Consider the following 57,671-nt stretch of genomic DNA (forward strand, 5'->3'; position numbering starts at 1 on the left):
CACGGAGCAGAACTGCAACATGATTGACGGCGTACCCAACAACACGCCCATCCAACCCACGCCCCCGGAGCTGGACGCAAAACCGCTGGATAAGGTAAAGGAACCCAAAAAGCGCCGGAAAGGCCGGGAGCTGGAACGATGATGGAGAACCGCAAGCGGAATGTCCATCTGCACGTCATGGTAACGCCGGACGAGCTGGCAGCCATCCATGAACGGATGGCCGAGGCGGGCATTTCCAACGCCGGGGCCTATGTACGGAAAATGGCTCTGAACGGGTATATCCTGCACATCGACCTTGCGCCCGTAAAAGAATTGATCTCTCTGCAACGGCGCTGTTCCAACAATCTCAATCAGGTCGCCGTACACGCACACACCTATGGCGTGTACCCGGAGGAAATCGACGGATTGAAGCGGGACTATGAAAAGCTGTGGGGCGAGGTGTCAAAAGTGCTGCGGGAGCTTTCCGAGCTGGTGGCAAAGTAAGACGAGGGCGGCAGGCTTCCGTTGTGGGGCTTGCCGCCCTGCTCTTTTTTTACCACTTCGGGCCAGCATGACCCGAAGCCCGTCATAAAAAATTCAGATTTTCAAGATTGTAGAACCAGCTCTATAATGATATAATAATTCAAGAAGGGAGGCTGATACCATGCTGAAAATGGTTATTCGCATGAATGATGATAAAATCACAGCCGAAAATAAGTACCGGCTGGATGGCATTTACAACACAATCAATCATACATTCCAAACCGTGGGCCTTCCCCGTATGGAGGATGGTTCCGGCGCTTTGGTATTCCGTGACTGCGGCAGAGCGAGGGATTTTAGTCTGTTCGGCCGGATCGTCAATACCTTGAAGCGGCAGACATGGTTCATGGATAATGTTTCTGTGTGGCGTCTTTGTGACAGTGACGATTCTGACAGTCCAGATGATTTCAATGAAGAAGATCTGTTGACCCACTATCAGGAAAAAACAGCAATGAGGGCTTGAGTTTTGGAGAGAAAATATTTCAAAGCCTTAAATTTTGATCTGGACACCCATCAATTAAAAGAGCATTACCCCGGAGCCAATTACCGGCAGGCGTATGACGACTTGCGCCGGTTCTTCAAACGGCATCGTTTTTCTCACCGTCAAGGCTCCGGCTACATATCGGATGATAAGCTGGCAACTGCTGATATATACGACTTGATGGATGAATTAAGCAGACAGTTTCCGTGGATTGGAATATGCGTGAATAAAATTGATGTGACCAACGTGGGACGGCAGCACGATTTGACAGAGCTCTTGAAACCAGCAGAGGATATTGTTATCGACACTTCGCTGCTGACAGTTCCCGATTGCCCGCAGCAGGAAACAGAATAGCAGAAATTTGGCAGGACATGAATGTGTCCTGCTTTTTCTGTTTTCGGGCCATCATGGCCCGAAGGTTTGGGACAGGATTCACTAATCTTTCGCAACATTTATGTCCCCGGGCAGGCATGATAAAATAGAGGTAGGAAGGATAGATAAAGGAGGTTTTGGAGATGAAGATACTGCTGAAAATATTGGTTGCTCCCTTTGCTTTAGCGTTGTCCCTTCTGGCGGCTCTGCTGGTATTCCTGTTTGATATTTGTGCCGTCCTGCTGACGATTGCCTCTGTGATTCTGGTGGTGCTGGGTGTCGCTCTCTTTTTCACGCCGACGCCCATAGGCGGGATTGTATTTCTGTTTCTCGCTTTCCTTCTTTCGCCGTATGGACTGCAAGCGGCGGCGGGCTCCCTTCTTTGGGCGCTGGACGGAGGCAAATCCGCTCTGTACCGGTTTCTGGCAAGTTAAACAGCCTCGGGCCATGTTGGCCCGAAGTCGGGGCGGTCTGGATGGGCCGCCCTTTTCTCATGGAAAGGAGGGATGATTTCTGGCTACCACAACTTTGTTGCAGCGCCATGCGGGCGAAGGCGAAACGATTGCCGAGGCAATCCGGGATTGTCTGGACTATGGCAAGGACCCGGAGAAAACAGAAAGAGGAAAGTATATCTCCGCTTATGAATGTGATCCGGCCACCGTGGCGGACGAGTTCCTTTTGGCAAAAGCCAGCTATGCCGCTATGACGGGCCGGGAACAGAAAAAAGAAAATGATGTGCTGTGCTATCAGATACGACAATCCTTCTATCCGGGCGAGATCACCCCGAAGGAGGCGAACCGTATCGGCTATGAGCTGGCTATGCGCTGGACAAAGGGGCGGCACGCTTTTATCGTTACCACGCACACCGATAAGCAGCACATCCATTGTCACATTTATTACAACTCCACCACCCTTGACTGCACCCGGAAATTCCGAAACTTTTGGGGCTCCAGCTTCGCCCTCCGGCGGCTCTCTGACAGGCTGTGCCTTGAAAACGGGCTGTCCATTGTAGAGAACCCGAAGCCCCGGAGCAAGGGCAAGTATCGGAATTATGGAGAATGGCAGAAAGAACGAAAAGGGCCGCTTTCCTATCAGGACAGACTGCGCCTTGCCATTGATACTGCGCTGGCGGAACGCCCCGCTGATCTGGACGAATTTCTCAATCTGATGAAGCGGGCCGGATATGAGGTCAAGACGGTTCGGGGCGGCGGTATCAGTTTCCGGCTGACCGGGCAGGGACAGGAACGCTTTACCCGTCTGCGGGCTTCCACGCTGGGAGACGGCTACGACTTGCAAGATGTTCTGTCTGCCATTGAGGGCAAAGAAAAACGCCCCGGGCGCTCGGAACGGAAAATCAGTCTGGCGGTGGATATTCAAGCAAAGCTGGCTGCCGGTAAGGGGCCTGGATATGAACGCTGGGCGAAGGTATTTAACATTAAGCAGATGGCCGCCGCTCTTGCCTATATACAGGACAATAACCTGACCGATTATGAGCAGTTGGCGCAGAAAGCCACCGAGGCGGCAGACCGTTTCCATGCTATTTCCGAGCAGGTCAAGCAGACGGAACAGGCTATGAAAACCAATGCCGGGCTAAAGGCTGCAACGGTTCAGTATGCCAAAACCCGCCCAGTCTTTGAGCAGTATAAGGCGACGAAGTACAGCAGGAAATTCCTTGCGGAGCATGAGGCCGACCTTGAACTGTACCGGGTTGCACAAGCGGAAATGCGCTCTCTGCTGGGCGGGGCAAAGCTCCCCAAAATGGATGTGCTGAAGGAAGAAGGCCGTAAGCTCACAGCAAAGAAAAAACAGCTCTATGGAGAATACCAGAAGGCACGACGGGATATGCAGGAGATCGTCACAATCAAGGCGAACATTGACACTCTGATGGGCTACACCGATCCGGGAAGAAATCAGGAAAAGGAGCGTTAAGGTTATGAAAATAAGGAGCAAAGCGACGCTGACACTTCGGGCCATGTTGGCCCGAAGATACGGGTTTGGGGCGAGCCCCAACAAGCCGCCTTTGTGCCACTTGTGGCCACAGAGGCATTGCTTGCCACTTAGCGGCAGCCCCGAAAATAGCGCAAAAAAACAGAGGCCCTTATTCTGGAACCTCCGTTTCTCTGGCTTTCTTAATGCCCTCGGCTGTGGCTTCTATTACGACAAGCTCTTTTTCATTCATGGAGTTTAGAAGCACATCAATGTGCTTTCTGCAAGAGCTTGACCTTGCCCCTCCGTCCGCATGAATAAACTGGTCAACTGAAACGTCAAACATGGTAATGAGTTTAACAAAAAGGTCAAAGCTGGGATACTGACCCTTGTTCTCAATATTCATAATGGTACGGGAGTCACGGTCTACTAATTCCGCAACATAGGCTTGTGTCCAGCCCTTTTCTTCTCTGGCTTTTTTCAGCGCCAGCCCGAGCCCATGAAAGTCAAACCTTCTTTCATTTTGGTTCATTTTCATATCACCCTATATCATTGTACATTTCGGGTTGGATTATGAGAATGTAATGAAACTTTATGTAAGGTAGTATTTCATTTCACTATTCACTTGTAAAATCTTGATGTAAAAGCCAACAGGCTATATAATTTATGAAGAAATAATTTTTTCAAAAATTCGTCCGCTGTAACATTTCACGGACATTTGCCTGTTATACTATCTGCAAAAAGCAAAGGAAGTGAGGATATGAAGCAGATTTTAATTGTCGAGGACGACAGTTTTTTGAATAAGATGTTGGCCTATAACCTGACCGCAGACGGCTACGGCGTGACCGCCGCCCTAAATGCCAGAACCGCAGCCGACGCCATCCGCCAGCGGAAATTTGATTTAGTGCTGCTGGACATTAACCTGCCAGATGGGAACGGTTTTGAGCTGTGCAAGCAGATAAAGCCCCAGCACCCGGACACTATCGTAATTTTCCTGACCGCCAACGATCAGGAGAGCGACCATATACGGGGCTATGAGGTGGGCGCGGTGGACTACATCACAAAGCCCTTTGTGATCAGGGCCTTGCAGCGAAAAATCAAAGCCATGTTCGCCATGCTGGAACACCACAAACCGGCCAAGGATATTTACGACGACGGGCGGCTGTTTCTGGACTTTTCGGAGCAGACGGCTTCCTTAAACGGCAAGCCCCTGACCCTATCCCCAATGGAGTACAAAATGCTGAACCTGTTCCGTAAAAATCCCCGGCAAGTGCTGACCCGTGGGCAGCTTTTGGAAAAGCTGTGGGATATAGACGAGAGGTTTGTAGACGAACACACCCTGACAACCTCCATCAGCCGGATTCGCAGCAAGATTGAATCCGACGGCGGCGCGCCCTACATTAAGACCGTTTACGGCATGGGCTATCAATGGACGGGAGGCGAGGCAAAATGAAGTTTCAAAACCTCTCGGTAAAGCGGCTGTTTGGCCGAGTGGCAATGGGGCTTGTCCTCTCCATGTCCGGGATCACCATAGCCCTGTTTCTTGTGACAAAACAGACGGCGGTGCTGCTGACGGGCGGGGCGCTGCTGCTGTGCGCCCTTGTGGGAATTTTTGTACTGACGCAGGCGTTTGGAAAGCGGCTGTCGCAGTTTACCGCTGACCTGTGCCAGACCTTAGACCACATGATCGCCGGGAATGAAGCGCCCCAGCGGCCAGAGGACAGCGAAACCCAGCTTGCCAGAATCGGACACCGGCTGGCAAGGCTTTACCAGATCATGCAGGAGAACCGCCGCCGGGTGGACGAGGAACGGCAGGAGTTACAGACCCTTGTATCGGATATTTCCCATCAGGTGAAAACGCCGGTAAGCAATCTGAAAATGGCGACGGACACCCTGCTGGAAAAGCCCATGACCGAGGCGGAGCGCATCGACTTTATCCGGGGAATCCGCAGCCAGACGGATAAGCTGGACTTTCTCTTTCAGGCCCTTGTGAAAACCTCACGGCTGGAAACGGGCGTGATCCAGTTGGATAAGAAACCGGGTCGCCTCTTTGATACCGTGGCGCAGGCCATGAGTGGGATTGTGTATGCAGCGGAGAAAAAGGAAATCGCTGTGTCCGTGGACTGCCCGGAGGATTTGACCGTTTTCCATGACAGCAAGTGGACATCCGAAGCCCTCTTTAACCTGCTGGACAATGCAGTGAAGTACACCCCGGCAGGCGGGAAAATCGCCGTGTCAGTGGTGCTGTGGGAAATGTATGTGGAGGTCAAAGTGACCGACACCGGCAAGGGCATTTCCGAAAGCAATCAGGCTGCCATCTTCCGGCGCTTCTATCGTGAGGAAGAAGTACACGAACAGCAGGGCGTGGGCATTGGCCTGTATCTGGCCCGCGAGATCGTAACGCGGCAAGGCGGCTATATCAAAGTGGTTTCGGAGCCGGGCAAGGGTTCAGAATTTTCCATTATGCTGCCGACAAAATAAAACGCGGCGGACGGCCATTTCCGGCTGCCCGCCGTAAATTTTTTTGAAATGTCCGAGCGTTGTAACATTTCACCTCGATTTTCAATGAAATTTTTTGGCCGCTGTAACATTTCGCGGACATTTAGGTTTTACAATACCCTTATCAAATATGGAGGTGATACAACTATGACATGGCCTTTTGAAAATGACACCAGCGCCATTACAAAGAAGCTGGCGCAAAGAAGCTTCAAAGCCAACAAATTACGAAATATTGTTGCTGTAATAGCAATCGTTTTAACATCAATGCTTTTTACTTCTGTAACGACTTTATGTGTTGGAGCGATCCAGTCTATACAGACAACTATTTTGCAAATTAGGGGAACCAGCCCATCCACTGGTACATCTGTAAATTGGATTGCCATAATAGCAGCCCTGTTTTTTATTATGATTTTTGTAATAACGGGCTATTTGCTCATTCGCAATATTTTTGAGATTTCTGTTGTTCAAGAAATAAAGAAATATGGCTTATTAAGAACAATCGGAACAACGGAGAAGCAAATCAAGCGAATTGTTTATAAGCAAGCATTTTGGCTGTCTATAATTGGTATATCTATTGGGTTGATTTTAGGATATATAGTAGGAATACTTATGCTTCCGTGGATTCTTAATTTTATGAAAGGCGAGTATCACAATCTTTCTGTGAACTTGAGTTTTAATCCTATTATTTTTGTCGTTGCCGGGATATTTAGTGCGATTACTGTTTGGGTGAGCATAAAGAAACCATTCAAAATTGCAGCTACGATTTCGCCCATTGAGGCAACCAGATACTATGAAAAAGACAATTATCATAGTGCCAACAAGAATCGTCTTTCGTTTAAGAATAGAATAATAGAAATGGCATGGAGAAATTTAAGAAGAAATTCAAAGCGTACCATATTTATCGTCTTATCCATGATACTCTGCATTATTCTCCTAAACAGTGCAATCGCAATCGGAAATAGTGTTGATGTTAAAAAATATGTATCTTCTGTTACCTCATTTGATTTTGTTGTGGCAAGCCCAAACACATTTTCTAATGTGCAAGGTTTTCGATTTAAAGATGATTCTGTTAGTAATGAAATCATATCTGATATTGAAAATAATATTCCTGTGCTGAACGGAAGTCGAATTTATAAAAACACTTTGGATGATGTCAGTGTTACTTATGATTATGGTAGTTTGGTCACGGAAGTATTAGACGAATACACAGAAGATAATCACCTTATACGAAGTGGTATGGTTGATGGCAGAACTTATCCAGTAAAACTCGGTGTTGATTATCGACCTCTTTGCAATATTTACGGGGTAGAAAAATCAATACTTCCTAAATTGAATTTCATTGAGGGAGAAACAGATATACAGCAACTAACCTCATATTTGGAAAGTGGAAACTATGTTATAGAAATTTCAGCGATCAACCCAAATGAATCTCCTGAATTTCTTTGTCCGCTCAATCAGGAAGTTACCATTTACAAAGATGGATTGCCTTATAAAACGGTTTCGGTAATTGCGCGTGCAGTGGTTGATTTTTCATTGGTAGAATCTCCGGGTAAGAATGTTGGCTACACTGATGTTGGCGGCGATTGTCCTATTTTCTATATGAGTAATGAGATGTTTGTGGAATTGTATAACAATCCAGCCATAATGAGTTATGTGTTTGATGTGGAAAAAGAACACTTTTTGCCAGCGACCGAGTACATCAATTCTTTGCCTACCGTTGAATACGCATCGTCTGAAACATTGGCACAAACTATGAATGGATAAAACAAACTATTTTTATCATAGGTGGCCTTATTGGGTTTCTATTAGGAAGTATCGGGCTTGTGAATTTTTCCAACATCATTATAACGGGCATTATAAACCGGCAACGGGAATTTGCTACATTAGAGAGCATCGGAATGACGAAAAAACAAATTAACAAATTGACCGTATTGGAGGGATTGTTTTACGCATTTCTGATTTGTGTAATGGGTTTACCTCTCTCTCTTATTGTTGCAAATACAATTCTTCCTACTTTCTTTAATCAACCTGACTTATGGCTGTTTACAATACAGCCTACGATTTTCCCGTTGATATTAGAGGGAATTGTTATTTGCGTTGTGGCGATTATAGTTCCTCATGTTTCGTTTCGCTATTTTAGAAAAACAAGTATTGTAGCTCGATTAAGGGTAGTTGAATAATAATTTTGAAATGTCCGAGCGTTGTAACATTTCACCCCGATTTTCGATGAAATTTTTTGGCCGCTGTAACATTTCGCAGACATTTGGGTTTTACAATGACCTTATCAACAAAAGTGAGGAGGCGTTGCAATGGAACTGACCCCGACCATGATTTTGAATCTGGCGCTGCTGATCGTCCCGCCCGTTGCCCTTGTGCTGGCGTTCTGGCAAAGGCTGGCCCAGCACATCCGCTGGACGGTTGCCTTGACTGCCCTCTGCGATGTTCTCCTGTTTTGGGATGAACTGTTCTACTATGAGAGCTTCGGACTGTTCGCTGTGCTGATTCTGGTACAGTTGGCGGCCACCGGCGCAGCAGCGTTCCGCATTTACAACAAACAAAGAAAGGATTGAATTTTATGAGAATTTTACAGACTATCGACCTGAAAAAGTATTACGGTACAGAGCCGAATATCACCCGCGCCCTTGACGGCGTGAACTTCTCTGTAAATGACGGCGAATTTGTGGCCGTTGTGGGAACCTCCGGCAGCGGCAAGTCCACCCTGCTTCACATGATGGGCGGGCTGGACACCCCTACTTCCGGCAATGTGATTGTCCGGGACAAAGAACTGTCGAAAATGAACGACGAACAGCTTACCATCTTCCGCCGCCGCAACATCGGCTTTATCTTCCAGAACTATAACCTTGTTCCTATCCTGAATGTGTATGAGAACATCGTCCTGCCGGTGGAGCTGGACGGGGACACGGTGGATCAGAAGTTTTTGGACGAGATCGTTCACCTGCTGGGGCTGGAAGATAAACTGAAAAATATGCCGAACAATCTTTCCGGCGGCCAGCAGCAGCGTGTGGCTATCGCCCGCGCCTTGATTACCAAACCGGCTATTGTTCTGGCCGACGAGCCAACCGGCAACCTTGATAGCAAGACCAGCGCCGAGGTGCTGGGGCTTATCAAGCGCACCAGTGCAGAGTTCCGGCAAACTGTTGTGATGATTACCCACAACAACGACATTGCCCGCCTTGCAGATCGGATTGTCCGCATTGAGGACGGCAAGATTGTGGAGTAAGGAGGTGGCAGGCTATGACATGGCCTTTTGAGAATGATACCAGCGCCATTACAAAGAAGCTGGCAAAGAAAAGTTTGCAAAGCGAGAAGCGCCGGAATCTGATGGTGGTGATTGCCGTTGCACTGGCGGCGTTTCTAATCTGCTTTACGGGAATTGTGTCTACCTCCCTGACACAAATGCAGCGCAATCAGGTTGTCGATACTTATGAGGCGGTCTGGCTGGGCGTGGAGGAAAACGACATTGAAACCCTGAAAGGACTGCCGGAGTTTGAGCGTGTAGGCGGCTACTATATGCTCGGTGAGGAACTTTCAGAACAGGGCTATCATGCGTCCTATGTGTATTGTGACACACAAATGATGGAGATTACCAAGGCGCAGATGGAGTTATTAGAGGGCCGGGTTCCTGAAAAAGCAAATGAAATTGTCGTAAGCAAATACTTTCTTTCCACCTATGGAAACAATGCCAAGATCGGGGACACTGTGACCTTAGACACCGAGAGTTTTCATGGTGATTATGTCGTTACCGGCATTATGAACAGTGTAAATGAAAAGGAAGCGAATACCTGCGCGATCATTCTTTCCAAAGCTGCCCTAACAGAATGGAATGGGTTTGACCCGGCTGGCTATCGCGCCTATGCCCATTTCAAAAACAGCGATCAGTTGGGTGAGGAACTGATGACCTCTTATTGCAGGGAGATTGCAGAGGAATATCAGCTTCCTATGCCCAAAATGAACAGTAAGTATTTTGCCTATGCTTCTAAATCCTTTGATTTTGCACTGATGGCAGGTGTGATTGCCCTTGTTCTGATTGGCGGCTATATTGTGATCCAGAGTATCTTCCGTATCTCCATCAATGACAAAATCCAAAGCTACGGGCAGCTTCGGACGATTGGTGCGACACCAAAGCAAATCAAGCGGATTGTAAAGAACGAGGGACGCAAACTCGGCAGTATCGGGATTCTGATTGGCACAGTGCTGGGCGTATGCGGCGGTTTCCCCCTGTTTTCCAAGGGTTTTAACGCTGTTTCCTATGTGGCAACGGTTATTTTAACGCTTATAAGCAGTTGGATCATGGTATCTGTTTCCATCCGTAAGCCGGTGAAAATTGCGGCAGGGATTTCCCCCATTGAAGCCGTCCATTTTACCCCGGCGCAAAAGGACATCCGCAGCCGGAAAAAGAATATCAAGCTCAATCCTGTTTCAATGGGAATTGCAAATTTTAGGCGTGACCGAAAAAAGACCGTTGCTATTGTAGCCTCATTGAGTTTGGGCGGAATTATCCTGCTTGTGGTATCCTCCATTGTTTTGCTGCGCTCACCAGAGGCGCTTGCAAGACAGTTTTTCCCAGACGGCGACTATAAAATTTATTTGGATTCTGAAATGACAGAAGAAAAGGTTATGGCAGCGGGAAATCCATTGAATGAGGAATTAAAGCAGGAAATCTTATCTATTGATGGCGTTACAGATATAATTCCAAGCAGGCAATCTCTCCATGCAACTTATAAAACAGAGATTCATCAAGCTGGTGGTATGTGCGATATGCTGACCGACCAGAATTATGCGGTAGTTGAAGCGGCTCTGACAGAGGGAACCATGCCAACAGATTCCCGTAGTATTGTAATTGACTATAATGTGCTAAAGCAGAATGAGGATATGGGTGTTGGTTCAACGGTTGAGATTTCTTTGGGAGAAGAACAGCCATCCGTTTCTGTTACCATATCGGGGTTATACGCTCCTGCAAAGGTATATTCAGGACATGGCAGGATGCACTTAGATGGGGCAACTCTTTTTGCACCAGAAGCGTTGTTCCACGAACTGCACCCGGAAATCACCTCTTTTGACTATTCATGGAGCATTGTAAATGACCCTAAAAAAACGGACTATGTGGGAGCTGAATTGAAAAATATTGTTGCCAGCCATAGTAATATTGCCTTAGATGAAATCAATACAGTGATTGAATATGAAGAAATGACAAATTCTTTTGCGTTTGGCAGTATGGAGGTACTGTCATGGCTGGTATTTCTCTTTGGCGTTATCAACCTGATTAACACGACACTCTCTAACCAGATCGCCCGAAAGCAGGAAAACAGTATTCTGCGTTCTATCGGCCTAACACAAAAACAGCTATGTAAAATGAACATCTGTGAGGGGCTGTGCTATGCGCTCTTTGCAACATTGGCAACGCTGATCGTTGGGCTTCCGGCTTCCATCTTTGCTTGCAGAAAAATGAGTGTAGGTGCTTTTGCCGGAAATGTAGTGCCTTATCAATTCCCGGTTTTGGAAATGGGGCTGTTCATTCTGGTATTGTTCGGAATGGAGCTAATCTTGTCTGTATGGACAATCCGCAGACAGAAAAAACAATCTCTGATTGAACAAATGCGGGCAATGGAATAACCGTATGGGATCGGCGGGGCGGCGTCTGCTGCCCCGCTTTTTTCGTCATTTCTCAAAGAAATTTTTGAAATGTCCGAGCTTTGTAACAATTCAGCCTGTTTTTCTGTCGAAATCAAAGACGCCTCGGACATTTGTGTAACATTTGTAGTTTATGCTTGTGGTAAATCAATTAAGAAACATCTGCCCCCACAGCGGGGAAAAGAAAAAAACCGCTGACGGGCAGAGGATTTCGTGTGCTTTCCTATATCACTGACGATACGGCGGTTTTGAGAAATCAGAGCCGCCGTTTCTTTTCGCCCCCCTAAACCAACGACGACCTAACACCGTGTAAATCCACGGCGGCATATAGGAGGATTGCCGCCGTGTCTATCTTTGCCTTTTTTCACAGTGCCCATGACCTACATCAGTTAAAAAAAGCATAGCCCCGCCTCCGGGTTATTCCGGCTATGTATGCGAAATTTGTTGGAACCTTAACTATTATGTCATTTCATGCGTCCGTGTGGCTTCATGCCGCTCGGGCGCTTTTGCGTTCTTATGGGGCGGCTTCGGGTCATGTTGGCCCGAAGCCATTCCCCGGTGCCGCTCCCCGCCGCCTTCGTTTCGGTCACTCGTCAACCAACAACCGAAACGGAGGTCAATATGGCTATTATCAATTTGCGGGACTATTACCCATTCTATACATCGGATTGCTTCATGGAAGTATCGGAAGAAGTTGCAGAAATGTTCAAAGAGTTTGATCGTAAAGAGGCTGCCTACCGGCTGCGTACATACCGCCACAAAGCCTACTATTCCCTTGATCGGGATGACGGGCTGGAGCATGAAGCTGTCTTTGTCGCCTTATCTCCCCATGAACTGTATGAGCGGAAAGTGACCATGCAGGAGCTTCATGCGGCGATTGCCAGTCTGCCGAACAAACAGGCAAAACGGATTTACGCTCATTTCATTCTCGGCATGACCAAACAGGATATTGCCCGGGCAGAGGGCGTCCATGAAAAAGTGGTTCGTGTCGCAATCGAGCGAGGTCTGCGGCACTTAGAAAAAATTTTGAAAAATTCTTTGTAAGGCGTACCGATTTAGGCCGGAAAATGAAATGGCTTATGAGAGGCAAAACACTTCGGGTCACAATGGCCCGAGGTTCAGACAAGCCTCATGCAGATTGAAAATTGAATAAAAAGACACCCGGATACGAAGGGAAACGCGCTGTGTGACAGACCCGCCATGACCTCGGATTTCAGAGAATACAGTCTTTGTAAAACTGAGCAAGCGAACAGGTCCATGCCATAGGTGGGGAAAGGCTGGCTCCACCGGAACAGGCGCAGAACCCGGATACTTGCGTTTAGTCACAGTCCGAGCGTTGAAGCGGCCTTGCAAGCCGTGAGCCGTCGCAGGCAATGAGAACGCCTTGCCATCAGAATGGGGAGAGTTGAAATACTATGGGGCATGAAGCCTATGCCCGTCCGGTGTGTCTGAAATGAAGTGAAAACCTATGGGGAGCCCCCGGCAATGCTGTCTGATGATAGGCCAACCAATCCGGCGTGGCTCCCCATCTTTTCAAAAAAAGGAGCACTTTATGGGAAATGCGTTTGGAATGATCCCCGGCTTGGAACCGGACGAATGGAGCAATGACGCCTGCCGTGGTTATGTCATTATGGCAATGGAGGACTGCGGATTTTCAAAGAAGGATATACGGCGTGTTGTGGGGCAGCTTTATGAAGTATTTGACCTCAACAGCGTGGAGGACGCCAAAGAAAAGTACCATTCCAGTCCTTACTGACCTCGGGTCACATCGACCGAAGTGGAGAAAGCTCAAAGGGCGACACCTGCTGGGTGCCGTCTTTTGACATTTCCCCACGGGACAAGTGGGAAAGGCAGGCATATACACGCACTTTCGCAAAGGAGGTTTTCAATGACGCAAGCTGTCACTTATGAACGAGAAACAAAGTCTGTCGCATTTCAAGGGAAGATCATTGTGCTGGAAAGCCTCACGCCGGTACTTCCCCCGAAGGAGAAAGCACAGCGCAAAAAAGAAATTGAGCGTTGTCTTTATGAGGTGTTCCGCAAATATGGAGACAGATTTCCCTAATCATTCGCAACATTGTTGTCCGGGGCTGCTGATGGTATAATATAGTTGTAAGGTTGGTAGCTCCATTCCAACAAGGAAAGGAGCCCAATATGGAATTTATCAGAGAAGATTGTATTTACGCAAGACAGTCAGTAGACCGCAAGGACAGTATCAGCATTGAAAGTCAGATTGACTTTTGCAAGTATGAATTGAAAGGTGGGAGTTGCCGGGTATTCAAGGACAAAGGCTATTCCGGTAAAAATACGGACAGGCCGGAGTTTCAAAAGCTGTTGGGCGAGATCCGCAAGGGAAAGGTCAGACGGGTCATCGTGTATAAACTGGACCGTATAAGCCGCTCTATTCTGGACTTTGCAACGATGATGGAGCTGTTTCAAGAGTACGATGTGGAGTTTGTATCCTCCACGGAAAAGTTTGATACTTCGACCCCGATGGGCCGGGCTATGCTGAATATCTGCATTGTATTCGCCCAGCTTGAACGTGAGACAATTCAGAAGCGTGTCACAGACGCCTACTATTCCCGGTGCCTTAAAGGCTTCCACATGAGCGGGCAGGCACCATACGGTTATCAGTTAGAGCCTACTGTGGTAGAGGGTATCCGCACAAAGAAAATGGTTGCCGACCCCGTAGCCGCCGACCATGTTCGGCTGATGTTTGAAATGTACGCTGAACCGGAAACCTCCTTCGGAGATATTACCCGATACTTCGAGGAACATGACATAAAAATTTATGGCAAATCCATGTTCCGTACATTTCTTTCCCAGCTTTTAAGAAACCCCGTTTACGCACAGGCCGATTTGGAGCTGTACGAATTTTTCAAGAATCAGGGTGCAGCGATTGTCAATGACGCTTCTGACTTTGCCGGAACAAACGGCTGCTATCTCTATCAGGGGCGGGATGTGAAGGAGGACAAGGACAGGTACTTAAAAGACCAGATACTTGTTATCGCTCCCCATGAAGCACTCATTTCCTCTGACACATGGCTGAAATGCCGGAAAAAACTTATGGCAAATACCACCTTCCAGCAGGGACGGAAACCGAAAAATACTTGGCTGGCCGGAAAAATCAAATGCGGGCATTGTGGGTATGCTCTGAAAGCCACCCATGTACCAAACAGCACCGGCTATTTCCGCTGTACCAAACGGACGGAAAACAAAGGCTGTCCGGGCTGCGGGAAAATCCGCAAAGAAGAATTTGAGCAATTCATTTTCTCGGCCATGCAGGAGAAGTTCAAAGACTTTCAGATACTCCACGGCAGGGAGGAAAAAGTCAATCCGAAGCTGACCGCCTATCAAGTGGAGCTGGCACAGGTGGAGGCAGAAATTGAAAAGCTGCTGGATACGCTGACCGGAGCCAATGCGACCTTGCTTGCCTACGCCAACAAAAAAATTGAAGAACTGGACACCAGACGCCAGACCATTTCAAAGACAATCGCCGAATTGAGCGTTGAAACCATATCTCCCCAGCAGATAAAGAAGTTGTCCTATTATCTCGACAACTGGGACAGCATAGATTTTGACGACAAAAGAAAAGCCGCCGATGGTTTGATCTCTACGATCAAGGCCACCAGCGACCGTGTTCAGATAGAGTGGAAAATCTGACATTTCCGCTCTATCGCCCCTCATTTCTATTTTATCTTGTTTGTACCCCTTGTACACCGATGTTTGAATTAGATTATAAAATATTGCATTTAAAAATATGGAGAATAATCAACATACATGATACAATAATATAAATTTCAAGAGGATTTACATGAAAAAACGATTAGTATAACAAAATCCTTTTGCAATAGTTTGAGTTTGATATTCTATTTAAGTGTACATTACGAAGAAGGAGAAGATAAAAATGGGATTATCAGAAATGACAAATTTTATAATAATTGTTTTGCTTTTGGTAATTATTATATTACAAATTATAGGACATAAAAAAACTGACATTAGCGAAATAATATTCGTGCTGAAACGTACTGCTGAAGAACAGCGTAAAGAAGTGCAACAGCAAATTTCAAATGGGGCAACAGAACAGTTCGAACGTTTTGGAGTTATTCAGCAAAGCATTCAAGGAACGCTGTCTGAGAATCGAAAGGAGGTTAATAGACAACTTAAGGAATTCGAACAACAGATGGAAAGTAAATTGGAAACTATTCAAAATGTTGGAATGAAAAGTAACGAACAGATTGGAAGAAATGTAACAACTGCTTTGCAAGATAACCGTAAAGAGCAGAATGATCAGCTTCATGAGTTCGGTGAGCAAGTAAATAACCGCCTTTTATTTATACAACGTGCGAATGCTGATAACATTGAGAAGATTAATACTACGCTCGAAAATAAAGTAAAGGAATTGCAGGAGAGCAATGAAAAAAGATTGGAGCAAATGCAAGGTGTGGTAGATGAAAAGTTACAGAAAACACTTGAAACTCGCCTTTCTCAGTCCTTTGAGTTAGTAAGCAAACAACTTGAAAGCGTAGGTCAAGGATTGGGGGAGATGAGGGCTCTTGCTGCGGATGCTAAGTCGTTGAAAAATGCGCTTATAAATGTGAAGGAACGTGGTACATATGGAGAAATTCGCTTGGAAAAATTGCTTTCTGATATTTTAGCGCCAAATCAATATGAAACAAATGTGGAAATTGCAAGCGGAAAACGAGTAGAGTTTGCTATAAAACTTCCTGGAAATGGAGATAGCCACTGTTCTTACCAATCGATAGTAAATTTCCTATTGAAGATTATAATAGGCTACTTGATGCAGAGGATAAAACTTCGATAGATGAAGCAAGACGTTCGCTTACAGCCAAAATTCGAATTTTTGCTAAAGATATTCATGATAAATATATTGTACCACCAAAAACTACAGATTTTGCACTTATGTTTTTGCCGACAGAAGGGTTATATGCAGAAGTAGTCCAGAATGTAGCATTATTTGAAGAATTGCGTGATAAATATAAAATCACACCAGTAGGTGCAACAACGCTTTCTGCATTTCTTGCGTCTTTGCAAATGGGCTTTAAGACACTTGCGATTGAGCAACGTTCACAGGAAGTATGGGATACTCTTCGCGCTGTAAAATCTGAATTTCAAAAATTTGGCGATATGCTTGATAAAGCTCAAAAACAGCTTCAGACGGCTGATAAAACACTTACTGAAATTGTTGGCAGACGCACTAAAGCAATCAATCGTACTTTGCGTGGAGTGGAAGAATTGACAGAAACAGATTCGCCTATGTTTAGCAAATTAGAAGATACGGTTGATGAATAAATGCATTAAGATGAAGATGGAAAGAGGATTTATATAAGTTCAGTGAAAGTAAAATCCCACATGGGGACAAAAATTTCTATTTTGTCTCCGTGTGGGATAAAATTTTAATTTGATTTTTTAGGCGAAACAATTTAACTTTTCAATCAGATATCTATGAATCTGATTCAGCAGGATCAAATCCCACAGCTCTTACATCTTCCCCTCGTTATACCGCTTAATCAGCTTCTGGATCTTCGCCGTCGGTGTCAGTGCGTTCTCCAGAGATACGTTATGGTTCAGGGAGTTGATGATTGCAGCGATAAACTTGCTCATATCAGCTTCTACATACCAGTCACGTTTAAGAAGTTCCGGCGTGTGGTAGTTTAAGTTGGTGGTTACGACGCAGTCGAGGTAACCTTTTGCGAAAAATTCGTCGAATTTCTCAAGTCCGTTGGTGAACAGACCGAAGGTAGCGCATACAACGACGCGTTTTGCCTTGCGCTCTTTGAGGGCGCGGCAGGTGTCCAGCATGCTCTCGCCGGAGGAGATCATGTCATCGATGATGAGAACGGTCTTTCCTTCAACGGAAGAACCTAAGAACTCATGGGCAACGATCGGGTTACGTCCATTGACAACACGGGAGTAATCGCGGCGTTTGTAGAACATACCCATGTCAACACCCAGGTTGTTTGCCAGATATACGGCGCGGGACATAGCGCCCTCGTCCGGGCTGATAACCATCAGGTTGTCCTTGTCGATCTTTAAGGTTTTGTCATGGTTCAATAATGCCTTGATAAACTGGTAGGTCGGCATGAAATTATCAAAACCGCTTAACGGAATGGAGTTCTGTACACGCGGGTCATGTGCATCGAAGGTAATGATGTTGCTTACGCCCATCTGAATCAGTTCTTCGAGCATCATCGCGCAGTCAAGGGATTCACGACCGCTGCGCTTGTGCTGGCGTCCTTCATATAAGAACGGCATGATAACATTGACACGATGTGCGGTAGCAATGGATGCGCCGATGATACGTTTTAAATCCTGATAATGGTCGTCCGGGGACATATGATTGGTAAATCCGCTCATTTTGTAGGTCAGGCTGTAGTTGGTTACATCGACCATGGCGTAAATATCGGTACCACGGACAGACTCATTGACGATGCCTTTTGCTTCACCGCTTCCGAAACGCGGGCACGCGCAGTCAAGCATGTAGGAATCAGCATCATAGCCGCGGTACTGTAAATTTTCCTGACGTTTTTTCAGGACTTCAATATCGTTGCGGCGGAAATTGATAATGTGGGAGTTGACTTTCTCAGCCAGATCCCGGCAGCTCTCCAGTGCGGCAATTTTAAGCGGCGCAACCGGAAGCGTGTCATTAAACACGTAGTCATTCGACATGATTATACCTCCAAACAGTGTAGGTCCTTCGATGCATGCGGGCAGAGCGTACAAGTTTGTCTGCCATTTGCAGGACATAATACAACTATTTTATACCATTTTACGATAAGAAACGTCAATAGCAAATGAGAAAATTACAAAAAAAATCAAATATTTGGCTTGCTTTTGAAAAAGAATGTGCCTTGGCACATTCTCGCGCCGAGCGCGGTCACTTGCGACATGTTTCTGCTTCGCGCGAGTGCGCATCCTCGCGGAGCGTATTTTATTTCATAGGACGTATTTTCCTGTGAAACAAAAATCCGCATCTGCGAATCAGAAGCACAACTTTACAAAAAAGCTGATTACTGTTAATATAATACTGGATTCTTAGGGTTTAAAAATATTTGAAATGAGGATTTTATAAATGAAAAAAGGTCATCTGATAAAATCGGTCGATCCGGGCTCGATTGCGGAGGAAATGGAGCTGGAGCCGGGGGACGTCCTTCTGACGATCGATGGAGATGAGATAGAGGATATTTTTGATTATGAATATAAGATAAACAGTGAGGAGATTACGCTGCTGGTCCGCAAGAAGAACGGCGAGGAGTGGGAACTGGATATCGTAAATGAGTATCAGGATCTGGGGATTACCTTTGAAAATGGTCTGATGAGCGATTATCGTTCCTGCAGGAATAAGTGCATCTTCTGTTTCATCGACCAGATGCCGCCGGGCATGCGTGAGACACTGTATTTTAAGGACGATGATTCCAGACTTTCGTTCCTGCAGGGCAACTATATCACGCTGACGAATATGAAGGATAAGGATATTGAGCGGATTATCCGGTTTAAGCTGGCGCCGATCAATATTTCAGTGCAGACGACGAATCCGGAGCTGCGCTGCAAGATGCTTCATAACCGCTTTGCCGGTGAGGCACTCCAGAAAATCGACCGCCTGTATGAGGCGGATATCCCGATGAACGGTCAGATCGTTTTATGCCGGGGCGTCAATGACGGGGCGGAGTTAGATCGTTCGATCCGTGACCTGACGAAATACATTCCGGCGATGCAGAGTGTTTCGGTTGTGCCGGTCGGTCTCTCGAAGTACCGCGATGGTCTGTATCCGCTTGAGCCGTTTACACCGGAGCAGTTGGGCGATACCATTGATTTGATAGAGAAATGGCAGAAGAAGATCTATGCGGAACACGGTATTCACTTCATTCACGCCAGCGATGAGTTTTACATGGGCGCCGGGCGCCCACTTCCGGAAGCGGATCGCTATGATGGCTATATCCAGCTGGAAAATGGGGTCGGCATGATTCGCCTGATGGAGGTGGAGATAGCCGAGGCGCTGGAGCAGCTGCATCCGGGCGAGGCTGGCGAGGTGTGTCCGGAGGAGATTTCGATTGCAACGGGACGGCTGGCTGCCCCGTATATTGAGCAGTATGTAGAGCGCGTGTGCCGCCAGTTCCCGGGGAAAAAGGTACATGTATATGCGATCCGCAATGACTTCTTTGGTGAGCGGATCACGGTGGCGGGGCTGATCACGGCAAAGGATCTAATTGCACAGTTAAAGGAACAGCCGCTTGGCAGCCGCTACTGCTTCCAAGCGCCATGTTCCGAAGCGGCGAGGAGACATTTCTGGATGATCTGACCCGCACGGATGTACAAAATGCTTTACAAGTTCCGGTGGATATTGTAAAATCAAGCGGACGTGATTTTGTGGAAGCAATTCTGGCTCCTGTGAAGGAGGAAAGCTCCAGGCATGGCGAGTATGAGCGGATCCGGAGGAATTTGCCGCTCAGATGGATGATAACTGGCAGGAAGAAGATCTGGATGGCGTACAGGTGTATGCATATGAGCCGGAAGACCTGGATTAGGATGCCCCGGACGAAGTCGTTTGTTTTGAAGAGGAAGACTTAGATCTGGAGGATGAGAAAGAAACGTGATGGCTGGAAATACAGTGGAAAACGTGCTTTCGGACACACAGAAAGAAAGCGTCTGGATGTGAAATGCATCACAATGAATGAAACAAGTAACTGGACAATAAAAATAGCAGCTGTGGATTTACAAACCAGTTGCGGAGCATGAAAATAAATGGAGGCATAAATATGAAAAAGAAACCGGTGGTGGCGGTCGTTGGACGTCCAAACGTGGGAAAATCCACCCTTTTCAACGTCCTTGCGGGCGATATGATTTCGATTGTAAAAGATACTCCAGGTGTAACGCGTGACCGTATTTACGCGGACTGTACCTGGTTAGACCATTCTTTTACTCTGATCGATACTGGCGGTATCGAGCCGGATACGAAGGATATTATCCTGTCCCAGATGCGTGAGCAGGCGGAGATCGCGATCGCGACGGCGGATGTGATCCTGTTTATCGTAGATGTGCGTCAGGGCATGACCGATTCGGATTCCAAGGTGGCGGATATGCTGCGTAAATCGAGAAAACCGGTTGTTCTGGCGGTCAATAAAGTAGACAATCCGGCGAAATTTGGCAATGACGTCTATGAGTTCTACAACCTCGGTATCGGTGATCCGGTAGCGATCTCGGCAGCCTCCCGTCTGGGACTGGGCGATCTGCTGGATGCGGTCGTGGCACATTTCCCGGAGGGAAGCGGCGACGAGGAAGAGGATGACCGTCCGAGAGTGGCGATTGTCGGAAAACCAAACGTAGGTAAATCTTCTATTATAAATAAGCTTCTGGGCGAGAACCGCGTCATCGTATCGGATATCGCCGGTACGACCCGCGATGCAGTCGATACAGAGATTGTCCGCAACGGTACCGAGTATGTCTTTATCGATACGGCAGGTCTGCGCCGCAAGAGCAAGATCAAGGAGGAGCTGGAGCGCTACAGCATCATCCGTACCGTAACGGCGGTTGAGAGAGCTGATGTGGTTCTGATGGTCATCGACGCGAAAGAGGGAGTAACCGAGCAGGATGCAAAGATTGCCGGTATCGCACATGAGCGTGGAAAAGGTATTATCATCGTGGTAAATAAATGGGATGCGATCGATAAGACCGATAAGACTATTTATGAGTACACCAATAAGATTAAGACCGTTCTGTCCTTTATTCCGTATGCGGAGTTCGTGTTCGTATCCGCACTGACCGGACAGCGTATGAATAAGCTGTTTGAGATGATCGACATGGTGCGCGAAAATCAGACACTGCGTATTGCAACCGGCGTTCTCAATGAGATCCTGGCAGAGGCAGTGGCACTGCAGCAGCCGCCGTCTGACAAGGGCAAGCGTTTAAAGCTCTACTATATGACACAGGTAGCGGTCAAACCGCCGACATTCGTTGTGTTTGTCAATGATAAGGAACTGATGCATTTCTCATATACACGGTATCTCGAGAACAAGATCCGTGACGCATTCGGATTCAAGGGAACTTCCTTAAAATTCCTGATCCGCGAGAGAAAGGGGAAGGATCAATAATGGAACGTCTCATCTGTATTGTGATTGGCTATATCTTTGGTCTGATCCAGTCCGGCTATCTGTATGGAATGGCGAATCATATGGATATCCGCCAGTACGGCAGCGGAAATGCCGGTTCTACGAACGTCCTGCGTGTGATGGGAAAGAAAGCGGGCGCGATCGTATTTTTAGGGGACTTTTTCAAGGCGGTGTTTGCAATGGCAGTCTGCCGTCTGCTGTTTAAGGGAAATGCGGACGTGGATCTTCTTGCGTTGTATGCGGGTCTGGGAGTCACACTCGGTCACAATTTCCCGTTTTACCTGAAATTCAAGGGCGGCAAGGGAATTGCCTGCATGGCGGGCATCATGACAGCGATGGATCTGCGGATTACGCTGACCTGTTTCGTGATTTTCTCCGTGACGGTGTTCCTGACCCGCTATGTATCGCTTGGTTCGATTCTTGTGTCGATCACCTTTTTTGCAGAGCTTGTGATCTTTGAGAGCATGGGTTCCTACCGGGTAAGCACGCCGAACCGCATCCAGTTCTATGCACTGGGCGCGATTCTGATGTGCATGGCGATCTGGCGCCATCGGAGCAATATTGGGCGTCTGTTGTCCGGCACAGAAAACAAACTGGGCGCGAAGAAATCATGAAAGAAGTTTAACAACACTTTACATAGTTGCCATAAGGTAATTGTTCACAGGTAGGCACTTTTGGAACCGAAAGTGCCGTAAGAAAACGTGGTGGCAGCAGGAATTTGCCGTATTTAAATGCGAGCCACGGCAAATCCCGTTACTGGGCACGTATGCGTGAACAGTAACGTCATAAGTAATGGGAATTAATGGGAATGTATAAAAATTTCCAAATAACATTGACCTGTAGAGAGAAGAAGAGAGAAAAGCAGGTCGGGAGGTATCAGGATGGCAGCAGTAGGAATTATCGGAGCCGGAACCTGGGGCACAGCCCTGGCGGTGCTTCTGAACAATAATGGGCAGGATGTGACAATCTGGTCCGCATTTGATACAGAGATCCAGGAAATGAGCCGCACCAGACGGCACAAAAATCTGCCGGAGGTTGTACTTCCGGATCCGATCCAGATGACAGCTGATCTGCGCACTGCGATGGCGGAGAAGGATATGCTGATTATGGCGGTTCCGTCCGTCTATGTCCGCAGTACGGCGGCGAAGATGAAGGAATATCTGCGTTACGGTCAGATTGTCGTGGATGTGGCGAAGGGAATCGAGGAGCAGAGTCTTATGACGATGTCACAGGTCATCGAGGAGGAACTTCCGCTGGCGGAGGTAGCCGTCCTTTCCGGACCGAGCCATGCCGAGGAGGTGAGCCGGGGACTTCCGACTACCTGTGTGGCAGCGGCGCACCGCAAAAAGACTGCCGAGTTCATGCAGAGTGTGTTCATGAGTCCGGTGTTCCGCATTTACACCAGCCCGGACATGCTGGGCGTGGAAATTGGTGCGGCTCTTAAAAATGTCATTGCGCTGGCAGCCGGTACAGCGGATGGGCTGGGATGCGGCGATAACACGAAGGCGGCGCTGATCACCCGCGGAATTGCGGAGATTGCCCGTCTGGGTATTGCAATGGGCGGAAAACAGCAGACCTTCTACGGATTATCCGGCATCGGTGATTTGATCGTAACCTGTGCGAGCATGCACAGCCGCAACCGCCGGGCGGGTATCCTGATTGGAAAGGGATACACGATGGATGAGGCGATGAAGGAAGTGCAGATGGTTGTCGAGGGCGTTTATTCTGCGAAAGCCGGCCTTCTGCTGGCACAGAAATACGGCTGCGATATGCCGATTGTTTCCCAGGTCAACCAGGTGTTGTTTGACGGGAAATCTCCGAAAGAGGCGCTAGCGGATCTGATGATGCGTGATCCGCGGATTGAATCGAGCGATCTTCCGTGGGAAGGATAATTCAGGCGGTAGCCGTTTTTCTGAATTTGAGTGATTAAATTCGGGAAAATAGCAATGAGATCTACTATGTTTTTCTGGAAAATGCAGGTGTCCACGTCAGGTGGACAAAAGCTTATAAAAGTGTTTGCTATAACCTGTAAGAATACTTAATATAACTACGAGATCTGGAAAAGAGAGAATTTAGCGAAAAAAAAACGAAAATCCGCTAAATTCCCTCTTTTTTAAGTGGTTTTTGTATTGACAATTAGAGGGGTAAAATTTATAATTGCCTCATTCAAATAGTTGTTGTATTCCATTGCAGCATAGAATTGGAGGAGAATATTATGAAAAAAAGAGTAGTTAGTCTTGGACTTGCAGCCATGATGGCGATGTCTATGACCGCTTGCGGTGGCTCTGGAAATGCGAGCACTTCTGAATCAGCAGCAGAAGACGCACAGGGCGCAGAGGGAGCTGACGGCGAAGTATTTAAAATCGGCGGCATCGGACCGATCACCGGCGCGGCTGGCGCTTACGGCGAGGCTGTAAAGAATGGTACTGAGCTGGCAATCAATGAGATCAACGAGGCTGGCGGTATCAATGGTTACCAGGTAGCGTTCAACTTCCAGGATGATGAGAATGATCCGGAGAAGGCGATCAACGCATATAATACCTTAAAAGACTGGAACATGCAGATGCTTCTTGGCACCGTTACTTCCAAGCCGTGTATCGCAGTTGTAGCAGAGACAACAGCAGATAACCTGTTCCAGCTGACTCCGTCCGGATCTGCTGTTGAGAGTATTTCCGGCGACAACGCATTCCGCGTATGCTATTCTGACCCGGATCAGGGACGTGCATCCGCTCAGTACATCGGCGAGCACAAACTGGCAACTAAGATCGCTATCATCTACGACAGCTCCAGCGAATACTCCGATGGTATCCGCGAGTCCTTCGTAGCAGAGGCTCCGAATCAGGGTCTGGAGGTAGTAGCCAGCGAGGCATTTACATCTGATAACAATACCGATTTCTCCGTACAGCTTGATAAAGCAAAAGAGTCCGGCGCTGATCTGGTATTCCTGCCGATCTACTATCAGGAGGCATCTGTTATCCTGAAACAGGCAAACGATAAAGATTTCCACCCGCAGTTCTTCGGCTGTGATGGTATGGACGGTATCCTGAGCGTTGATGGCTTTGATAAGTCCTTAGCAGAAGGTCTGATGCTTCTGACTCCGTTCTCCGTAGACGAGGAGTCCAGCCAGGACTTCGTAACTGCTTATCGTGGTGCTTACGGCATCGACCCGCTTCAGTTCGCAGCAGATGCTTACGACGGCGTATATGCAATTAAGGCAGCTGCAGAGAAGGCAGAGATCACACCGGATATGAGCACTTCCGATATCTGCGATGCACTGAAAACAGCTATGACTGAGATCCAGATCGATGGTCTGACCGGTACAGAGATGCACTGGACGGCAGAAGGCGAGCCGCAGAAAGCGCCGAAAGCTGTAGAGATCAAAGACGGCAAATATGAGATGATGCAGTAATTAAAAATTTAAAAACTTCAGAACCGTTGCGGCTATATGTATGTAGCTCTGATGGGACTGTTACTGGATGTCCGGCGGCACAGATGGCTGCCGGGCATTTAGTAACAGCTTTCTTTTTAAAACGGTTCACTGCACATGCTTGCCTGCGACGACGACTGGGTGTTTGCTTTCTGCGGACTGCGAGACGGTCATGTTTGTTCTGCTAAATTCGGTCACAGGTAAACATGTGCAGCGAAATGCGTGTACAGGGAAATGCGAAAACGTAGAAACAAAGAGGTAGGTGTATACATATGAGTTTTCTTTCTTATTTAATCAATGGCATCAGTCTGGGAAGTGTCTATGCGATCATTGCACTGGGCTACACCATGGTTTATGGCATCGCGCGTATGCTGAACTTCGCACACGGCGATATCATCATGGTAGGCGGTTTCACAGTGTTTACGATTGTCACAACGATGGGCGGTTCTCCGGTTGTGGGTATTCTGGCTTCGGTGGTTGTGTGTACAGTGCTGGGCGTTACCATCGAGCGAGTTGCATACAGACCGTTGCGTGACGCGTCCCCGCTGGCAGTTCTGATCACCGCGATCGGTGTCAGTTATCTGCTCCAGAACGTGGCGCTTCTGATTTTTGGTTCCAATGCGAGACAGTTTACATCAGTTATTACTGTACCGGCATTAAAGCTGGCTGGTGGCAAGCTTTCGATCTCCAGTGTCACGATCGTGACGATTTTAAGCTGTATCGTGATTATGGCTGCCCTGATGGCATTTATCAATAAGACGAAAATGGGACAGGCGATGCTGGCGGTTTCTGAGGATCGCGGTGCGGCAACCTTGATGGGTATCAATGTAAACCGCACGATCTCCGTAACCTTTGCGATTGGTTCCGCTCTGGCGGCAGTAGCAGGCGTGCTGCTCTGCTCGGCGTACCCGTCCCTGTCTCCGTACACCGGTTCCATGCCGGGTATCAAGGCATTCGTGGCAGCGGTATTTGGCGGTATCGGTTCGATCCCGGGCGCATTTATCGGCGGTATCCTGCTTGGTATCATTGAAAACCTTGCCAAGGCGTATATTTCCTCCCAGCTTTCTGACGCGATCGTATTCTCTGTCCTGATTATCGTGCTTCTGGTCCGCCCGACCGGTATTCTCGGCAAGAAGATGACGGAGAAAGTATAATAGAGAAAATTATACGATGGTTCATGCCGGGGACTTTTGAAACGGAAAGTGCCGTGTGAAAACAAGATGGTGCATGAACTGCAATAAGCAAGAGAAAGTGCAGGTGTTTAAAATGAATGCATATAAAAATAAAATTCGGATTCAGAATGCGATCACATATGCGATTGTAATCGGCTGTTACATTCTGATTCAGATTATGATGGCAGGCGGCCATGTAAACAGTCTTTTAAAGGGTATTCTGGTTCCACTTTGTACCTATACGATTTTGGCGGTTTCCTTAAACCTCACGGTTGGTATCCTCGGTGAGCTGAGTCTGGGTCATGCCGGATTCATGTGTGCGGGTGCGTTTTCAGGTGCATTTTTTAATCATGCCATGAAAAATCTGATCGCAAGCAACCAGGTACGCTTCATTCTGGCGCTCTTTGTCGGTGCGGCGGTAGCAGCGGTATTTGGTATCCTCATCGGTATTCCGGTTCTGCGTCTGAAAGGAGACTATCTGGCGATTGTAACGCTGGCATTCGGTGAGATCGTTAAAAATATTATCAATGTTCTGTACGTCGGCATCGACGGAAACGGAATCCACGTTTCCATGAAAGATGTAGCTTCCTTAAAGCTGGCAGCGGACGGTCAGGTGATCATCAAGGGTGCACAGGGTATCACAGGTACACCGAAGACGGCGACCTTTACGATCGGCATTATCCTGGTACTCCTGACCCTGTTTATTGTATTGAATATCATCAATTCCCGGACAGGCCGTGCGATCATGGCGATCCGCGACAACCGTATTGCGGCAGAGTCTGTGGGTATCAATATCACGAAATACAAACTGATGGCATTTACCATCTCTGCTTCCTTAGCCGGTGTGGCAGGCGTTCTGTACGCACACAACCTGGCGACGCTGGCAGCGACCCCGAAAAGCTTCGGTTATAATATGTCCATTATGATCCTTGTATTTGTGGTTCTGGGCGGCATCGGAAATATCCGTGGTTCCATGATCGCGGCGGTTATCTTAACCCTGCTTCCGGAGATGCTTCGAAGCCTCAATAATTACCGTATGCTGATTTACGCGGTCGTCCTGATTGCAATGATGCTTTTGACCTCCAGCCCGAAGGCGATCGAGGTCCGCGAGCGCATCTTTTCATCATTCCGGAAAAAGAAGACAGAAGGGGAGGCGTAAATCATGGCAATGCTGGATGTAAAAAATTTAAGTATTTCTTTTGGCGGTCTGAAAGCGGTCGATGATTTCAGCATCACGATAGAAAAAGGACAGCTCTACGGTCTGATCGGACCGAACGGCGCTGGTAAAACGACTATTTTCAACCTTTTGACGGGCGTGTACAAGCCGGATGGCGGACGGATTCTGCTGGATGGAAAGGACATTACCGGTCACAAGGCAATCCAGATCAATCAGGCAGGCATCGCGAGAACCTTCCAGAATATCCGTCTGTTCAAGGAGCTGAGCGTGCTTGACAATGTAAAGGTTGGTCTTCACAACCATCATAAATATTCTACGCTGAGCGGCATTCTGCGTCTTCCGTCCTATTACAAGGTTGAGAAAGAGATGGATGAGCGCGCAATGGAGCTTTTGAAGGTGTTTGACCTCGACAAAGAGTTTGATTATAAGGCATCGAACCTCCCATACGGCAAGCAGAGAAAGCTGGAGATCGCCAGAGCGCTGGCGACCGAGCCGAAGCTTCTGCTTCTTGACGAGCCGGCAGCCGGCATGAACCCGAATGAGACGGCAGAGCTGATGAAGACGATCCGTTTCGTGCGCGATCATTTTGATATGACCGTACTTCTCATTGAGCATGATATGAAGCTGGTCTCCGGTATCTGCGAGCGCCTGACGGTCTTAAACTTCGGTCATATGCTGGCAGAGGGACCGACCAGCGAAGTACTCAGCAATCCAGAAGTTATCAAAGCATATCTGGGAGAATAGGGGGAAGTTTCGTATGTCAATGCTGGAAGTAAAAGATTTACAGGTATATTATGGTGTGATACAGGCACTCAAGGGAATTTCCTTTGAGGTAGAACAGGGCGATGTGGTAGCGCTGATCGGTGCCAACGGAGCCGGAAAGACGACGACGCTTCACACGATCACGGGTCTGCTGCCGTCCAAGGCAGGCAATATCACATTTGAGGGAACGGATATTACCCATGTACCGGGCTATAAGCTGGTATCAATGGGAATCGCCCACGTGCCGGAGGGGCGCCGTGTGTTCGCTTCCCTGACGGTTCTTCAGAACCTGAAAATGGGTGCGTATACGAGAAATGACAAGAAGGAAATTGAAGATACGATCGAAATGATTTACAAGCGTTTCCCGCGTCTGAAAGAGCGCAAGAACCAGCTTGCCGGAACTTTGTCCGGCGGCGAGCAGCAGATGCTTGCGATGGGACGCGCCCTCATGAGCCACCCGCGCCTGATCGTTCTCGACGAGCCGTCGATGGGTCTGTCCCCACTCTATGTTAATGAGATTTTCGATATTATCCAGGAAATCAACAAGGACGGAGTGACCGTTCTTCTGGTCGAGCAGAATGCGAAAAAAGCGCTCTCCATTTCCAACAAAGCATATGTGCTTGAGACGGGCAATATCGTTCTGAGCGGTGATGCGAAAGAACTGATGAATAATGAGAGAGTGAAGAAGGCTTATCTGAGCGAATAAAAATGTTCTGTGAGCCGGAGCTTTCCAAATGGGAATATTCATAACCCCCTTATGGTCTGAATACATTGTATCAGCAGACCAAGGGGGTATTTTTATGGATCATTTTAATGTATACAGCGATATCCAGGCGCGAACCGGCGGCGAGATCTATATTGGGGTGGTTGGTCCGGTTCGGACAGGGAAATCGACCTTTATTAAGCGCTTTATGGAACTTCTCGTCCTTCCGGGGCTGGAAGATGTCCATGCCCGCGAGCGCGCCCGGGATGAACTTCCCCAGTCTTCGGCGGGGAAAACGATCATGACAACGGAACCGAAATTTATCCCTAAAGAGGCGGCAAAGCTCTCGCTTGGGGACGGTGTGGAGGTGCGGGTCCGCCTGATCGACTGCGTCGGTTTCATGGTGGAGGCGCTGCCGGTCATATTGAAAACGAGAAAGAACGCATGGTGCGGACGCCGTGGTATGAGGAGGAGATCCCATTTACAGCGGCAGCCGAGCTGGGAACGCGCAAGGTCATCACGGATCATTCGACGATCGGGCTTGTGGTTACGGCGGACGGCAGTTTCGGGGAGTGAAACGGGAGAATTATGTTCCGGCGGAAGAGAAGACCGTGCAGGAACTGAAAAAACTGGGAAAGCCGTTTCTGGTGCTTTTAAACTCGCAGAAACCATATTCGGAGGAGACGCGGGCGCTGGCAGCCCGGATGACCGAAAAATATGAGGTGCAGGTGCTCCCAGTCAACTGTGAGCAGCTGCGCGCCGAGGATATCCGGGAGATTCTGGGGCAGGTGCTTCTGGAATTCCCGGTCACGGAGATCGATTTTTCGATTCCGAAATGGCTGGAGATTCTGCCAAACAGCCATTGGCTTAAATCGGAGGTCATACAGGCAGTCCGGGGGATGATGGATCGGACGGTACATATGCGCGATGTGGCGTTGGCGCTGCCGGAGGAAACCGGGGAAGCGATCCGTCGGATCCGGATTGTATCAATGAAAATGGATGATGGCAGCGTTCAGGCGGTGGTCGAGCTGGACGACGGGCATTATTATCAGATCCTCAGCGAGTATGTGGGAATGCCGATCGAGGGCGAGTACCAGCTGATGCAGACCTTGAAGCGGTTGGCGTCGATGCAGAGCGAGTATGAAAAGGCATCCGTGGCGCTCACGCAGGCGCGCAAGAAGGGCTATGGGGTTGTTACGCCGGAACGCGGGGAGATCGTCCTCGATGAGCCGCAGGTGGTGCGCCACGGCAATAAATATGGAGTCAAAATGAAAGCGCAGGCGCCGTCCATCAATCTCATCAAGCGCAGATTGAGACGGAGATCGCGCCGATTGTGGGAAATGAACAGCAGGCAGAGGATTTGATCCGATACATCCGGGAGAATGCTGGAAAAGGTGAGGAAGGCATCTGGGAAACCAATATTTTTGGGAAATCAATCGCCCAGATCGTCGATGACGGGATTCAGGCGAAGATCTCCCAGCTCACTGAGGACTGCCAGGTGAAGCTGCAGGATACGCTGCAGAAAATCATCAATGACAGCAATGGGGGGATGATCTGTATTATTATATAATAGAATAGGTCTGGCTCTTGTTGGGAAAATGGTGCGTTGTCTGGAATGGGAATGTGGGACAGATAAGGTGATTTTATGAAAATTTTATCGAAACTTTATCGGGGAAATTGCAAAATTGTCAGAAATCAGTTATAATGAGGCTAATAGCAAAAACACTTTCCGCAAGGGGTATGCGGAAACATAAACGACAGAACAGGGGGCTGATTTTATGAGGCTTACATTTATCGGTGCGGATCATGAGGTTACAGGCAGCTGTCATTTTCTGGAGGCATGCGGGCTGAATATTCTGATTGACTGCGGTATGGAACAGGGGATCAACAAGTATGAAAATGCAGAACTTCCGATTCCGTATTCGGATGTGGACTATGTGTTGGTGACGCACGCCCATATCGATCATGTGGGATTGCTTCCACTTATCTATGCGAGGGGATTCCGCGGACAGATTATGGCGACGCGCGCGACCTGCGATCTGTGTGATATCATGCTGAAAGATTGCGCCCATATCCAGGAGTCAGAAGCGGAGTGGAAAAACCGGAAAGCCATGCGTGCCGGAAAACCGGAGGTGACACCGATTTACACGATGAACGATGCAGAAGGGGTACTGCATCACTTTGTCCCTTGCAATTACAATGAGATTATCCGTCTGAATGACAATCTGGAGATTCGGTTTGTCGATGTGGGACATCTGCTTGGTTCGGCTTCGATCGAGATCTGGATGAAGGAAGACGATTGTTCCAAGAAGATTGTATTTTCAGGTGATATCGGTAACAAAAGCAAGCCGCTCATCCGCAGCCCGCAGTACATCCGTCAGGCGGATTATGTTGTCATGGAGAGTACTTACGGCGGTCGGTTCCACAAGAATACAGGCGATCACGTGGAAGAATTTGCCCGCGTGATTCAGGAGACGCTGGATAAGGGCGGCAATGTCGTGATCCCGGCATTTGCGGTCGGCAGAACGCAGGAAGTGTTGAATTACATCCGTATTATCAAGGAGAAAAATCTTGTAACCGGGCACGGCGTATTTCCGGTTTACTTAGACAGCCCGATGGCGGTGGAAGCGACCGGCGTGTTCAAGGACAATATGATGGATTGCTACAATGAAGAGACGAAGGAGCTGGTAAAAAAGGGCATCAATCCGATTTCTTTCCCGGGTCTGCATCTCTCGATCACCAGCAGCGATTCCGTTGCAATCAACTTCAACGAGGAACCGAAGGTTATCATTTCGGCAGCCGGCATGTGTGATGCGGGCCGTATCCGCCATCATCTGAAACACAACCTCTGGAGACCGGAGTGTACGATTTTGTTTGCTGGCTATCAGGCAGTCGGCACACTGGGACGCAGCATTATTGAGGGACGCGAGGAAGTGAAGCTGTTCGGTGAGTCGATCGAGGTCAAAGCACGGATCGAGAAGATCGAGGGCATCAGCGGCCATGCGGACGAGACCGGGCTTTTGGAGTGGGTTGGCAGTTTTATGGAAAAACCGTCCCAGGTCTTCGTGGTACACGGCGATGACACAGTGTGCGATGCATTTGCAGAGACGGTCAAGGAAACTTACGGCATCAATGCGATGGCTCCGTTCTCCGGCAGTTCCTACGACCTGAAAGAGGGATGCTTCGTGACTGTTACGAAGGGTATTCCGATTCAGAAACCGGCAGTGAACGAAGCAACGAAGAAAGCGGCTGGTGTATTTGCCCGCCTGCTGGCAGCCTGCGACCGCCTGCGCCGTGTTGTTATGCATAACGAGGGCGGGGCGAACAAAGATTTGGCACGTTTTGCCGACCAGATCAACTCGCTCTGCGATAAGTGGGACCGCTAAGCTTCAATAATAGACATAAAGGAGATTTCTGACTTGAAAGTAACTATATACACAGACGGCGCCGCCCGCGGCAATCCAGATGGTCCGGGCGGATTTGGAACCGTCATTCACTATGTAGATCCGGCAGGAAAACTGCACACGAAAGAGATTTCCGGCGGCTACAAACGAACTACGAACAACCGTATGGAGCTGATGGCAGCTATCGCCGGTCTCGAGGCGCTCAACCGCCCCTGCGAGATCGAACTCTATTCAGATTCCCAGTATCTCGTCAACGCTTTTAACCAGCACTGGATCGAGGGTTGGATCAAAAAGGGCTGGAAACGCGGCAAAAATGAGGAGGTTAAGAATGTAGATCTATGGAAGCGCCTGCTCGCTGCCAAGGAACCCCATCAGATTTCGTTTTTCTGGGTGAAGGGGCATAATGGGCATCCGGAGAATGAGAGATGTGACTTTTTGGCTACTTCGGCGGCGGATGGGGACGAGCTGATGGTGGATCCGGGGGTATAGCTCGTTACTGCTCACACATGTGTGCCCAGTAACAGGATTTTGCCGATGCTTCGCATTCCAAATCGGCAAAATCTGCATCCGGAACTGTATTGTACGGAATTTTCAGTTCAGAAAATTCCTACCTGTGAGCAGTTACTATAACAACCCTTACGATATGTTACATCTTTCGATCATCTATTTTCAAACCGTCTTAAATGTGTTATTTTAAAATTATCAAGTGAACAGGAATAGCAAAGGCGGTTGAGAGTAATTTGAAAAATAAAGGAATGATCGCTGCCCTCGGTCTGATTCTGGTGCTGGGGATTGTGACGACGGCGGCAACGCGGCGTTATATCCGGGAGCAGGCGGGAAGTGAGAGAAGCCTGACGGTCGGACCGGAGGCGATGTATGAGGCGGAACCATTTGCGGCGGAAGCAGCGGAAAATGGTCTGGCGGAGGATGCGCCGGAGCCATCTTCTAAAAAAATGGCGCATGCGGAAAGCGTGGGGACAGAAGATAGAGCCTGTATGCAGGCGGAAGGAGATGTTTCTGTCCAGTCTTTAGGTGAACAAAAGGAAAAACGTGCAGATAATCGGGCGGCTGCTAAGGCGGCAGAGAAGCAGAGCGCGGGCGATGAGTCGGATCATTCTGTGAATACAGGGGCGGTTGTGTCCCCGGTTGAAAATGGAATTGTATCTCCTGCGCGAGGCGCGTCCTCCGGGACAGGTGCAGGCTCGGACCGGACAGCGGAAGATTACCGGAACCGGCTGGGCGAGATCGAGAATACGATTCAAAACCTGGAAAATTCGGGAAGTGCGAATACGACCGACGCGATGCGGGAGGCAGTCGCGTATGAGTACCGGCTCTGGGATGCCGAATTAAATCAGATTTATCAGGCAATCATGGCGGTGCTTCCAGACGAGGAGACAGACACGCTGCGTGGTCGGGAACGCAGATGGATCCGGGAACGTGATACGGCGGCGAAACAGGCGGCGGAGCGTTACAAGGGCGGCACGATGGAAAATGTCGAGTACACGGCGTCGCTGGCAAATTCGACGCGGGATCGGGCGTATGAGCTTTTGGATTTGTATGAATCGTATCTTCCGGCAGAGTAGTGAAAAAATTAGAAAATGGGACTTTTGCGGCATATAGAATTGCGGTAAGGGTCCCATTTTTACACACTTTTTGTACACTTTTTGTACCGATAAACCTCTTGCGAAATGTAAATTCCTATGATAGGATATAAAGAATGAGGAAAATTTTACTTAAATAGAAGTAACTATAGGAGGAAGCAACGTGAAAAAATACGGTGTGAACGAACTTAGAAAGATGTTCTTAGACTTTTTTGAGAGCAAGGGACATCTGGCAATGAAGAGTTTCTCTCTGGTTCCGCATAATGATAACAGCCTTCTGCTTATCAACTCTGGTATGGCTCCGTTAAAGCCATATTTTACGGGTCAGGAGATTCCGCCGAGAACAAGAGTATGTACCTGTCAGAAATGTATTCGTACCGGCGATATCGAGAATATCGGTAAGACTGCCCGTCATGGTACCTTTTTTGAGATGCTTGGCAACTTCTCCTTCGGTGATTATTTCAAAGAGGAAGCGATTCACTGGTCCTGGGAATTTTTAACCGAGGTTGTCGGACTTGATCCGGATCGCCTCTATCCGTCTGTGTTCGAGAGCGATGACGAGGCATTTGATATCTGGAACAAAGAGATGGGTATTCCGGCAGAGCGTATTTTCCGCTTTGGCAGAGAGGATAACTTCTGGGAGCATGGCGCTGGTCCGTGCGGTCCGTGTTCTGAGATCTACTATGACCGCGGTGAGAAATACGGCTGCGGCAAACCGGGATGTACGGTAGGCTGCGAGTGTGACCGTTACATGGAGGTATGGAACAATGTATTCTCCCAGTTTAACAACGACGGTCACGGCAACTACACCGAGCTGGAGCACAAGAACATTGATACCGGAATGGGTCTGGAGCGTCTGGCAGTGATCGTACAGGATGTAGATTCCCTGTTTACGGTTGATACCAACAAAGCTCTGTTAGACCGTGTCTGCGAGCTGGCACATACCGAATATCAGAAAGATCATGAGACCGATATTTCTCTGCGTATTGTAGCGGATCATATCAAGTCCTGCACCTTCATGATTTCCGATGGCATTATGCCATCCAACGAGGGACGCGGATATGTTCTGCGCCGCCTTCTGCGCCGTGCAGCACGCCATGGCAAAAAACTTGGCATCGAGGGTGAGTTCTTAGCAGCTCTGTCCCGCACCGTTATCGACCTTTCCAAGGATGGTTATCCGGAACTGGAAGAGAAGAGCGCGATGATTTTCAAGGTTCTTTCGGAGGAAGAGGATAAGTTCAACAGGACCATTGATCAGGGCCTTGCGATCCTTGCTGATATGGAAGAAGATATGAACAAGAAGGGCGAAAAAGTGCTGTCCGGCGACAACGCATTCAAGCTCTACGATACGTATGGATTCCCGATCGACTTAACCCGTGAGATTCTCGAGGAGAAGAGCCTCGGTATCGATGAGGACGGCTTCAACGCAGCGATGAAACGCCAGAAAGAACAGGCGAGAGCGGCGAGAAAGACGACTAACTATATGGGCGCGGATGTTACGGTATACCAGTCCATCGATCCGGCTATTACAACTGAGTTTATCGGCTATGATCGTCTGACAGCGGAATCCGAGATTTCCGTTCTGACGACCGAGGATGAGATTGTAGAGGCACTGACTGACGGTCAGACTGGTACAATTATCACCAAGGAAACCCCGTTCTACGGAACCATGGGTGGCCAGGAGGGTGACTTCGGTCAGATTACCGCTCCGGACGGCTCTGTGTTTGAAGTAAAAGATACCATTCATTTACAGGGTGGCAAGATCGGTCATGTCGGTGTTGTAGTAAAGGGTATGTTCGAGGTGGGAGAAAAAGTAACCATGTCGGTTGACAAGGAAAACCGTGAACTGACTTCCCGCAACCATTCCGCAACCCATCTGCTTCATAAAGCGCTGCGTACCGTACTTGGTAGCCATGTAGAGCAGGCTGGTTCCCTGGTAACCCGTGACCGTCTGCGTTTCGACTTTACTCATTTCTCTGCGATGACTCCAGAGGAGATAGAGAAGGTTGAAAAGATTGTAAATGATGAGATTGCAGCATCCCTGCCGGTTGTAACCGATGTTATGTCCTTGGATGAGGCAAAGAAGACGGGCGCGATGGCACTGTTTGGCGAGAAGTACGGCGAGAAAGTCCGTGTTGTCAAGATGGGAGATTTCTCCACCGAGCTTTGCGGCGGTACACACGTATCCAACACAGGCACAATTGCATCCTTCAAGATTCTCTCTGAGGCTGGTATTGCAGCAGGCGTCCGCCGTATCGAGGCGCTGACCTCCACCGGTTTGATGAACCACTACAAAGAGGTAGAGAATGAGCTGCATGAGGCGGCGAAACTGGCAAAGACCACTCCGGCGGCACTGAGCAGCAAGATTGAGTCCATGTTAGAGGAGATCAAGACTCTGCACGCAGAGAACGAGAAGTTAAAAAGTAAGCTGGCGAACGACTCTCTGGGCGATGTTATGAACCAGGTACAGGATGTAAACGGCGTGAAGCTGCTGGCAGTTGAGGTTAAGGATGTAGACATGAACGGTCTGCGTAATCTGGGCGATCAGCTGAAAGAGAAGCTGGGCGACGGCGTTGTTCTGATTGCATCTACTCTGGATGGCAAGGTAAGCCTGATGGCTTCTGTAACTGACGGTGCGATGAAGAAGGGTGCACATGCTGGAAACCTAATCAAAGCAATCGCAGGTCTTGTCGGCGGCGGCGGCGGTGGCCGTCCGAACATGGCACAGGCTGGCGGAAAGAATCCGTCTGGTATTGCAGCAGCCCTTGAAAAAGCGGCAGAAGTAGTAGCAGAGCAAGTAAAATAAAAAAATCATAAAAAAAATGTAAAATGTTGTTGACGTATCATTTTATGATATAATCTTTTTAGTGCTAAAAAAATACCCATACAGTTGTATTAATATGCACTTATTACACAACTGGAGGGAGGTTAGGTGTGAGCTATGTCAAATGTAATCGTTAAAGATAACGAGAGTCTGGACAGCGCTTTACGCAGATTCAAAAGAAACTGTGCTAAGGCTGGTATCCAGCAGGAGATTCGGAAAAGAGAGCATTACGAGAAACCGAGCGTTCGTCGTAAAAAGAAATCCGAAGCTGCTAGAAAACGCAAATACAATTAAGTAACGCAAAAGTCCTGGTTTTCATATGAACCAGGACTTTTTTGTGCAATTGGAGAAAAAGAAGAAATGCGATGTGGCGGATGATGGAGTGAGGGGCATGAGAGAGAAGCAGGAAAATGAGAGACGGGGAAAGGGATTGAAACAATATATTGCGGATCGGCGCCTGGCAGCAGTCAGCCTTGTGCTGGGTGTTTTGATGGGGTTGATGATTCTTCTGGGAATCCGTTACAGCCGCAATGAGCTGATTTACCGGACGGCGGGTCAGTTTTTGGGACAGTTGGCGGGCTGGGTGGTGTGTATGACGGTGATGGTCTGGGCGATTTGTGTGGGACTGGATGCTTTGGGGCGTGGCTGGCCTGAGATAAGGGATTTTCAGTTCAGAGAATTCCTGCCTGTGAACAGTTACCAGAAACGGACGCAAGCACGGAGGGGGAAAGACTGCGAAGACCAGGGAAGCAGCCGCGATGTGGAAAGCCAGGGATGGGAATCGAAACAGCGCGCAGCGAAAAATTTGGATTTGGGGACATGGCTGAAATGGATGTTTCTCTCCTGGTGCGTCTATCTCCCGGTTTTTCTGGCGGTTTATCCGGGCATTTATTCTTACGATGCGTCCGCGCAGCTCCTTCAGTTTTATGGAAAACTGCCGCTGACAACCCACCATCCATTAATTCACACGCTATATCTGGGACTCTGCATGAAGATTGCGGGGCGTCTGTTCCATACCTATCAGGCAGGAATGGCGCTGTATGCGCTGTCGCAGTCGTTTTTTATGAGTGCGGTATTTTCCCTGTGTCTGTGCCGGATGAAAGCGCGGCGGGCACCGCGATGGCTCTGCGTTGCTTCGTGGACGTTCTGGATCCTGAATCCGTATCTGACGGTCTTTTCCTTTGTCACGACGAAAGATGTGCTCTTTGGCGCATTTTTCTTGCTGTCATTTGATACGGCGTGTTGTCTAGTTGAGGATCCGGAGCATTTTTGGCGGGGAATGTGCCAGAAGAAAGAGGATTTGGATAAAGAAAGAGAGCTGGATAAAGAGAAAAATCTGAACGAAACAGGTTCTCAGAAAAAAGTGGGAAAGACGGGTGATTGGTTGCTCTTTTTTGTGAGTGTGCTTTTTATGTGCCTGTTCCGGAATCAGGGAATCTATGTCTTCCTGTTTTTTGTCTTGGCAGCCTGCCTGTTTCTACGAAAAAAAGTGTATTGCAAAAACAGGTTTATTAGGGCATCTCTGCTGGTGGCAGCTTTATGGTATGTTTTATCTGGTCCGATTCCAACGGCGTTCGGCGTGGGAAAGGGCGATGCGAGGGAGATGCTGTGCGTGCCAATGCAGCAGCTGGCGCGCATGTATCATGAAGTTCCGGAGAAATTGACGCCGGAGGAAAAGGAATATATCGAGACGCTGATTGACCCGCAGGCGCTCAGTGAGTATGTCCGTGTCAATGCGGATCCAGTGAAAAATGGATCCATACGGAAGTGATGCAGGCAGATATAGGACGCTTCGTTCGTACCTGGGCGGAAATCGGGAAGCGCCATCCGGGTATTTATCTGGATTCATTTCTGATGGGAAACTGGGGGTACTGGTATATAGGAGACAATCAGTACTGGATCAGCTATATTTTATACGACGGGGCGTACCTGGAAGATGATTTGAATATCCTGCATATCACGCGGAACAGCCATTTTCAGGCGCTTTCGGACTGGCTGAGGGAGGCAACGCTGACACCGGCATTCCAGTCGGTTCCGATGCTGTCGGTGCTTCTAAACCAGGCATTTCCGTTCTGGCTGATGCTGTTTGCAGCAGGATTTGCAGTCTGGAAGCGCCGGGCGTATGAGATCCTTCCGATGATGCTTCTGCTCGGCTGCTGGGGAACGCTTCTGCTGGGACCGGTGGTTTCCCTGCGGTATGCATTGCCGTTGATTTACTGTGTGCCGCGGCTGCTGGAAATGATAGTGGGTTTGACGGGAAAACGGTAAACGGCATAGTTTCTGCTTTCCTACATATATTAGATAATAACAATGAAATAGGCGGTAGGCGCTTGTTTGGCAGACAGAAAAAAGCGATCGTTTCGGCGCTCCATCTGCCGGAGGACGTCGTTCTCGGAGAGATGCTTCTGTATTTACCGGCAGTCGGGCGGCTGTGGTGGAAAATTACAGGAGCATTCTCTTTTTTTCCGACGAAATGCTGCGGCTGACGGGAAAGAACACCCGGCTTACTATCAAGGGGAAGGGGCTTTCGATTGAGTATTATGACCGCGATAATCTGCGGGTCACGGGGCAGATTGTGTCTGTCGAATTTGGGGTGCTGTGAGGAATGAGTATGGCGAAGGTAAGACACCTTCTACATGGGATAGTGCGGCTTAACATGCGCGGCACCTCCCCGGAGAGATTCCTGAATCTCTGTACGCTGGCAGGTTTAAATGTCTGGCAGGTAAAAAAAGAGCAGGAAAATCTGCTGTTTTATATGGAAATCCGCGATTTTAAGCGGTGTGCGCCACTGGCAAGAAAAGCGGGAGTCCGTCTGCATATCGTTGAAAAGCGTGGGCTGCCGGTGTTTCTCTGGCGGAACCGGAAACGGAAAGGGTGGGCGGTCAGCTTCGTCCTTTTTTTTCTGTTATTATTGTTTCTGGCACAATTTGTCTGGGAGATCGACTGGAGTGGAAACCGGCGTTATACCGAAAGTGAGCTGAATCATTACCTCCAGACGCTGCAGATTGAAGAGGGAATTCCCAAGAAGCGGATTTCCTGTGCGAGGCTGGAGGAAGAACTGCGGGAGTCATTTGAAGATATCACCTGGGTGTCGGTGCGCCTGCATGGGACGCGCCTTTTCATCCGCCTGCGGGAGAGCGAGGTTCCGGTCCGTCAGGAAGTGGAGTCCGGCGAGGCGTGCGATCTGGCGGCGGTATCAGACGCGCGGATCACGTCGGTAGTCGTCCGGAGCGGAATCCCGCTTGTGCAGGCGGGAGATACGGTGGAAAAGGGGCAGCTTCTGGTGTCGGGAACGGTGCCGATCACAGATGATGGAGGCGAAGAAATTTCCTCTTACCGGGTGCGGGCGGATGCGGATATATATGGGATCCGGGAGCGGGTCGGGAGAAAGGAGCTTCCGCTCTGGAGGGAAATGCGGACGGAAACGGGAAAGAAACGATACGGAATTGCTTTGGAAGCAGGAACACACACATTTTACTGGAAAATTCCAGAATTTTATGATATGATAGAACATACATTCGATATGGCGGAGCGGTGGGGCTTTTTCAGACGGAGCAGGCGGATGAAACCTGCCTGGACGATCCGGACGGAGTACCGGAAATTGCGGCTCCCGCTTGATTTTTATCTGCCGCTTTCTGTCGGGTGGAGTGAGTACCGGGAGACGTCTGTCTGCGAAAAAAAGTATACAGAACCAGAGCTTGCGGCGCTGTCAGTGGCATTTCAAAAGGAGACGGAAGAAAAATTGATCGAAAAAGGTGTACATATTATGGCAAGTGATGGTAGAATACTAATAAATGGCGGAGTCTGCCATTTTGAGGTACGGCTTCAGACGGAGGAGCCGATTCAAGTTGTGACACAAGGAGAACAGCAAAGGAATGAGCATAATAGAGACAATGATTGATATTCCGATGGAGCATGAGCGGAATGTATGCGGACAGTTTGACGCGTATCTGAAAAAGATTGAGCGGACGCTGCACGTGACGATGATCACACGCGACGGCGCGCTGAAAATCATCGGTCCGGAGCAGACGATCCGGCAGGCGAAGAGTGTGTTCAACAATCTGTTAGAGCTTTCCAGGCGCGGCAATACCGTTACCGAGCAGAATGTTGATTACGCCCTGTCGCTGTCCTTCACGGAGAAGGACGATCAGATTCTCGAGATCGATAAGGATATCATCTGCCGGACGATCACGGGCAAGCCGGTCAAACCGAAGACGATGGGACAGAAACAGTACGTGGACCTGATCCGCAAGAAGATGATTGTATTTGGCATCGGTCCGGCGGGTACCGGAAAAACGTATCTGGCGATGTCGATGGCGATACAGGCATTTAAGAGTGGCGAGGTAAGCCGGATCATCCTGACGCGTCCGGCGATCGAGGCGGGGGAAAAACTGGGTTTTCTGCCGGGCGATCTGCAGAGCAAGATCGATCCGTACCTGCGTCCGCTTTACGATGCGCTGTATCAGATTATGGGGGCAGAAAGTTACCTGCACAATTCTGAGAAGGGCTTGATTGAGGTGGCGCCGCTTGCGTACATGCGTGGTCGTACCCTGGATAATGCGTTCATCATTCTCGATGAGGCGCAGAATACGACCCCGGCACAGATGAAGATGTTCCTGACACGTATCGGCTTTGGTTCCAAGGTGATTGTGACGGGCGACCAGTCGCAAAAGGATCTGCCTGCCGGAGCTGCGTCCGGACTGGATACGGCGATTCATGTACTCAAGAAAATTGACGATATTGGTTTCTGCTATCTGACCAGCAGCGATGTAGTCCGCCATCCGCTGGTACAGAAGATCGTAGAGGCGTACGATGCGTATGAGAAAAAAGATGCGGATGCGTCCCGCGGTTTCCGGAGAAATAATTCCGGGACGCGTGACCGGAAAGATGGAGGAAGAAAGAACAGATGACAATCCAGATCGAATATGAAGCAGAGCGGGAGTGGGAGATAGATTACCGTCCGATCATCGAGGAGATCGTGGTTGCGGCGCTCGATTATGAAAAATGCCCGTATGAGGCGGAGGTCAATGTAGTCCTGACAAATGATGAGGAGATTCATCGTATTAATAAGGAATTCCGAGGAATCGACCGGGCAACCGACGTCCTCTCTTTTCCGATGGGGGATTACGATGTGCCGTCCGATTTTGAACGGTTGGAAGAGCAGTCAGAGGACTATTTTAACCCGGAGACGGGCGAACTTCTTCTGGGCGATATCGTGATCTCGATCGATAAAGTAGACGAGCAGGCGGAGAAATACGGTCATTCTAAGGAGCGCGAGCTGGCGTTCCTGGTGGCACACAGTATGCTGCACCTGTGCGGTTACGATCATATGGAAGATGACGAACGCCTTGTGATGGAGAAAAAACAGGAGGAAATCCTGGCTGGCAAAGGGTATACGCGCTAAAAGCAGGGAAAAGAACCGGAGGGAAAGGGGAGAGCCCATTCGGGAAATGAGGCATATGGGGATGTGATGGGGGAAGTATGGAATGAAAAAAAGCGGTTGGAAAATAAGGCACTGGCACTGACTCTGATGGCAGTCTGCTGGCTGTCAGGCTGTTCGGCTCACAAAGAAATATCGGTAACGGCAGCAGAGACACAGGAGGAGACACGTGAGCTGTCCTTAAATACAGAGACGGAGGCCGAAACGCAGCCGGAAGCAGAGCCGGAGGGACGTTACGAAAAAGACGGGAAGATACAGAGTTATCTGACCGGGGAATGGACGGATGTCGCAAAGGCGAACCGCCGTCCGCTCGCAATCATGATGAGCAATGACAAGGCGGCGCTTCCGCAGTATGGCATCAACCATGCCGGAGTGGTCTATGAGGCACCGGTGGAAGGCAGCATGAACCGATATATGGCACTGATAGAGGACTATGACGATCTGGACCGGATCGGTTCCGTCCGGAGCTGCCGCCCATACTATACTTTTTTTGCAAGGGAATTTGAGGCAGTCTATGCACATTATGGGCAGAATACGTTTGCACTTCCGTATCTGGAGCAGATGGAACATTTAGACGGAATCAAAGGTAATGGGGTATCTGCGTATTTCCGGACCAAGGATCGGAAGACCCCGCACAATGCCTATGCATCGGGACCAAAGCTGCGCCAGGCGATCGAGGCGAGCGGTTATGCGGATGCGTATCCGGAGAGCTATGAGGGGCATTATACTTTTGCGCCGGAGAGTGCGCCGGTGTGCTTTGAGGATGGTATCGCAGCGGCCAAAGTAGTGCCAGGTTATCAGTTAAGCAATCCCTGGTTTGAGTATCACCCGGAGGACGGGCTGTACTACCGGTATCAGTATGGCGGTCCGCATATGGGAGATGAAGGACAGATAGCGGTTAAAAATATTATTTTCCAATACTGTTTGTGGAAATATTATAAACCGACGGAATATCTGGATATTGATGTCCATACACCGGCGATGGGGTATTATTTTACAAATGGACACGGCATTCTGATTCGTTGGGAAAAAGACGGCGCTTACGGCGTCACAAAGTATTACGATATGGACGGTCAGGAAATCAAGCTGAATCCGGGCAAGACCTGGGTCTGCATCCTTCCAAATGACCGTATGGATAAGGCGGAATTCTATGGAGAACAGACGGAGTAGAAGAAAACCCGGAATGCGGGAAGAGACAGAAAGAGAGATAATCAGCCGGCAGCGCACGGCAGGACGTAGAGAAGAAGCAGCTGGAGTCAGCCGGGAAAGTGCGGGCAGAAGCCGTAACCGGTCAGGAAGCAGCCGGAAGCCGGAAGCGGTTCCGGTGAGAAAAGAAAATTTTGTCATTCAGGGTACGATCCTGGCAGTTGCCGGTATCATTGTGCGTCTGATCGGTATTCTGTACCGCGTCCCGATGACGAATATCATCGGCGATGAGGGCATGGGATATTATTCGACGGCATTCAACGTATATAATATCATGCTGATCCTTTCATCGTACAGTCTGCCTCTGGCGGTGTCGAAGATGGTAGCGGCCCGCCTTGCGAAAGGGCAGTACCGCAATATGAACCGTGTTCTGCGGGCGGCGCTTGTCTATGCGACGGTCGTAGGTGGTCTGGCATGCTTTATTACCTGGAATTTTGCAGGTTTTTTTGCAACAACCTTGTTTAACACGCCATTCTGCGTGTATGCACTCCGCACACTTGCGCCAACGATCTGGATCATGGCGTATCTGGGTGTGCTGCGCGGTTATTTCCAGGGGCATGGAACGATGATTCCGACGGCGATCTCCCAGATCCTGGAGCAGGTGGTCAACGCGATTATCAGTGTGGTGGCCGCCAGCGTCCTTTTCAAGGTGGGACTGGATACAGCGAAAGTATATGGAAAAGATGGATATGCACAGGCATTTGGCGCGGCAGGCGGTACGATCGGCACAGGAAGCGGCGCGTTTGCAGCCTGTTATTTGTGCTGGTATTGTTTTTACTCTACCGTCCGACGGCAAAACGGCGGATTGCCAAGGATCGGAGCGGTAGTGTGGATTCCTACCGTCAGATTTCGAGAATCTTCTTCTTTACCGTTATTCCGGTTATCGTAAGCTCGGGTGTTTACAATATTAACTCGGTTATTGACAACGGTATCATGGCGCACGGCATGGAGTCGCTGGGACGCGGCAAAGAGTTTTTAGCCCTCTGGGGTATCTACAACAACAAATATATGCTGCTGGTACATGTCCCGCTTGCGATGGCGAACTCACTGTCCTCGTCGCTGATTCCTTCGCTGTCCGGTGCAATAGCGCGTAAGGACCGAATGGCGGCGATTGAGAAGACAGCCCTTGCGATCCGGTTTGCTATGCTGATTGCGATTCCGTCGGCGGTGGGGCTGACGGTACTTTCAGCGCCGGTCAATAACCTGTTATTCCGGGGCGGCAACAATGCGGAAGCGATCCGTATGATGATGATTGGCGCTTCAGCCGTTATCTTCCTGTCGCTTTCGACGGTTACCAATGCAATCTTACAGGGACTGAACCGGATGAATGTTCCGGTGCGGAACGCCCTGATTTCGTTGGCATTACACGTGATTGCGCTGTATATTATGCTGATGATCTTCAATATGGGTATCTACAGTATGGTATTTGCAAGTATTTTATTTGCGCTCTTTATGTGCATTTTAAATGCGATCGCGATCCGCAACACACTCGGTTACCGCCAGGAGATGGTCAAGACCTTCCTGCTGCCGGCAATCAGCGCAGCATTTATGGGCGCGGCGGCATATGGCGTGTACCGTGGGGTTACGCTGGTGATCCACAGCAATGTGCTGGGAACGCTGCTAGCGGTGCTTGTGGCGGTCGCGGTATATGGCGTGCTTCTTATCAAGCTGCACTGTATCGAGGAAGATGAGATGTATTCAATGCCGATGGGACGGAAACTCACACGCATCTGCCGGAAGCTGCATCTGATGTAGGGTTAGAAATTTAGTTATGATTAAAATTTAGAAAAAAGTGAATAATAAGGATACACAACAGGAGGTATCCTTATTATGAGAAAATATCAGGGAATACTGTTTGCGGCGCTTTTTTGTTTTGCAATGCTTCTGCTTCTGGCGGCAGGGCTCTGGTGGTACCGTCCACGGCGGGCGGAACCGGTACCGGGGCGCGTGTATGAGTCAGAGCGGATGCCGGAGAATAATGCGGTTCTGAACCCGGAACCGGAAGTGGCGGAGAAACAATCCGGCTATTGTCTGACGGCGGAGGATGGGATGCTGCTTATCTTTGACGGAACAAGCGGCGAAGTCTGTTTCCAGACCCATATGCCGCTCTCAGAATTTTCCGTGGAAGAACAGGAAAAACTGCTGGAAGGAGTCTGGTTCGACACAATGACGGATGTGTTTCACTATCTGGAGTCTTTCAGCAGTTAGATGTGATTATAATACAGTCAAAAAACAAAGAAGAAAGTCCGCGTATGAACGGTACGAAGCAAACGGTCAGGAAGGGAAATAGGGATGAGTCAGAATAAAGTAATCATAGTGGGAGCGGGAGCAGCCGGAATGACGGCTGCCATTTTTGCTGCCAGGGAGGGCGCTCAGGTGGTTCTGCTGGAACATAAAGACCGGGTCGGCAAGAAGATCCTGTCTACCGGCAATGGACGCTGTAACCTTTCAAACCGTTTGCAGGAGCCGTTCTGCTACCGCAGTGGTCAGCCGGATTTTCCATGGAAGGCGCTTGGGGCGTTTACGCTTCCGATGACACTGGAATATTTTGAGGATCTCGGCGTTTTGACGCGGGAACGGGACGGATATCTGTATCCATATTCCGGGCAGGCAAGCGCTGTTTTAGATGCACTCCGTTTGGGACTTGCGCGGGAGTCGGTTCAGGTGGTGACGGAATGTGAAGTTTTCTCGATCACGCCGCGCGAAGATGCGAAACACCGGTTTGAAGTGAAGACGTCCCAGGGGAGCTTTTCGGGCGAGGCGCTGATTCTGGCGTGCGGCAGCAAGGCGGCACCGGGTACAGGTTCGGATGGAAGCGGATATAAGCTGGCGAAACGGCTGGGACACCATATCATCAAGCCGCTTCCGGCACTGGTTCAGCTTCGTTGCCCGGAAAAGTTCTTTAAACAGCTCGCCGGAGTACGCGCGGATGCCTCTGTGATACTCTACAGCGATGGCAGAAAGCTGGCGGAGGACAAGGGCGAGGTGCAGCTTACGGATTATGGTATTTCGGGGATTCCGGTTTTCCAGGTCAGCCGCTTTGCGGCGCGCGCGCTCGATGAGGGACGGGATGTACGGGCGGTACTCAATTTTTATCCGGAATGCCCGGAAACGGAGACACGCCGGATATTAAAAGAGCGGAGTGAGCGCCTGAAAGAACGGCAGGTGGAGGACTTTTTTTTCCGGCTGGATACATAAAAAACTGGCAGCTCTGTTTTAAAACAGGCAGGAATCCGGCCAGATCGGACGGTTGGCAGCCTGACAGAGGCACAGATTCAGACGCTGGGGGATCTGCTCTGCCGGTTTGAGGTCAGCGTGAACGGTACAAATTCCTTTGAACAGGCACAGATTTGCTGCGGCGGCGTCGATGTGCGGGAGGTTGACGCACAGACGATGGAATCGAAGAAGGTAAAAGGGTTATATTTTGCCGGGGAGATTCTGGATGTCGATGGCATCTGCGGCGGTTATAATCTCCAGTGGGCGTGGAGCAGCGGCGCAGCAGCTGGAAAATGTGCTGGAAGGGAGTCAGATAAATGATACGAGTAAATCAGGTAAAACTGCCGGTCAGCCACAGTGAGGCGGATCTTCGCAAGAAAACTGCCAAAATGATGGGAGTATCGGCAGATCAGATACAGTCGGTGAAGCTGGTGCGCCAGTCTCTGGATGCGCGCAAAAAGCCAGATCTGTACTATTTATATGCATTAGATGTTGCAGTGGCAGGGAAAGAGGCGGCGATTGTCAAACGTGCGCGCAGTGTAAATGTGCAGATCCGAAAGGAAGAGGCGTACCGCCTGCCTGATCCGGGAATAGAGCCGCTTCGGGAACGACCGGTAATCGTGGGCTTTGGTCCGGCAGGTATGTTTTGTGGTCTGATGTTGGCGCGTGCCGGATATCGCCCGCTTATTCTGGAACGGGGGCTGGATGCGGACAGCCGTGCAAAGGCGGTTGCACGCTATTGGACAGATGGAACGCTGGATCCGGAGTGCAATGTGCAGTTCGGCGAGGGCGGTGCCGGTACGTTTTCAGATGGAAAGCTGAATACGCTAGTCAAGGATCCGTCTGGGCGGAATAAGGAAGTGCTGAAAATCTTGGCGCAGGCGGGCGCGGATCCGGCGATTACCTATGTGAACAAGCCGCACGTTGGAACGGATGTTCTGCGGACGGTGGTAAAGAATATTCGAAGTGAGATAGAGAGTCTGGGCGGTGAGGTACGGTTTGGCTGCCGTCTGGAGGACTTTGAGACACAGAATGGTCATTTGTGTTCCATCCGCGTCAGTGCCCGTAAAGGCACGTCGGAGGCAGGACGGACGGTGGAGGAGATTCCGGCATCGGCACTGGTGTTGGCGATCGGGCATAGCGCCCGCGATACGTTTGCGATGCTGGCAGAGAAACCGCTCGACATGCAGGCAAAGGCATTTGCGGTGGGACTGCGGATCCAGCACCCACAGACGCAGATCAACTTAAGCCAGTACGGACGGGAAGAGGCCGGGAATCTGGGGGCTGCCAGCTATAAGCTGACGGCACAGACCTCCGGAGGCAGGGGCGTGTATTCTTTCTGTATGTGTCCGGGCGGCTTTGTTGTGGATGCATCCTCAGAGCCGGGACGGCTGGCAATCAACGGCATGAGCAACCATGATCGTGCCGGTGCAAACGCAAACAGCGCTCTGATTGTGACCGTTACACCGGAGGATTTTCCACAGCCGGGCACACTTGGCGGCGTGACGTTCCAGCGTCAGCTGGAGGAAGCGGCATACCGCTGCGGCGGCGGAAAAATCCCGGTACAGCTTTATGGAGATTTCCGGGAAAACCGGATTTCAACGGGATTTGGAGCAGTGACACCACAGTTTGAAGGGCAGTTTGCATTTGGAAATCTGCGGGAGGTGCTGCCGGAAGCGCTTTCGGCAGCGATGTTAGAGGGAATGGAACATTTTGGACATGTGATTCATGGCTTTGACCGCGAGGATGCGGTTTTTGCCGGAGTAGAGAGCCGGACCTCCTCGCCGCTGCGGATTCCGCGTGACCACGCGACGATGGAGAGCAGCACGATCGCGGGCATTTACCCATGCGGCGAAGGCGCTGGATATGCGGGCGGTATTACCTCGGCGGCGATGGATGGGATGAAGACGGCAGAGGCAATTATCGCGAAGTATGCTATCCCCAAAATTAAATTGTGAGAGAGAATGGTTCAGAGGCTTTAGGCTTTATAGTAAGGATGTCTGCCTGTAGCTGAGAAGAAACAAGCATTATAAGAGGAGAAATGATAGATGAAACAGGAAAGAATTGACCGTATTAATACGTTATATCATAAGAGCCAGGCAGTTGGATTGACCGAAGAAGAGAAAAAAGAGCAGGCAGCGCTTCGGAAGGAGTACATTGAGTCAATCCGTGGAAATATGCGAGGACAGTTAAATTCGATACTGATTAAAGAGAAAGACGGTTCTATTACGGATCTGGGTAAGAAATACGGCGGCGTTACGGATACGAAGAATTAATTGAAGGGTAGAAGAGATGGTTATTCATTCATCTGGATCGCAGATATCAAAACAGGAGATTCGCGCATATGTCCTTCAAAAACGCGGGACTCTGCTGCCAGAAGAAAAACAACGATGGGATGAGGCGTTGTTAGAACGTCTCATCCCCCTCTTTCCATCAGCCGGGACGGCAGTGTATGCCTATACGAGTGTGCGCGGTGAGGCAAGTACGGAATATTTGATTGACGAGCTGTTAAAGCGCGGCTGCCGGGTAGCGCTGCCGCGGGTGTTTGGGCGTGAAATGCGTTTTTTCTATGTCACAGATCGGTGCCAGCTTGTGACGGGGGCATATGGCATCCCGGAACCGGCGGACGGATGTCAGGAGGCAGATGCGCCGAAAGCGCTGGTGATCACGCCTGGCGTAGGGTTTTCCAAGGACGGAAACCGCATCGGTTATGGGGCGGGGTATTATGACCGCTTTTTTGCGGCAGAACCGGACCATATGGCGGTGGGGATCTGCTATGGATTCCAGTTGTTTCCGGCATTTGAAACCGAAAAGCACGATAAAAAAATGGCATATATTGTGACACCGGAGCAGACAATTAAAGTTTTGTAATGTCTGGCGCACTCGCGCGAAGCAGAAACATATCAAAGGCATACAGGAACAGAGCAGCCGTGTGGTAAACTCTGTTTTTGCTTCCAGATACATGAACCGGAATATTTTGTAAGAAACTGGAAAGGATTCTGGCAGGAATGGGACTTGCGAAAATGAGCGCCATATAGTAATATTATCTAATGTATGAAATATTAGGATTATTAGGATAATGAAAGAATAGTAAGGAGCAATACAATTTATGGATTTACATACAAACGATTCGTCCGAATCCGCAGCAGGCGTGTTTGTGTCTGACAAATGTCAGATTCCGGTGGGCGGTATACCGCAGCAGGAACCGGATCGCCAGCAGTATTATATGGCACTCTGCCGCCAGAAGGTACAGGAGATTTCGGACAAACTGGGGCGTCCGCTGACCTGCTTTATCTCGACGTTTGGATGTCAGATGAATGCACACGATTCAGAAAAGCTTCTCGGTATTCTGCTGGAAGCAGGATTTGTGGAAGGAACCAGTGAGGAATCGGATTTCGTCCTCTACAATACATGTACAGTCCGTGAAAATGCGAACCTGCGCGTGTATGGACGTTTAGGGTATCTTCACAGCCTCAAGAAAAAGAATCCGCACATGATGATCGCACTTTGCGGCTGCATGATGCAGGAGCCGGAGGTTGTAGAGAAATTAAAGAAGAGCTACCGCTTTGTGGACTTGATTTTCGGTACGCACAATGTATATAAACTGGCAGAGCTGCTGGAACAGCGCTTTGAGACGGGGAAGATGGTCATCGATATCTGGAAAGGAACTGATAAGATCGTTGAGGATCTGCCGTCGGAGCGCAAATATACATTTAAGTCTGGCGTTAATATCATGTTTGGCTGCAACAATTTCTGCAGCTATTGCATCGTCCCGTATGTGCGCGGACGCGAGCGCAGCCGTGCGCCGGAGGACATCATCCGTGAGATTGAAGAGCTGGTTAAGAACGGCGTCGTGGAGATCATGCTGTTAGGGCAGAATGTCAATTCCTACGGAAAGAACCTGGAATCTCCAATTACCTTTGCAGAACTTCTGCGCCGGGTAGAGCGGATTGAGGGGCTTAAACGGATCCGTTTCATGACCTCCCATCCGAAGGATCTGTCGGATGAGCTGATCGAAGTGATGGCATCTTCCAAGAAGATCTGCCGCCATCTGCATCTGCCGCTTCAGTCGGGCAGCAGCGAGATCCTAAAGAAGATGAACCGCCATTACACGAAGGAGCAGTATCTGGAACTGGCAGAGCGCATCCGCAAGGCGGTACCGGATATTTCCCTAACGACGGATATCATCGTTGGATTTCCGGGAGAGACGGAGGAAGATTTCGAGGAGACACTGGAGGTTGTGCGGAAAGTCCGCTACGACAGCGCATTTACCTTTATTTATTCGAAGCGCACCGGAACTCCGGCGGCAGCGATGGAAAATCAGGTTCCAGAAGAAGTTGTCAAAGAACGTTTCGACCGTCTGCTCGCAGAGGTACAGGCGATTTCCGCACAGGTCTGTGGACGAGATGTCCATACGGTGCAGGAGGTTCTGGTGGAGGAACCGGACAGTCACGTGGAGGGACTGGTAACCGGACGTATGTCCAATAACACAATCGTTCATTTCCCAGGTGGAAAAGAGCTGATTGGTAAAATTGTTAAAGTATATCTGAAGGAATCCAAGGGATTTTACTATATGGGATCCCTGGTAGATTAAGGAGGATAAATTTATGAAAAAGCATTATAAAGGATTGACGGTTCTGCTGTCAGCCTTCATGCTGGCAGGAAGTGCTTCCGTCGCATATGCAGGACCGGCAGATGACATTGCAAACGGTACAGTCGGTATGCCAAACACCGGTTCGTCAACATCGGCAGAGCAGTTCAACCAGGGAACCGGGCAGCAGGATGAGAACACGGCACTTCATGTCGGCGTCAATTATCTGTATAATGCGGAAGGCGATATTTCTGCATTTGCGATGGATTTGAAAAACTTTGAGGGGATCGGCGGCGTGTCCTACCGTGCATATACCAACACAGGCGGTTATCTGTGGTGGTACCATGACGGCATCCAGACCGGTGTGGTTGGTTCCGGAAGCTGGGTAGAGGCGATCCAGATTCAGCTTTCCGGTCAGGCTGAGAAGATGTACGATGTTTACTATAGCGTTACATCCAGTGGTCAGGGCAAGATGGGATATGCGAAGAACGGCGAAGTGGCTGGTACCGTGGATATCGGCGAGAAGATCCTTCTATTGAAGTCGTATTAGTTCCGAAGGGAAGCGCAGGTCCGCAGAGTGCAGCACCGCGCTACAAATCAGCTGCTTCCAGCAGACTGAGCGTAGCAGAAAATGCAACGGTTATGTTCAATGAGGACGGAAGCGTATATAACGGCTGGCTTTCCGATGACTTTGTACGTTATTATTTTGAAAATGGCTATGCAAAGACCGGCTGGCAGTATATCGATGGTTACAAGTTCTACTTTGACTCATGCGGTCGTCTGGTTCAGGACGTAGACAGCCTGATTGGCAAGCAGTCCGATTATCTCCTGAAGGTAAATAAGACACTGAACTGCCTGACGGTTTATGCAAAAGACGGCAATAACGGATATATTATTCCGGTGAAAGCGATGCTGACCTCCGTCGGTGATGATACGCCGATTGGAACTTTCAAGACACCGGAGAAATATCGCTGGAGACTGATGGTAAATGATACTTACACCCAGTATGCAACCCGTATCACACAGGGATTCCTGTTCCATTCGATTACATACGCAACCCCGAATGAGAATAACCTTCTGACCGTCGGCTATAATGGTCTGGGTGTTTCCCGTTCTTTAGGCTGTGTACGCCTGAACTGTAGAAACTCCAAGTGGGTATATGATAACTGCCATCTGGGAACGACTGTACAGGTATACGAGGATGCCAATGTAGCATCTCCATTTGATAAGCCGGAGCTGGTACCGATCTCCGATCAGCAGACCTGGGATCCGACGGATCCGAAATTCAACTAAAATAAAACGACAGCGGTCTGTCTGGTCTGGCATTCAGATGAGTGAAGTGCCGGAAAACGGGCAGATCGCGATGAAGAGAGGTAAATTGTGGCACTTTCACCAATGATGACTCATTATCTGGAGACGAAAAAACAGTATCCGGACTGTATTCTGTTTTATCGTCTTGGCGATTTCTATGAGATGTTTTTTGAGGATGCCCAGACTGTTTCGAAAGAACTGGAACTTACCCTGACTGGAAAAGACTGCGGACTGGAGGAGCGCGCGCCTATGTGCGGCGTTCCTTATCATGCCGTAGAGGGTTATTTGAGCCGTCTCGTCCAGAAGGGCTATAAGGTCGCCATCGCAGAGCAGATGGAGGATCCGAAACAGGCAAAGGGACTTGTGAAGCGGGAGGTAATCCGGGTGGTGACGCCGGGAACCCTGACAAATTCACAGGTTCTGGAGGAATCAAAAAACAATTACCTGATGGGAATTGTATACATAGACGGTGTATTCGGCGTTTCGACGGTTGATGTCAGCACGGGCGACTATCTTGTGACGGAGGTTCGCAACGAGCGCAGTCTGTTAGATGAAATTTATAAATTTTCGCCGTCGGAGCTTATCTGCAACGAGGCTTTTTACATGTCAGGAATCGATTTAGAGGACTTGAAAGTACGGTTAAATGCCGTGATCTCAGCACTTGAAAATCGGTTCTTTTCTGATGATTCCTGCCGGAGAATCCTGCGGGAACATTTTCATGTAGAGCACCTGGAAGCGTTGGGACTGGCGGACTATGAGACGGGCGCGATTGCGGCGGGCGCTGTCCTGCAGTATCTGTATGAGACGCAGAAAAATACACTGGAACACCTGACGCGCCTGACTGTCTATACGACCGGACAGTTTATGATGCTGGATACGTCCACGCGCCGGAACCTGGAGCTTACTGAGACGCTCCGGGAAAAGCAGAAGCGGGGCACACTTCTCTGGGTGCTTGATAAGACGAAAACGGCGATGGGCGCCCGTATGCTGCGGACACTTGTGGAGCAGCCGCTCATCAGCCGGGAGGAGATCCTGCGCCGCCAGAATGCGATAGAAGAGCTGAACATGAACTATATCAGCCGCGAGGAGCTGTGCGAATATCTGAATCCGATCTATGATCTCGAACGTCTGATCGGACGCATCAGTTACCGGACGGCAAATCCGCGCGATCTCATCGCGTTTGGCAATTCACTGGCGATGCTTCCGTATATCAAACAGATTTTGAAGGAGTTTTCAGGCGAGCTGCTTAAAAACCTGGAAGCCGATCTGGATCCGCTGGCAGATTTGAAGGAACTGATTGACAAGGCGATCGTGGAAGAGCCGCCGATCACGGTGCGCGAGGGCGGCATCATCAAGGAAGGCTACCATGAGGAGGCAGACCGTCTGCGTCATGCAAAGACAGAAGGAAAAGACTGGCTGGCACAGTTAGAGCAGAGCGAGCGTGAAAAGACAGGCATCAAAAACCTGAAAGTCAAGTTCAATAAGGTATTTGGCTACTATTTTGAGGTGACTAATTCCTTTAAGGATCTGGTGCCGGATTATTTCATCCGTAAACAGACCCTGACAAACGCAGAGCGCTATACGACCGACCGGCTGAAAGAGCTGGAAGATATCATTCTCGCGCCGAGGACAAGCTGGTTTCTCTGGAATATGATCTGTTCTGCCAGGTGCGCGACCAGATCGCGGGCGAGGTAAACCGGATTCAGAGTACCGCCCGTGCGATCGCGATGACGGATGTGCTGGCGTCTCTGTCGGTGGTGGCGACGCGTTACAATTACGTGAAACCTCATATCAACGAAAAGGGCATCATCCGCATCAAAAACGGACGTCATCCGGTCGTAGAGCGCATGATGGGCGGCGAGATGTTTGTCGCCAATGACACATATTTAGACAACGGAAAGAACCGGATTTCGATCATTACCGGTCCGAACATGGCTGGTAAGTCGACTTATATGCGTCAGACGGCGCTGATCACGCTGATGGCGCAGATCGGAAGCTTCGTCCCGGCGGATGAGGCGGATATCGGTCTCTGCGACCGTATTTTTACCCGTGTGGGCGCCTCGGATGATCTGGCATCCGGTCAGAGTACCTTCATGGTGGAGATGACCGAGGTTGCGAATATCCTGCGGAATGCGACGAAAAACAGCCTTCTGATTCTCGATGAGATCGGGCGCGGTACGAGTACCTTCGACGGCCTTTCGATCGCCTGGGCGGTTGTGGAGTATATTAGTAATACGAAGATTCTGGGGGCTAAGACGCTGTTTGCGACACATTACCATGAACTGACAGAGTTGGAAGGAACCTTAAGCGGCGTCAACAACTACTGTATCGCGGTCAAGGAACAGGGCGACGATATCGTCTTCCTGCGTAAAATCGTGAAGGGTGGCGCCGATAAGAGCTACGGCATCCAGGTGGCGAAGCTTGCAGGCGTTCCGGCTCCGGTCATCGATCGGGCAAAAGAACTGGTGGAAGAGTTGAGCGATGCCGACATTACAGCGCGTGCGAAGGAGATTGCAGAAAATGGTCCGGGAACCCAGACGCGCAAAAAGGTGGCAAAACCGGACGAGGTAGATCTGCAGCAGATGTCGATCTTTGACACGGTCAATGAGGACGATATCATCAAGGAGATCATGGAACTGGAAGTAAACCGGATGTCTCCGCTGGATGCGCTCAATACATTAGATAAGCTGCAGGCGAAGCTGAAAAACCGGTGGATGCACCAGTAAAAAAGAGTTTAGGAAGGATGTGGAGGAGATAGATGGCTGCGATTCAGGTCTTGGATTCCAATACAATCAATCAGATTGCAGCCGGCGAGGTCATTGAACGGCCGGCGTCGGTTGTCAAGGAGCTTTTGGAGAATGCGATCGATTCGAAGGCGACGGCGATCACGGTGGAGATTCAGGGCGGCGGTCTGCAGACGATCCGGGTGACGGATAACGGAAGCGGCATTGTGCGCGAGGAGATCCCACTGGCATTTAAGCGCCATGCGACCAGCAAGATCCGGACGGCGTCGGATTTGTTTCAGGTGGCATCGTTAGGGTTCCGCGGCGAGGCGCTGGCGTCGATCGCGTCGGTGGCGAAGGTGGAACTGATCACGAAAACAAACGATTCGATCAGCGGTTCCCGTTACCGCATTGAGGGCGGCGAGGAACTGGGACTGGAGGAGGTCGCGCGCCGGAAGGAACAACCTTTATCGCCAGAGATTTGTTCTACAATACACCGGTACGCCGGAAGTTTTTAAAGACGCCGGCGACAGAAGGGTCCCATGTGGCAGATTTAGTCGAAAAGATTGCCCTGTCGCATCCGGAAATCTCCATCCGTTTCATCAATAACAACCAGAGCCGTCTCCATACCTCTGGAAATCATAACTTAAAAGATATAATTTATGCGGTCTTTGGACGCGAGATCACGGCAAACCTGATTGAAGTGGATGCCGGAGCTGATCCGATCCGGGTAGGCGGCTTCATCGGTAAGCCGCTGATCGCGCGCGGCAACCGCACGTATGAAAATTATTTCATCAACGGACGCTATATCAAGAGCAGTATCATCGGAAAGGCGATCGAGGACGCATATAAACCGTTCATGATGCAGCACAAGTATCCATTTACGATGCTGCAATTTACGATCGATCCGTCGTATATTGACGTCAACGTCCATCCGGCGAAGATGGAGATCCGTTTCAGAGACGGCGAACAGATCTACCGGACGGTCTACCATACGATCGCGATGGCACTCGCTAACCGGGAACTGATTCCGGCGGTTTCGCTGGAGAATGAGAAGAATGCAGAGAAAGAGCTGAAGATTCCGGGGCTGGAAAAGGGAGTGCTGCCGGAGCTTCCAACCAGAAAGATGGAAAGCAGCCAGGGCAGCCGTCCGTCCTTAAAACCGGTCCGTATCCGTGAGGAACATCCGGAACCGTTTGAGACGAAACGTCTGGGAGCGTCGCAGGCAGAAATGATGTCGGTCTCGGAAGATATGCCGGGATATGGGGCTGAAAACGGCAGCGGATCAAATGCGGCTGTGTCAGGAACGGGGCGGTTCGATGAAGTGTTTGGAAGAACCGACACAACCGGCAGAGTTGAAAATGTTTCAATTAATACAGAGTCAGATCTGCCAGAGCCGGCCACGTCAGCGCCTTCCAGCGAATCCATCTCAGCTTCAGCGGGGCAAGCTGCATCTCCTGCATCTGTTTCAACGGGATCGACCCAGTCCGCCCCATCTGAAAAGCCCCGTCAGATGGATCTGTTTGAAGATAAACTCCTGACCAAACCGGCGCGTGCGAACCACCGCCTGATTGGACAGCTATTTGACACATACTGGCTGGTGGAGTATCATGATAATCTGTACATCATTGATCAGCATGCGGCGCATGAGAAAATCCTCTATGAGCGGACGATGGCATCCCTTCAAAAGAGGGAGTACACCTCCCAGATGATTGATCCGCCGATCATTTTGAGTCTCAACAGCAGTGAGCAGCTCAAATTAGAGCAGTATATGGAACATTTTACCTCGATCGGATTTGAGATTGAGCCGTTTGGCGGCAAGGAGTACGCGGTGCGTGCCGTTCCGGCGAACCTCTTTTCCGTCGCAAAACGCGAGCTTCTGATGGAGATGATCGACGATCTGGCGGAGGGCAATGGAAGCGGAACCCCGGATCTCATCGATGAGCGTGTGGCGACGATGTCGTGTAAGGCGGCGGTCAAGGGCAATCACACATTATCATTTGCCGAAGCGGACAAGCTGATCGATGAGCTTCTGGAACTCAAAAATCCGTATGCGTGCCCACATGGTCGCCCAACGATCATATCGATGAGCAAATATGAGTTGGAGAAGAAATTCAAACGGATTGTATAACCCATTAAAAGGAGAGAAAGTCTTATGGGAAATCTGGAACAAGCGGCTGAAAAAAAGCCCCTGATTGTCCTGACCGGACCGACGGCAGTCGGAAAAACGGCGCTGTCCATTCAGCTCGCCAGGCGGATCGGCGGCGAGATCATTAGCGCGGATTCGATGCAGGTGTACCGCCACATGGATATCGGTACGGCAAAGATACGCCTGGAGGAGATGGACGGTGTGCCGCACCATCTGATCGATATTTTAGAGCCGACTGAGGATTTCAATGTCGTGCGGTTTCAGGCGCTTGCCCGCGCGGCGGCGGAAGATATTTACAGCCGCGGAAAAATTCCGATCGTTGCAGGTGGAACCGGCTTTTATATTCAGGCACTGCTCAATGATATTGATTTCACCCAGATCGACGAAAA

Annotated in this window: 51 protein-coding genes and 5 pseudogenes (1 of these 56 running past the window's edge); 54 read left to right on the forward strand and 2 right to left on the reverse strand. The window is 49.5% G+C overall.

Going from position 1 to position 57,671, the window contains the following annotated elements:
- From DWX76_RS06460 to DWX76_RS06485, 6 genes are all read left to right on the forward strand, one after another.
- On the forward strand, positions 1-142 hold a 142-nt coding region (locus tag DWX76_RS06460; protein WP_118570342.1), incomplete at its 5' end, for a DUF4316 domain-containing protein.
- Complete coding sequence (gene mobC, locus DWX76_RS06465; RefSeq protein WP_015553878.1) at positions 142-483, forward strand: plasmid mobilization protein; 342 nt, start codon at positions 142-144, stop codon at positions 481-483. The genes DWX76_RS06460 and mobC, both read left to right, overlap by 1 nt.
- A 160-nt stretch (positions 484-643) precedes the next feature.
- A complete protein-coding gene (locus tag DWX76_RS06470; protein ID WP_016306492.1) occupies positions 644-982 on the forward strand; it encodes a hypothetical protein in 339 nt (112 codons plus the stop codon).
- A 3-nt stretch (positions 983-985) separates the two neighbouring features.
- Positions 986-1,354 carry a VapD family protein gene (gene vapD, locus DWX76_RS06475; protein WP_016306491.1) on the forward strand — a complete coding sequence of 123 codons (369 nt, stop codon included), beginning with the start codon at positions 986-988 and terminating at the stop codon, positions 1,352-1,354.
- 161 nt (positions 1,355-1,515) lie between these two features.
- Positions 1,516-1,806, forward strand: a complete 291-nt coding sequence (locus tag DWX76_RS06480) for a CD1845 family protein (RefSeq protein ID WP_023042378.1) — start codon at positions 1,516-1,518, stop codon at positions 1,804-1,806.
- 79 nt (positions 1,807-1,885) lie between these two features.
- On the forward strand, positions 1,886-3,301 hold the full coding sequence (locus DWX76_RS06485) for a relaxase/mobilization nuclease domain-containing protein (protein ID WP_118570343.1): 1,416 nt from the start codon (positions 1,886-1,888) through the stop codon (positions 3,299-3,301).
- Positions 3,302-3,470: 169 nt separating this feature from the next.
- On the opposite strand, the gene DWX76_RS06490 is transcribed toward DWX76_RS06485, so the two are convergent.
- Positions 3,471-3,836: a helix-turn-helix transcriptional regulator gene (locus tag DWX76_RS06490; protein WP_182429745.1), complete on the reverse strand. Its 366-nt coding sequence runs from the start codon at positions 3,834-3,836 to the stop codon at positions 3,471-3,473.
- Positions 3,837-4,058: 222 nt separating this feature from the next.
- Here DWX76_RS06490 and DWX76_RS06495 point away from each other — a divergent pair, with 222 nt between their 5' ends.
- From DWX76_RS06495 to rmuC (DWX76_RS14965), 13 genes are all read left to right on the forward strand, one after another.
- On the forward strand, positions 4,059-4,751 hold the full coding sequence (locus DWX76_RS06495; protein WP_118570345.1) for a response regulator transcription factor: 693 nt from the start codon (positions 4,059-4,061) through the stop codon (positions 4,749-4,751).
- Positions 4,748-5,779, forward strand: a complete 1,032-nt coding sequence (locus DWX76_RS06500; protein ID WP_117814534.1) for a sensor histidine kinase — start codon at positions 4,748-4,750, stop codon at positions 5,777-5,779. The genes DWX76_RS06495 and DWX76_RS06500 overlap by 4 nt, the downstream gene beginning before the upstream one ends.
- 165 nt (positions 5,780-5,944) lie before the next feature.
- Positions 5,945-7,561: an ABC transporter permease gene (locus DWX76_RS06505; RefSeq protein WP_243022476.1), complete on the forward strand. Its 1,617-nt coding sequence runs from the start codon at positions 5,945-5,947 to the stop codon at positions 7,559-7,561.
- A gap of 59 nt (positions 7,562-7,620) precedes the next feature.
- The gene (locus DWX76_RS14305; protein ID WP_243022477.1) at positions 7,621-7,977 is read left to right on the forward strand and encodes an ABC transporter permease; all 357 of its coding nucleotides are present in this window, start codon (positions 7,621-7,623) and stop codon (positions 7,975-7,977) included.
- 129 nt (positions 7,978-8,106) lie between these two features.
- Positions 8,107-8,367, forward strand: coding sequence for a hypothetical protein (locus tag DWX76_RS06510; RefSeq protein WP_005927561.1), 261 nt, complete (start codon positions 8,107-8,109; stop codon positions 8,365-8,367).
- Positions 8,368-8,372: 5 nt separating this feature from the next.
- The gene (locus tag DWX76_RS06515; protein ID WP_005927557.1) at positions 8,373-9,038 is read left to right on the forward strand and encodes an ABC transporter ATP-binding protein; all 666 of its coding nucleotides are present in this window, start codon (positions 8,373-8,375) and stop codon (positions 9,036-9,038) included.
- Positions 9,039-9,052: 14 nt separating this feature from the next.
- Positions 9,053-11,431: an ABC transporter permease gene (locus tag DWX76_RS06520; protein ID WP_118570346.1), complete on the forward strand. Its 2,379-nt coding sequence runs from the start codon at positions 9,053-9,055 to the stop codon at positions 11,429-11,431.
- A gap of 639 nt (positions 11,432-12,070) precedes the next feature.
- Positions 12,071-12,493 (forward strand): RNA polymerase sigma factor, encoded by a 423-nt coding sequence (locus DWX76_RS06525; RefSeq protein WP_044927992.1) that lies wholly within the window; start codon positions 12,071-12,073, stop codon positions 12,491-12,493.
- Between the two features lie 508 nt (positions 12,494-13,001).
- Complete coding sequence (locus tag DWX76_RS06530; RefSeq protein ID WP_044927990.1) at positions 13,002-13,205, forward strand: hypothetical protein; 204 nt, start codon at positions 13,002-13,004, stop codon at positions 13,203-13,205.
- 132 nt (positions 13,206-13,337) lie between these two features.
- Positions 13,338-13,514, forward strand: a complete 177-nt coding sequence (locus DWX76_RS13930; RefSeq protein ID WP_165483719.1) for a hypothetical protein — start codon at positions 13,338-13,340, stop codon at positions 13,512-13,514.
- 89 nt (positions 13,515-13,603) lie between these two features.
- Positions 13,604-15,112, forward strand: coding sequence for a recombinase family protein (locus DWX76_RS06535; RefSeq protein ID WP_118570347.1), 1,509 nt, complete (start codon positions 13,604-13,606; stop codon positions 15,110-15,112).
- A gap of 244 nt (positions 15,113-15,356) precedes the next feature.
- Positions 15,357-16,274: a DNA recombination protein RmuC gene (gene rmuC / locus DWX76_RS14960; protein ID WP_118570348.1), complete on the forward strand. Its 918-nt coding sequence runs from the start codon at positions 15,357-15,359 to the stop codon at positions 16,272-16,274.
- Positions 16,226-16,762 carry a DNA recombination protein RmuC gene (rmuC, locus tag DWX76_RS14965; RefSeq protein WP_412694008.1) on the forward strand — a complete coding sequence of 179 codons (537 nt, stop codon included), beginning with the start codon at positions 16,226-16,228 and terminating at the stop codon, positions 16,760-16,762. The genes rmuC (DWX76_RS14960) and rmuC (DWX76_RS14965) overlap by 49 nt, the downstream gene beginning before the upstream one ends.
- A 189-nt stretch (positions 16,763-16,951) precedes the next feature.
- Here rmuC (DWX76_RS14965) and DWX76_RS06550 read toward each other — a convergent pair whose 3' ends face one another.
- Positions 16,952-18,139, reverse strand: coding sequence for a ribose-phosphate pyrophosphokinase (locus DWX76_RS06550; protein WP_117795303.1), 1,188 nt, complete (start codon positions 18,137-18,139; stop codon positions 16,952-16,954).
- A 403-nt stretch (positions 18,140-18,542) separates the two neighbouring features.
- Between DWX76_RS06550 and DWX76_RS06555 the strand changes: the two are divergent.
- The 35 genes and pseudogenes from DWX76_RS06555 to miaA form a co-directional block, all read left to right on the forward strand.
- A pseudogene (locus DWX76_RS06555) lies at positions 18,543-19,858 on the forward strand (DUF512 domain-containing protein); the annotation flags it as partial.
- 368 nt (positions 19,859-20,226) lie between these two features.
- Positions 20,227-21,558, forward strand: coding sequence for a ribosome biogenesis GTPase Der (der, locus tag DWX76_RS06560; RefSeq protein WP_118293679.1), 1,332 nt, complete (start codon positions 20,227-20,229; stop codon positions 21,556-21,558).
- Positions 21,558-22,190, forward strand: coding sequence for a glycerol-3-phosphate 1-O-acyltransferase PlsY (gene plsY / locus DWX76_RS06565; protein WP_118570350.1), 633 nt, complete (start codon positions 21,558-21,560; stop codon positions 22,188-22,190). Before der ends, plsY begins: the two co-directional genes overlap by 1 nt.
- Before the next feature lie 267 nt (positions 22,191-22,457).
- Positions 22,458-23,468 carry an NAD(P)H-dependent glycerol-3-phosphate dehydrogenase gene (locus DWX76_RS06570; RefSeq protein WP_022359709.1) on the forward strand — a complete coding sequence of 337 codons (1,011 nt, stop codon included), beginning with the start codon at positions 22,458-22,460 and terminating at the stop codon, positions 23,466-23,468.
- Between the two features lie 323 nt (positions 23,469-23,791).
- Positions 23,792-24,985 carry an ABC transporter substrate-binding protein gene (locus DWX76_RS06575; RefSeq protein WP_118570351.1) on the forward strand — a complete coding sequence of 398 codons (1,194 nt, stop codon included), beginning with the start codon at positions 23,792-23,794 and terminating at the stop codon, positions 24,983-24,985.
- Between the two features lie 290 nt (positions 24,986-25,275).
- Positions 25,276-26,157 carry a branched-chain amino acid ABC transporter permease gene (locus tag DWX76_RS06580; protein WP_117795313.1) on the forward strand — a complete coding sequence of 294 codons (882 nt, stop codon included), beginning with the start codon at positions 25,276-25,278 and terminating at the stop codon, positions 26,155-26,157.
- Between the two features lie 112 nt (positions 26,158-26,269).
- Complete coding sequence (locus DWX76_RS06585) at positions 26,270-27,334, forward strand: branched-chain amino acid ABC transporter permease (protein ID WP_118293682.1); 1,065 nt, start codon at positions 26,270-26,272, stop codon at positions 27,332-27,334.
- Between the two features lie 3 nt (positions 27,335-27,337).
- Entirely contained in the window at positions 27,338-28,096 is a 759-nt protein-coding gene (locus tag DWX76_RS06590; RefSeq protein WP_022359705.1) for an ABC transporter ATP-binding protein, read from the forward strand.
- A 13-nt stretch (positions 28,097-28,109) separates the two neighbouring features.
- Positions 28,110-28,820, forward strand: a complete 711-nt coding sequence (locus DWX76_RS06595; protein WP_022359704.1) for an ABC transporter ATP-binding protein — start codon at positions 28,110-28,112, stop codon at positions 28,818-28,820.
- Between the two features lie 94 nt (positions 28,821-28,914).
- Positions 28,915-30,387, forward strand: a pseudogene (gene spoIVA / locus DWX76_RS06600) (stage IV sporulation protein A).
- A 208-nt stretch (positions 30,388-30,595) separates the two neighbouring features.
- Positions 30,596-32,203 carry an MBL fold metallo-hydrolase RNA specificity domain-containing protein gene (locus DWX76_RS06605; RefSeq protein ID WP_118570352.1) on the forward strand — a complete coding sequence of 536 codons (1,608 nt, stop codon included), beginning with the start codon at positions 30,596-30,598 and terminating at the stop codon, positions 32,201-32,203.
- Positions 32,204-32,236: 33 nt separating this feature from the next.
- Positions 32,237-32,710, forward strand: coding sequence for a ribonuclease HI (gene rnhA, locus DWX76_RS06610; protein WP_022359619.1), 474 nt, complete (start codon positions 32,237-32,239; stop codon positions 32,708-32,710).
- A 251-nt stretch (positions 32,711-32,961) separates the two neighbouring features.
- Positions 32,962-33,804 carry a lysozyme inhibitor LprI family protein gene (locus DWX76_RS06615; RefSeq protein WP_118570353.1) on the forward strand — a complete coding sequence of 281 codons (843 nt, stop codon included), beginning with the start codon at positions 32,962-32,964 and terminating at the stop codon, positions 33,802-33,804.
- A 214-nt stretch (positions 33,805-34,018) separates the two neighbouring features.
- Positions 34,019-36,628 (forward strand): alanine--tRNA ligase, encoded by a 2,610-nt coding sequence (alaS, locus tag DWX76_RS06620; protein ID WP_227589512.1) that lies wholly within the window; start codon positions 34,019-34,021, stop codon positions 36,626-36,628.
- Between the two features lie 135 nt (positions 36,629-36,763).
- Positions 36,764-36,940 (forward strand): 30S ribosomal protein S21, encoded by a 177-nt coding sequence (gene rpsU / locus DWX76_RS06625; RefSeq protein WP_003504099.1) that lies wholly within the window; start codon positions 36,764-36,766, stop codon positions 36,938-36,940.
- 97 nt (positions 36,941-37,037) lie between these two features.
- Positions 37,038-38,417 carry a DUF6020 family protein gene (locus DWX76_RS14970; RefSeq protein WP_147353839.1) on the forward strand — a complete coding sequence of 460 codons (1,380 nt, stop codon included), beginning with the start codon at positions 37,038-37,040 and terminating at the stop codon, positions 38,415-38,417.
- Entirely contained in the window at positions 38,417-38,914 is a 498-nt protein-coding gene (locus tag DWX76_RS14975) for a DUF6020 family protein (protein WP_118570355.1), read from the forward strand. The genes DWX76_RS14970 and DWX76_RS14975 overlap by 1 nt, the downstream gene beginning before the upstream one ends.
- Positions 38,915-39,080: 166 nt before the next feature.
- Positions 39,081-39,248: a YabP/YqfC family sporulation protein gene (locus DWX76_RS14320; protein ID WP_243015178.1), complete on the forward strand. Its 168-nt coding sequence runs from the start codon at positions 39,081-39,083 to the stop codon at positions 39,246-39,248.
- A 9-nt stretch (positions 39,249-39,257) separates the two neighbouring features.
- Positions 39,258-40,547 (forward strand): sporulation protein YqfD, encoded by a 1,290-nt coding sequence (locus DWX76_RS06645; RefSeq protein ID WP_182429746.1) that lies wholly within the window; start codon positions 39,258-39,260, stop codon positions 40,545-40,547.
- Positions 40,522-41,556, forward strand: coding sequence for a PhoH family protein (locus DWX76_RS06650; protein ID WP_118570357.1), 1,035 nt, complete (start codon positions 40,522-40,524; stop codon positions 41,554-41,556). The genes DWX76_RS06645 and DWX76_RS06650 overlap by 26 nt, the downstream gene beginning before the upstream one ends.
- Entirely contained in the window at positions 41,553-42,050 is a 498-nt protein-coding gene (ybeY, locus tag DWX76_RS06655) for an rRNA maturation RNase YbeY (protein ID WP_022359625.1), read from the forward strand. Before DWX76_RS06650 ends, ybeY begins: the two co-directional genes overlap by 4 nt.
- Before the next feature lie 66 nt (positions 42,051-42,116).
- On the forward strand, positions 42,117-43,256 hold the full coding sequence (locus DWX76_RS06660; protein ID WP_243022478.1) for a DUF3048 domain-containing protein: 1,140 nt from the start codon (positions 42,117-42,119) through the stop codon (positions 43,254-43,256).
- Positions 43,237-44,181 carry an oligosaccharide flippase family protein gene (locus DWX76_RS14980; RefSeq protein ID WP_412694000.1) on the forward strand — a complete coding sequence of 315 codons (945 nt, stop codon included), beginning with the start codon at positions 43,237-43,239 and terminating at the stop codon, positions 44,179-44,181. The genes DWX76_RS06660 and DWX76_RS14980 overlap by 20 nt, the downstream gene beginning before the upstream one ends.
- Positions 44,121-45,047 carry a polysaccharide biosynthesis C-terminal domain-containing protein gene (locus DWX76_RS14985; protein WP_412694009.1) on the forward strand — a complete coding sequence of 309 codons (927 nt, stop codon included), beginning with the start codon at positions 44,121-44,123 and terminating at the stop codon, positions 45,045-45,047. The genes DWX76_RS14980 and DWX76_RS14985 overlap by 61 nt, the downstream gene beginning before the upstream one ends.
- Before the next feature lie 75 nt (positions 45,048-45,122).
- Complete coding sequence (locus DWX76_RS06670) at positions 45,123-45,500, forward strand: hypothetical protein (RefSeq protein WP_106999838.1); 378 nt, start codon at positions 45,123-45,125, stop codon at positions 45,498-45,500.
- Between the two features lie 84 nt (positions 45,501-45,584).
- A pseudogene (locus DWX76_RS06675) lies at positions 45,585-46,829 on the forward strand (NAD(P)/FAD-dependent oxidoreductase).
- Positions 46,826-48,466, forward strand: a complete 1,641-nt coding sequence (locus tag DWX76_RS06680; RefSeq protein ID WP_118570358.1) for an NAD(P)/FAD-dependent oxidoreductase — start codon at positions 46,826-46,828, stop codon at positions 48,464-48,466. The pseudogene DWX76_RS06675 and the gene DWX76_RS06680 overlap by 4 nt, the downstream one beginning before the upstream one ends.
- Positions 48,467-48,556: 90 nt before the next feature.
- The gene (locus DWX76_RS06685) at positions 48,557-48,784 is read left to right on the forward strand and encodes a DUF896 domain-containing protein (protein ID WP_022359502.1); all 228 of its coding nucleotides are present in this window, start codon (positions 48,557-48,559) and stop codon (positions 48,782-48,784) included.
- Between the two features lie 16 nt (positions 48,785-48,800).
- Positions 48,801-49,379 (forward strand): 5-formyltetrahydrofolate cyclo-ligase, encoded by a 579-nt coding sequence (locus DWX76_RS06690; protein ID WP_118570359.1) that lies wholly within the window; start codon positions 48,801-48,803, stop codon positions 49,377-49,379.
- 355 nt (positions 49,380-49,734) lie between these two features.
- Positions 49,735-51,102, forward strand: coding sequence for a tRNA (N6-isopentenyl adenosine(37)-C2)-methylthiotransferase MiaB (miaB, locus tag DWX76_RS06695; protein WP_243017797.1), 1,368 nt, complete (start codon positions 49,735-49,737; stop codon positions 51,100-51,102).
- A gap of 13 nt (positions 51,103-51,115) precedes the next feature.
- Positions 51,116-51,649 (forward strand): hypothetical protein, encoded by a 534-nt coding sequence (locus DWX76_RS14325; RefSeq protein WP_243022479.1) that lies wholly within the window; start codon positions 51,116-51,118, stop codon positions 51,647-51,649.
- A gap of 92 nt (positions 51,650-51,741) precedes the next feature.
- Entirely contained in the window at positions 51,742-52,392 is a 651-nt protein-coding gene (locus DWX76_RS14330; RefSeq protein WP_243022480.1) for a L,D-transpeptidase, read from the forward strand.
- 102 nt (positions 52,393-52,494) lie between these two features.
- Positions 52,495-55,136, forward strand: a pseudogene (gene mutS / locus DWX76_RS06705) (DNA mismatch repair protein MutS).
- 32 nt (positions 55,137-55,168) lie between these two features.
- Positions 55,169-57,264, forward strand: a pseudogene (mutL, locus tag DWX76_RS06710) (DNA mismatch repair endonuclease MutL).
- Positions 57,265-57,288: 24 nt separating this feature from the next.
- Positions 57,289-57,671, forward strand: partial view of a tRNA (adenosine(37)-N6)-dimethylallyltransferase MiaA gene (gene miaA, locus DWX76_RS06715; protein ID WP_118472322.1) — the beginning only. Its footprint extends 601 nt past the window's final position; only the first 383 of its 984 coding nucleotides appear in the window; its start codon is at positions 57,289-57,291; its stop codon lies beyond the right edge, outside the window.

Source organism: Clostridium sp. AF21-20LB (assembly GCF_003478795.1).
In the GTDB taxonomy this organism is placed as follows: domain Bacteria; phylum Bacillota; class Clostridia; order Lachnospirales; family Lachnospiraceae; genus Otoolea; species Otoolea fessa.

Excerpts from the sequence above, each read along its gene's own strand:
- mobC (WP_015553878.1), top strand. The coding sequence starts at position 142 with ATGGAGAACCGCAAGCGGAATGTCCATCTGCACGTCATGGTAACGCCG.
- DWX76_RS06470 (WP_016306492.1), top strand. The coding sequence starts at position 644 with ATGCTGAAAATGGTTATTCGCATGAATGATGATAAAATCACAGCCGAA.
- DWX76_RS06480 (WP_023042378.1), top strand. The coding sequence starts at position 1,516 with ATGAAGATACTGCTGAAAATATTGGTTGCTCCCTTTGCTTTAGCGTTG.
- DWX76_RS06490 (WP_182429745.1), bottom strand. The coding sequence starts at position 3,836 with ATGAAAATGAACCAAAATGAAAGAAGGTTTGACTTTCATGGGCTCGGG.
- DWX76_RS06495 (WP_118570345.1), top strand. The coding sequence starts at position 4,059 with ATGAAGCAGATTTTAATTGTCGAGGACGACAGTTTTTTGAATAAGATG.
- DWX76_RS06500 (WP_117814534.1), top strand. The coding sequence starts at position 4,748 with ATGAAGTTTCAAAACCTCTCGGTAAAGCGGCTGTTTGGCCGAGTGGCA.
- DWX76_RS06505 (WP_243022476.1), top strand. The coding sequence starts at position 5,945 with ATGACATGGCCTTTTGAAAATGACACCAGCGCCATTACAAAGAAGCTG.
- DWX76_RS06510 (WP_005927561.1), top strand. The coding sequence starts at position 8,107 with ATGGAACTGACCCCGACCATGATTTTGAATCTGGCGCTGCTGATCGTC.
- DWX76_RS06515 (WP_005927557.1), top strand. The coding sequence starts at position 8,373 with ATGAGAATTTTACAGACTATCGACCTGAAAAAGTATTACGGTACAGAG.
- DWX76_RS06520 (WP_118570346.1), top strand. The coding sequence starts at position 9,053 with ATGACATGGCCTTTTGAGAATGATACCAGCGCCATTACAAAGAAGCTG.
- DWX76_RS06525 (WP_044927992.1), top strand. The coding sequence starts at position 12,071 with ATGGCTATTATCAATTTGCGGGACTATTACCCATTCTATACATCGGAT.
- DWX76_RS06530 (WP_044927990.1), top strand. The coding sequence starts at position 13,002 with ATGGGAAATGCGTTTGGAATGATCCCCGGCTTGGAACCGGACGAATGG.
- DWX76_RS13930 (WP_165483719.1), top strand. The coding sequence starts at position 13,338 with ATGACGCAAGCTGTCACTTATGAACGAGAAACAAAGTCTGTCGCATTT.
- DWX76_RS06535 (WP_118570347.1), top strand. The coding sequence starts at position 13,604 with ATGGAATTTATCAGAGAAGATTGTATTTACGCAAGACAGTCAGTAGAC.
- rmuC (WP_118570348.1), top strand. The coding sequence starts at position 15,357 with ATGGGATTATCAGAAATGACAAATTTTATAATAATTGTTTTGCTTTTG.
- DWX76_RS06550 (WP_117795303.1), bottom strand. The coding sequence starts at position 18,139 with ATGTCGAATGACTACGTGTTTAATGACACGCTTCCGGTTGCGCCGCTT.
- der (WP_118293679.1), top strand. The coding sequence starts at position 20,227 with ATGAAAAAGAAACCGGTGGTGGCGGTCGTTGGACGTCCAAACGTGGGA.
- plsY (WP_118570350.1), top strand. The coding sequence starts at position 21,558 with ATGGAACGTCTCATCTGTATTGTGATTGGCTATATCTTTGGTCTGATC.
- DWX76_RS06570 (WP_022359709.1), top strand. The coding sequence starts at position 22,458 with ATGGCAGCAGTAGGAATTATCGGAGCCGGAACCTGGGGCACAGCCCTG.
- DWX76_RS06575 (WP_118570351.1), top strand. The coding sequence starts at position 23,792 with ATGAAAAAAAGAGTAGTTAGTCTTGGACTTGCAGCCATGATGGCGATG.
- DWX76_RS06580 (WP_117795313.1), top strand. The coding sequence starts at position 25,276 with ATGAGTTTTCTTTCTTATTTAATCAATGGCATCAGTCTGGGAAGTGTC.
- DWX76_RS06585 (WP_118293682.1), top strand. The coding sequence starts at position 26,270 with ATGAATGCATATAAAAATAAAATTCGGATTCAGAATGCGATCACATAT.
- DWX76_RS06590 (WP_022359705.1), top strand. The coding sequence starts at position 27,338 with ATGGCAATGCTGGATGTAAAAAATTTAAGTATTTCTTTTGGCGGTCTG.
- DWX76_RS06595 (WP_022359704.1), top strand. The coding sequence starts at position 28,110 with ATGTCAATGCTGGAAGTAAAAGATTTACAGGTATATTATGGTGTGATA.
- DWX76_RS06605 (WP_118570352.1), top strand. The coding sequence starts at position 30,596 with ATGAGGCTTACATTTATCGGTGCGGATCATGAGGTTACAGGCAGCTGT.
- alaS (WP_227589512.1), top strand. The coding sequence starts at position 34,019 with ATGTTCTTAGACTTTTTTGAGAGCAAGGGACATCTGGCAATGAAGAGT.
- rpsU (WP_003504099.1), top strand. The coding sequence starts at position 36,764 with ATGTCAAATGTAATCGTTAAAGATAACGAGAGTCTGGACAGCGCTTTA.
- DWX76_RS14970 (WP_147353839.1), top strand. The coding sequence starts at position 37,038 with ATGAGAGAGAAGCAGGAAAATGAGAGACGGGGAAAGGGATTGAAACAA.
- DWX76_RS14975 (WP_118570355.1), top strand. The coding sequence starts at position 38,417 with ATGCAGGCAGATATAGGACGCTTCGTTCGTACCTGGGCGGAAATCGGG.
- DWX76_RS06645 (WP_182429746.1), top strand. The coding sequence starts at position 39,258 with ATGGCGAAGGTAAGACACCTTCTACATGGGATAGTGCGGCTTAACATG.
- DWX76_RS06650 (WP_118570357.1), top strand. The coding sequence starts at position 40,522 with ATGAGCATAATAGAGACAATGATTGATATTCCGATGGAGCATGAGCGG.
- ybeY (WP_022359625.1), top strand. The coding sequence starts at position 41,553 with ATGACAATCCAGATCGAATATGAAGCAGAGCGGGAGTGGGAGATAGAT.
- DWX76_RS06660 (WP_243022478.1), top strand. The coding sequence starts at position 42,117 with ATGGGGGAAGTATGGAATGAAAAAAAGCGGTTGGAAAATAAGGCACTG.
- DWX76_RS14980 (WP_412694000.1), top strand. The coding sequence starts at position 43,237 with ATGGAGAACAGACGGAGTAGAAGAAAACCCGGAATGCGGGAAGAGACA.
- DWX76_RS06670 (WP_106999838.1), top strand. The coding sequence starts at position 45,123 with ATGAGAAAATATCAGGGAATACTGTTTGCGGCGCTTTTTTGTTTTGCA.
- DWX76_RS06680 (WP_118570358.1), top strand. The coding sequence starts at position 46,826 with ATGATACGAGTAAATCAGGTAAAACTGCCGGTCAGCCACAGTGAGGCG.
- DWX76_RS06685 (WP_022359502.1), top strand. The coding sequence starts at position 48,557 with ATGAAACAGGAAAGAATTGACCGTATTAATACGTTATATCATAAGAGC.
- DWX76_RS06690 (WP_118570359.1), top strand. The coding sequence starts at position 48,801 with ATGGTTATTCATTCATCTGGATCGCAGATATCAAAACAGGAGATTCGC.
- miaB (WP_243017797.1), top strand. The coding sequence starts at position 49,735 with ATGGCACTCTGCCGCCAGAAGGTACAGGAGATTTCGGACAAACTGGGG.
- DWX76_RS14325 (WP_243022479.1), top strand. The coding sequence starts at position 51,116 with ATGAAAAAGCATTATAAAGGATTGACGGTTCTGCTGTCAGCCTTCATG.
- DWX76_RS14330 (WP_243022480.1), top strand. The coding sequence starts at position 51,742 with ATGTTCAATGAGGACGGAAGCGTATATAACGGCTGGCTTTCCGATGAC.